Below are 56,501 nucleotides of genomic sequence, written 5' to 3'. Positions count from 1 at the left end.
TTAAGATTTATAAGTTCTTCAGAAAAGCTTTTTATATGTCTCTTCTTTTTTTTCATTTTGTCGTCCGTTTGCCTGACGGATCAACCCATCCATGTCTCCAGCAGCAAAAGCGCCTTCCATAAGGAAAGGCTGGTTGGAAATTGACCTACGGGCTTGCTTTCTCTAGAATCGCCGATCTCTTAAAAAGGGGGCCATTCCGGCCCGTAGTCGACAAACCCAGGTAACAACGCCATGAAACGTACTTTCCAACCAAGCACCATCAAGCGCGCTCGCACCCACGGCTTCCGTGCCCGTATGGCTACCAAGAACGGCCGCGCTGTTCTGTCGCGTCGTCGTGCCAAAGGCCGTAAGCGTCTGGCCATTTGATTTTTCGGCACAGGTGGTGAGTCAGGACTTCAGTCGGGAAAAGCGACTGCTTACACCCCGGCACTTCAAAGCGGTCTTCGACTCCCCAACCGGCAAGGTTCCAGGGAAAAACCTGCTGATCCTTGCTCGCGAGAACGGCCTGGATCACCCGCGCCTCGGCCTGGTGATCGGCAAGAAGAGCGTCAAGCTCGCCGTTCAACGCAATCGCCTCAAGCGCTTGATGCGCGATTCCTTCCGGCTCAACCAGCAATCGCTGGGTGGCCTGGATATAGTGATCGTCGCGCGCAAGGGATTGGGTGAGATAGAAAACCCGGAATTGCACCAACACTTTGGCAAGCTCTGGAAACGTCTGGCGCGCAGCCGGCCAACTCCAGCGGCAAACGCCGATTCCGCAGGGGTAGACAGTCAAGATGCGTAAACTGGCCATCGTTCCGATCCAGTTTTACCGTTACGCCATCAGTCCCCTGATGGCCAATCACTGTCGTTTCTACCCCAGTTGCTCCTGTTACGCTCTTGAAGCCATCGAAAACCATGGCCTCCTGCGTGGCGGGTGGCTAGCCGTTCGTCGCCTGGGGCGTTGTCATCCGTGGAACGACGGCGGTTTCGATCCCGTTCCCCCCGCTACTTCCTCCCGAACTTCTTCGATAGCCGAGTAATCATGGATATTAAACGCACGATCCTGATCGTCGCCCTGGCAATCGTGTCCTACGTCATGGTCCTCAAGTGGAACGAGGACTACGGCCAGGCTGCCCTGCCGACTCAGAATACTGCTGCCAGCACCACTGCCCCGGCCTTGCCGGATGGCGTGCCGGCCGGTACCGCCAGCGCCGATGTGCCAAGCGCCAATGCCGAATCCAGCCCTGCCGAACTGGCACCGGTTGCAGTCAGCAAGGACCTGATCCGGATCAAGACCGATGTCCTGGAACTGGCTATCGACCCGGTCGGTGGTGACATCGTCCAGCTGAACCTGCCGAAATACCCACGTCGCCAGGACCATCCGGACATTCCGTTCCAGCTGTTCGATAACGGCGGCGAGCGTGTCTACCTGGCACAAAGCGGCCTGACCGGTGCCAATGGTCCGGATGCCCGTTCGTCCGGTCGGCCGCTGTACGCTGCCGAGCAGAAGGCCTACCAGCTGGCCGACGGCCAGGATCAACTGGTGGTCGATCTGAAGTTCAGCGATAACGGTGTCAACTACATCAAGCGCTTCAGCTTCAAGCGCGGTGAGTACGACCTGACCGTCAGCTACCTGATCGACAACCAGAGCGGCCAGGCCTGGAACGGCAACCTGTTTGCCCAGCTCAAGCGTGACGCCAGCTCCGACCCGTCCTCCAGCACCGCCACCGGCACCGCCACTTACCTGGGCGCCGCCATGTGGACTGCTTCCGAGCCTTACAAAAAGGTCTCGATGAAGGACATCGACAAAGGTAGTTTGAAAGAAAATGTGTCCGGCGGCTGGGTCGCCTGGCTGCAGCACTACTTCGTGACCGCCTGGATTCCCGCCAAATCGGACAACAACACTGTCCAGACCCGCAAGGACAGCCAAGGCAACTACATCATCGGCTACACCGGCCCTGCTCTCAGCGTTCCAGCGGGCGGCAAGGTCGAAACCAGCGCCGTGCTGTATGCCGGTCCTAAGATCCAGTCCAAGCTGAAAGAGTTGTCCCCAGGCCTGGAACTGACCGTCGACTATGGCTTCCTGTGGTTCATCGCCCAGCCGATCTTCTGGCTGCTGCAACATATCCACAGCCTGCTGGGCAACTGGGGCTGGTCGATCATCGTGCTGACCATGCTCATCAAGGGCCTGTTCTTCCCGCTGTCGGCTGCCAGCTACCGCTCGATGGCGCGCATGCGTGCCGTGGCGCCGAAGCTTGCCGCGCTGAAGGAACGCTTCGGTGACGATCGCCAGAAGATGTCCCAGGCGATGATGGAGCTGTACAAGAAAGAGAAGATCAACCCGCTGGGCGGCTGCTTGCCGATCCTGGTGCAGATGCCAGTGTTCCTGTCCCTGTACTGGGTTCTGCTGGAAAGCGTCGAGATGCGCCAGGCCCCATGGATGCTGTGGATCACCGACCTGTCGATCAAGGATCCGTTCTTCATCCTGCCGATCATCATGGGCGCTACCATGTTCATCCAGCAGCGCTTGAACCCAACGCCTCCGGATCCGATGCAGGCCAAGGTGATGAAAATGATGCCGATCATCTTCACCTTCTTCTTCCTGTGGTTCCCGGCTGGTCTGGTGCTGTACTGGGTTGTGAACAACTGCCTGTCGATCACTCAGCAGTGGTACATCACCCGCCGTATCGAAGCAGCCACCAAAAAAGCTGCTGCTTGACGGGCTACTGCGCTAGCCTGTGAATAAAAACGCCCCTTCGGGGGCGTTTTTGCTATCTGTCGTTTTTGTCGTAGAGGCTTTCGAGCATGAACACTGTGCGTGAAACCATCGCCGCCATCGCCACCGCCCAGGGCCGCGGAGGTGTGGGCATCGTCAGGCTATCCGGGCCGCTGGCGAGCCAGGCTGGGCAACTGATCACTGGTCGTACCCTGACGCCACGCCACGCCCATTACGGGCCGTTCCGTGACGAGGAGGGCCTGGTGCTGGATGAAGGCATCGCGCTGTTCTTCCCTGGCCCCAACTCCTTTACTGGCGAGGATGTACTGGAGCTGCAGGGCCACGGTGGCCCGGTGGTTCTCGATATGCTGCTGCAACGCTGTGTACAAGTCGGCTGCCGGCTGGCCCGTCCTGGTGAATTCAGCGAGCGCGCGTTCCTCAACGACAAGCTCGACCTGGCCCAGGCCGAAGCGATCGCCGACCTGATTGAAGCGAGCTCCAGCCAGGCCGCGCGCAACGCCTTGCGCTCGCTGCAGGGGGAATTCTCCAAGCGCGTACACAGCCTGACCGAAGCGCTGACTGCCTTGCGTATCTATGTCGAGGCGGCGATCGACTTCCCCGAAGAAGAAATCGACTTCCTCGCCGATGGCCATGTGCTGGCGATGCTCGATGCAGTGCGTACCGTGTTATCCACTGTGCAGCGCGAGGCCGGGCAGGGCGCCTTGTTACGTGACGGCATGACCGTGGTGATCGCCGGCCGGCCGAATGCGGGCAAGTCGAGCTTGCTGAACCAGCTGGCGGGTCGTGAAGCGGCAATCGTCACCGACATCGCTGGCACTACCCGGGACATTCTCCGGGAACATATCCACATCGACGGCATGCCGCTGCATGTGGTCGACACCGCTGGCCTGCGCGATACCGACGATCATGTGGAAAAGATTGGTGTGGAACGCGCGCTGAAGGCTATCGGCGAGGCCGACCGGGTGCTGCTGGTGGTGGACTCCACCGCGCCAGAAGCCAGCGATCCGTTCGCGCTGTGGCCTGAGTTCCTCGACCAGCGGCCAGACCCGGCCAAGGTCACGCTGATCCGAAACAAGGCGGACCTCAGCGGTGAGCGGGTAGGGCTGGAGCTGTGCGACGACGGCCACGTGACCATCACCCTGAGTGCCAAGGGTGACGATCAAGGCTTGCAGCTGCTTCGTGATCATCTCAAGGCCTGCATGGGTTATGAACAGACCGCCGAGAGCGGTTTCAGCGCCCGCCGGCGCCATCTGGATGCCTTGCGCCAGGCCAGTTCGCACCTGGAGCATGGCCGCGCACAGCTGATCCTGGCTGGCGCGGGTGAATTGCTGGCGGAGGACCTGCGTCAGGCACAGCAGGCGCTGGGTGAGATCACTGGTGCCTTCAGTTCCGATGACTTGCTGGGGCGAATCTTCTCCAGTTTCTGCATCGGTAAGTAAGCCACAGCCAGGCTAATCCAAGGCCGCTCCTTCGGGAGCGGCTTTTTTTTGCCCGCAATTTATCCACTCGTCGGATCTTTCAAGAACCTCTATGACCTCGGCAGGAGCGGCTTTAGCTGCGAAGAAGCCATTTAAGCGCTACATAAAATCATCCACAGACACGATTTCCAGTTCAGGAGCCCTGTGGAAAACCCAGCATCAGCCCTCTTGATAAACAGGCTTTTTTTCTGAGGACAAATCCGCCTGTGGGTAAATAGGCATTTAATCCACAGGCTAAAAGACCTTATCCATAACCCTTATGGCCGGTAAGCCACAGGTTTCAATTCCTCTGTACATCAGATAAAGAAAGGATTACAGAACCTTATCCACAGATAAGACTGTGCATAAGAATAAACATAAAAACAAAGCTTTTATAAATTTCTTCTCTTTGATTTCTGTTGTCTGCCACTCATCCACAGACTGGTCAAAATTTGCTCAGACGGTTTCTTTAAAGGGGGTGAAGTCCCTATACTTGTCCGCTTACCTTCTCTATTCGCAAAAACAGGCACGAGGTGCGTGGTGGATTTCCCTTCCCGTTTTGAAGTGATCGTCATCGGCGGCGGCCATGCCGGTACCGAGGCTGCGCTTGCGTCAGCACGCATGGGTGTGAAAACCCTGCTGTTGACCCATAACGTGGAAACCCTCGGTCACATGAGCTGCAACCCCGCCATCGGTGGTATTGGCAAAAGCCATCTGGTCAAAGAGATCGATGCGCTCGGCGGCGCCATGGCGCTGGCCACCGACAAGAGCGGCATCCAGTTCCGCATACTGAACAACCGCAAGGGCCCGGCCGTACGCGCCACCCGTGCGCAGGCCGACCGTGCCATCTACAAGGCGGTGGTCCGCGAGATCCTGGAAAACCAGCCGAACCTGTGGATATTCCAGCAGTCCTGCGACGACTTGATTGTCGAACAGGACCAGGTCAAAGGTGTTGTGACCCAGATGGGCCTGCGCTTCTTCGCCGAATCCGTGGTGTTGACCACCGGTACTTTCCTGGGTGGCCTTATCCACATTGGCCTGCAGAATCATTCCGGTGGTCGCGCCGGCGATCCGCCGTCGATTGCCTTGGCTCACCGCATGCGTGAACTGCCACTGCGCGTCGGCCGCCTGAAAACCGGTACCCCACCGCGTATCGATGGGCGCTCCGTGGACTTCTCGGTCATGACCGAGCAGCCAGGTGACACGCCGATCCCAGTAATGTCGTTCATGGGCAACGCAGCCATGCACCCGCGCCAAGTGAGCTGCTGGATTACCCACACCAACGCCCGCACCCACGAGATCATTGCGTCGAACCTCGACCGTTCGCCGATGTACTCCGGTGTGATCGAAGGTGTCGGCCCGCGCTATTGCCCGTCGATCGAAGACAAAATTCACCGCTTCGCCGACAAGGAAAGCCACCAGGTGTTCATCGAGCCGGAAGGCCTGACCACCCATGAGCTGTACCCCAACGGTATTTCCACTTCGCTGCCATTCGATGTACAGCTGGAGCTGGTGCGCTCGATCCGCGGGATGGAAAACGCCCACATCGTCCGCCCGGGCTATGCCATCGAGTACGACTACTTCGACCCGCGTGACCTCAAGTACAGCCTCGAGACCAAAGTGATCGGTGGCCTGTTCTTCGCCGGCCAGATCAACGGCACCACTGGTTACGAAGAAGCCGGCGCCCAAGGCCTGCTGGCCGGCACCAACGCCGCGTTGCGTGCGCAAGGCCGCGAAAGCTGGTGCCCGCGCCGCGACGAGGCATACATCGGCGTACTGGTCGACGACCTGATTACCCTGGGCACCCAGGAGCCGTACCGCATGTTCACTTCGCGTGCCGAGTACCGGCTGATCCTGCGCGAAGACAACGCTGACCTGCGCCTGACCGAAAAAGGTCGTGAGCTCGGCCTTATCGACGACGATCGCTGGGCCGCGTTCTGCGCCAAGCGCGACGGCATCGAGCGCGAAGAGCAGCGCCTGAAGTCGACTTGGGTGCGCCCGAATACCGAGCAAGGCCAAGCCATTGTGGATAAGTTCGGCACCCCGCTGAGCCACGAATACAGCCTGCTCAACCTGCTGGCCCGGCCAGAGATCGACTATGCGGGGCTGATCGAAGCGACCGGCGGTGCGCAAATCGATCCACAGGTTGCCGAGCAGGTCGAGATCAAGACCAAGTACGCCGGCTATATCGATCGCCAGCAGGACGAGATCGCCCGCCTACGCGCCAGTGAAGACACCCGTTTGCCTGTGGATATCGACTACACCACGATTTCCGGGCTCTCGAAGGAAATCCAGGGCAAGCTCGGCCAGACACGTCCAGAGACCCTTGGCCAAGCTTCGCGAATCCCCGGCGTTACCCCCGCGGCGATTTCCCTGTTGCTGATTCATCTGAAAAAACGCGGCGCTGGCCGCGAATTGGAGCAAAGCGCTTGAGTTCCCAGGTCACCCCGCAACACGCCGAAGAGTTGTCCACAGGTGCGCGCCAGCTCGGTGTCGAGTTGAGCGCCGAGCAGCACGAAAAGCTGCTGGGCTACCTGGCCCTGTTGATCAAATGGAACAAAGCCTACAACCTGACTGCCGTCCGCGATCCTGACGAGATGGTTTCCCGCCATCTGCTCGACAGCCTCAGCGTCATGTCGTTTATCCACAGCGAACGCGCCAACTGGCTGGATGTCGGTAGTGGCGGTGGCATGCCCGGCATCCCTTTGGCTATCCTGCATCCGCACAAACAGGTGACGGTGCTGGACGCCAATGGCAAGAAAACCCGCTTTCTGACCCAGGTGAAAATGGAACTGAAACTGGACAACCTCACGGTTATCCACAGCCGGGTCGAAGCCTTCCAGCCTTCGCTACCGTTCAGCGGAATCATCTCCCGCGCCTTCAGCAGCATGGAGAACTTCACCAACTGGACCCGCCATCTGGGCGACACCGGGACGCAATGGCTTGCAATGAAGGGGCTGCATCCTGCCGATGAACTGGTAGCATTGCCCGCAGACTTCACAGTGGAAAGCGAGCAGGCCCTGACCGTTCCAGGTTGCCAGGGCCAGCGCCATCTGCTGATACTGCGCCGCAAGGCTTGATTGGGAACACACGCAACAATGGCTAAGGTATTCGCAATCGCGAACCAGAAAGGTGGTGTCGGTAAGACCACTACCTGTATCAACCTCGCAGCATCGCTGGCCGCGACCAAGCGTCGTGTGCTGCTGATCGACCTCGATCCCCAGGGCAACGCGACCATGGGCAGCGGTGTGGACAAACACGAACTCGAACATTCGGTCTATGACCTGCTGATCGGGGAATGCGACCTTGCCCAGGCCATGCACTATTCCGAGCATGGCGCCTACCAGCTGCTGCCGGCCAACCGCGACCTGACCGCCGCGGAAGTCGTGCTGCTGGAAATGCAGGTCAAGGAGAGCCGCCTGCGCAATGCGCTGGCACCGATCCGCGAAAACTACGATTTCATCCTCATCGACTGCCCGCCGTCGCTGTCGATGCTCACGCTCAACGCGCTGGTCGCCTCCGATGGCGTGATCATCCCAATGCAGTGCGAGTACTACGCACTGGAAGGTCTGAGTGACCTTGTGGATAACATCAAGCGTATCGCTGCCCGGTTGAACCCGCAGCTGAAGATCGAAGGCCTGCTGCGGACCATGTACGACCCGCGCCTGAGCCTGAACAACGATGTTTCAGCGCAGCTCAAGGAACATTTCGGCGAGCAGCTGTACGACACGGTCATCCCGCGTAACATCCGCCTGGCCGAGGCCCCGAGCTTCGGCATGCCGGCGCTGGCCTACGACAAGCAATCGCGTGGCGCACTGGCCTACCTGGCCCTGGCCGGGGAACTGGTACGCCGTCAACGCCGTCAATCCCGCACTGCACAAACAACTTAAGGAATCCGCATGGCCGTTAAGAAACGGGGTCTCGGACGTGGGTTGGATGCACTGCTCAGTGGTCCGTCCGTCAGCGCGCTCGAAGAGCAGGCTGTGAAGATCGACCAGAAAGAACTGCAACACCTGCCCGTCGACCTGATCCAGCGTGGCAAATACCAGCCACGCCGCGACATGGACCCCGAGGCACTCGAAGAGCTGGCGCACTCGATTCGCAACCATGGGGTGATGCAGCCGATCGTGGTCCGTCCGATCGACGGTAGCCGCTACGAAATCATCGCCGGTGAGCGTCGCTGGCGCGCCACCCAGCAGGCCGGCCTCGACACCATCCCGGCGATGGTGCGCGAAGTGCCGGACGAAGCCGCCATCGCAATGGCACTGATCGAGAACATCCAGCGCGAAGACCTCAACCCGTTGGAAGAAGCCCTGGCCCTGCAGCGCCTGCAACAGGAGTTCGAGCTGACCCAGCAACAGGTGGCCGATGCTGTGGGCAAGTCGCGCGTGACCGTGGCCAACCTGCTGCGCTTGATCTCGCTGCCTGAGGCAATCAAGACCATGCTCGCCCACGGCGATCTGGAAATGGGCCACGCGCGGGCATTGCTCGGCCTCGAGGAAGAACGTCAGGAAGAGGGGGCGCGTCATGTTGTCGCACGTGGGCTCACCGTGCGCCAAACCGAGGCACTGGTGCGTCAGTGGCTCAGCGGCAAGCCTGAGCCGGTCGAACCGAGCAAACCTGATCCGGACATCGCGCGCCTTGAACAGCGGCTCGCAGAGCGCCTGGGCTCTGCCGTGCAGATACGCCACGGCAACAAGGGCAAAGGCCAATTGGTTATTCGCTACAACTCGCTTGACGAGTTGCAAGGCGTGCTTGCTCACATCCGCTGAAACAATTCCCGTTGTAGCGCGCAGTCGGAAATCACTACCGAAGAGTTGAATAGGGGTTAATCCACCCCTATACTCTGCGCGCATTTTGTCGGCACAAATTATGCCAAGTCATAGCTGACTTGTTGGTCGACTTCCGAGGAGCAGTTGTGATGGAAATCCGCACGCCAAACCGCCTGCCTTTCCATCGCTGGGCGGTTTTTCCGGTACTGCTGGCTCAATTCGTCGTACTACTGCTGGCAACTTTGGTGTTGTGGCAGTGGAAAGGGGCGGTCAGTGGATACTCAGGCCTTTGCGGAGGTTTGATTGCCTGGCTGCCCAATGTGTATTTCGCCTGGAAGGCTTTTCGCTTCAGCGGAGCTCGGGCGGCACAAGCTATCGTCAAGTCGTTTTACGCGGGCGAAGCAGGCAAGATGATTTTGACGGCAGTGCTTTTTGCACTGACCTTCGCAGGAGTGAAGCCACTGGCGCCGTTAGCAGTATTCGGCGTCTTCGTGTTGACCCTTTTGGTCAGCTGGTTCGCGCCCCTGCTGATGAATAAAAGACTTTCGAGACCTTAGGGCGTTTGAGGCAACCATGGCAGCAGAAACCGCTTCGGGCTATATCCAGCACCACTTGCAGAACCTGACCTACGGTCAACTACCAGACGGCAGCTGGGGCTTTGCCCATTCGGCTGCAGAAGCCAAGGCAATGGGCTTCTGGGCGTTCCACCTGGACACTCTGGGTTGGTCCGTCGCGCTGGGTCTGATCTTCCTGTTCATCTTCCGCATGGCGGCCAAGAAGGCGACTTCCGGCCAACCAGGCGGTCTGCAGAACTTCGTTGAAGTGATGGTGGACTTCGTCCACGGCAGCGTGAAGGATTCCTTCCACGGCCGTAGCCCGGTCATCGCTCCGCTGGCACTGACCATCTTCGTATGGGTGTTCCTGATGAACGCCATCGACCTGGTACCGGTCGACTGGATTCCTCAGCTGGCCATGAAGATCTCCGGTGATCCGCACATTCCGTTCCGCGCCGTGTCGACCACTGACCCGAACGCGACCCTGGCCATGGCCTTCTGCGTGTTCGCCCTGATCATTTTCTACAGCATCAAGATCAAGGGCCTGGGCGGCTTCATCGGTGAGCTCACCCTGCACCCGTTCGGCAGCAAGAACATCTTCGTTCAGATCCTGCTGATCCCAGTGAACTTCCTGCTGGAATTCGTCACCCTGATCGCCAAGCCGATCTCGCTGGCACTGCGTCTTTTCGGCAACATGTACGCCGGCGAGCTGGTGTTCATCCTGATCGCCGTGATGTTCGGCGCCGGCATCCTCTGGCTGAGCGGCCTGGGTATCGTGCTGCAGTGGGCGTGGGCTGTGTTCCACATCCTGATCATCACGCTGCAAGCTTTCATCTTCATGATGCTGACCATCGTCTACCTGTCGATGGCTCATGAAGATAACCATTAAGACCGCCTGGCGTGTCTTGTAGCCTTCCCCGCTCGTTTGGGGGGAGGGCTTTAAAAGTCCGCAAGGGCAGCTGTACCAAACGATTTGTTTTACCGCTTCAACTTAAAAACCTAACCAATACGACGTAAAAGTCGGGAGGAAAGATGGAAACTGTAGTTGGTCTGACCGCTATCGCTGTTGCTCTGCTGATCGGCCTGGGTGCTCTGGGTACCGCCATTGGTTTCGGCCTGCTGGGCGGCAAGTTCCTGGAAGGCGCTGCTCGTCAGCCTGAGATGGTTCCGATGCTGCAGGTCAAAATGTTCATCGTTGCCGGCCTGCTGGACGCCGTGACCATGATCGGTGTTGGTATCGCTCTGTTCTTCACCTTCGCGAATCCGTTCGTTGGTCAGATCGCCGGCTAATCACTCGTAACCACGAGTTGATGGCTGTGATGAATTAAGACCGAGCGAGGTGTTGGCGTGAACATTAATGCAACCCTGATTGGCCAATCCGTTGCCTTCCTGATTTTTGTCCTCTTCTGCATGAAGTACGTATGGCCTCCGGTCATCACTGCTCTGCAAGAGCGTCAAAAGAAGATTGCCGACGGCTTGGACGCTGCCAACCGCGCAGCTCGCGACCTGGAGCTGGCCCAAGAGAAAGTGGGTCAGCAACTGCGTGAAGCTAAAGCACAGGCAGCCGAAATCATTGAGCAAAGCAAGAAACGCGCTGCTCAGCTTGTCGAGGAAGCCCGTGACCAGGCCCGCGTCGAAGCTGACCGTGTGAAGGCTCAGGCTCTGGCCGAGATCGAACAGGAACTGAACAGCGCTAAAGACGCCCTGCGTGCCCAAGTGGGTGCCCTGGCTGTTGGCGGTGCTGAAAAGATCCTTGGCGCCACAATCGATCAAAACGCGCATGCGGAGCTGGTTAACAAACTGGCCGCTGAAATTTAAGCGAGGGCGATCATGGCAGAACTGACCACGTTGGCCCGACCTTACGCTAAGGCTGCCTTTGAGCATGCCCAGGCCCATCAGCAACTGGCCAATTGGTCAGCCATGCTCGGCCTGGCTGCTGCGGTGTCGCAAGACGACACCATGCAGCGCCTGCTCAAGGCCCCGCGACTGACGAGCGCAGAAAAGGCCGCCACGTTCATTGACGTGTGCGGTGACAAGTTCAATGCACAGGCACAGAATTTCATTCATGTTGCCGCGGAAAACGACCGTCTCCTGCTTCTGCCGGAGATTGCCGCTCTGTTCGACCTGTACAAGGCCGAGCAAGAGAAATCCGTGGACGTGGAAGTCACCAGTGCCTTCGCGTTGAACCAAGAACAGCAAGACAAACTCGCCAAGGTTCTCAGTGCACGGCTAGGCCAGGAAGTTCGCCTGCACGCGTCGGAGGATGCCAGCCTGATTGGCGGCGTCGTCATCCGCGCTGGTGACCTGGTAATCGATGGCTCTGTTCGCGGCAAAATCGCGAAACTGGCCGAAGCATTGAAATCTTGAGTTTGAAGGGGCAGCAGAGCAATGCAGCAACTCAATCCTTCCGAAATTAGTGAAATCATCAAGGGCCGCATCGACAACCTCGATGTGAGCTCCCAAGCCCGTAACGAAGGTACCGTTGTTTCGGTATCCGACGGTATCGTGCGGATCCACGGTCTGGCCGACGTCATGTACGGCGAAATGATCGAGTTCCCTGGCAGCGTATTCGGCATGGCCCTGAACCTGGAGCAAGACTCCGTAGGTGCAGTGATCCTGGGTGCCTATGACACCCTCGCCGAAGGCATGAGCGCCAAGTGCACCGGCCGCATCCTGGAAGTTCCGGTTGGTAAGGAACTGCTGGGTCGCGTCGTTGACGCACTGGGTAACCCGATCGACGGCAAAGGTCCTCTGGGCAACACCCAGACCGACGCGGTCGAAAAAGTGGCTCCAGGCGTGATCTGGCGTAAGTCGGTAGACCAGCCTGTACAGACTGGCTACAAGTCCGTCGACGCCATGATCCCTGTCGGCCGTGGCCAGCGCGAGCTGATCATCGGTGACCGTCAGATCGGCAAGACCGCCATGGCCATCGACGCCATCATCAACCAGAAAGACTCCGGTATTTTCTGTGTTTATGTTGCTGTCGGCCAGAAGCGTTCCACCGTTGCCAACATCGTTCGCAAGCTGGAAGAAGCCGGCGCCCTGGCCAACACCATCGTGGTTGTTGCCAGTGCTTCGGAATCCGCCGCACTGCAGTTCCTGGCGCCATACGCCGGCTGCACCATGGGCGAGTTCTTCCGTGACCGCGGTGAAGATGCCCTGATCGTTTACGATGACCTGTCCAAGCAGGCTGTTGCCTACCGTCAGATCTCCCTGCTGCTGCGCCGTCCACCAGGACGTGAAGCGTACCCAGGCGACGTGTTCTATCTCCACTCCCGTCTGCTGGAGCGTGCATCGCGCGTTTCGGAAGAGTACGTAGAGAAGTTCACCAACGGCGCAGTCACTGGCAAGACCGGTTCCCTGACCGCCCTGCCGATCATCGAAACCCAGGCTGGCGACGTTTCCGCGTTCGTTCCGACCAACGTGATTTCCATCACCGACGGTCAGATCTTCCTGGAATCGGCCATGTTCAACTCGGGCATCCGCCCTGCAGTGAACGCCGGTGTTTCGGTATCGCGCGTTGGTGGTGCCGCTCAGACCAAGATCATCAAGAAGCTGTCCGGTGGTATTCGTACCGCTCTGGCTCAGTACCGTGAACTGGCTGCATTCGCCCAGTTCGCTTCCGATCTGGACGAAGCGACCCGCAAGCAGCTGGAGCATGGTCAGCGCGTAACCGAGCTGATGAAGCAGAAGCAGTACGCGCCAATGTCCATCGCGGACATGGCTCTGTCGCTGTACGCCGCTGAGCGTGGTTTCCTGACTGACGTGGAAGTCTCCAAGGTCGGTAGCTTCGAGCAAGCGCTGATCGCCTACTTCAACCGTGATCACGCCGAACTGATGGCGAAGATCAACGTGAAGGGTGACTTCAACGACGAAATCGACGCTGGCATGAAAGCCGGTCTCGAGAAGTTCAAGGCCACCCAGACCTGGTAAGCCGCAGCGGGGGCTCAGGCCCCCGCTTGCTAACCTGATAGGTGATACATGGCAGGCGCAAAAGAGATTCGCAGTAAGATTGCGAGCATCAAAAGCACGCAAAAAATTACCAGCGCCATGGAGAAAGTGGCGGTCAGCAAGATGCGCAAGGCACAAATGCGCATGGCTGCTAGCCGTCCTTACGCGGAGCGTATCCGCCAGGTGATCGGTCATCTGGCCAACGCCAACCCGGAATACCGCCACCCGTTCATGATCGAGCGCCCTGTAAAGCGCGCCGGTTATATCGTGGTGAGCAGTGACCGTGGTCTGTGCGGTGGCTTGAACACCAACCTGTTCAAGGCCCTGGTCAAGGACATGAACGAAAACCGCGAACAGGGCGTTGAAATCGACCTGTGCGTGATCGGCAGCAAGGGTGCGACTTTCTTCCGCATCTTTGGCGGCAACGTTGTAGCCGCGATCAGCCACCTGGGCGAAGAGCCATCGATCAACGATCTGATCGGCTCCGTCAAAGTGATGCTGGACGCCTACCTGGACGGCCGTATCGATCGCCTTTCGGTGGTTTCGAACAAGTTCATCAACACCATGACCCAAAAACCGACGGTCGAGCAATTGGTACCGTTGGTGGCAACCCCGGATCAGGATCTCAAGCATCACTGGGATTACCTGTACGAACCCGACGCAAAAGAGCTGCTGGACGGCTTGATGGTGCGTTACGTGGAGTCGCAGGTATACCAGGCGGTGGTCGAGAACAACGCTGCTGAACAAGCAGCCCGGATGATCGCCATGAAGAACGCCACAGACAACGCCGGTGATTTGATCAAAGAGCTGCAGTTGATCTACAACAAGGCGCGTCAGGCTGCGATCACCCAGGAGATCTCGGAAATCGTCGGCGGCGCTGCCGCGGTTTAACGGTTCAAAAATTCAGAGGATCCAGCTATGAGTAGCGGACGTATCGTTCAAATCATCGGCGCCGTCATCGACGTGGAATTCCCACGTGACGTCGTACCGAGTGTATACAACGCGCTGAAAGTACAAGGCGCGGAAACCACCCTCGAAGTTCAGCAGCAGCTGGGCGACGGCGTGGTTCGTACCATTGCGATGGGCTCGACCGAAGGCCTGAAGCGCGGTCTGGATGTCGTTGACACCGGTGCTGCCATTTCCGTTCCAGTTGGTAAGGCCACCCTGGGCCGTATCATGGACGTACTGGGCAACCCGATCGACGAAGCCGGCCCGATCGGCGAAGAAGAGCGTCGCGGTATCCACCAGCCAGCGCCTTCGTTCGCTGACCAGGCAGGCGGCAACGACCTGCTGGAAACCGGCATCAAGGTTATCGACCTGGTTTGCCCGTTCGCCAAGGGCGGTAAAGTTGGTCTGTTCGGTGGTGCCGGTGTCGGCAAGACCGTAAACATGATGGAACTGATCCGTAACATCGCCATGGAACACAGCGGTTACTCCGTGTTCGCTGGTGTGGGTGAGCGTACTCGTGAGGGTAACGACTTCTACCACGAGATGAAGGACTCCAACGTTCTCGACAAGGTAGCGCTGGTCTACGGTCAGATGAACGAGCCACCAGGAAACCGTCTGCGCGTAGCGCTGACCGGCCTGACCATGGCTGAGAAGTTCCGTGACGAAGGTAACGACGTTCTGCTGTTCGTCGACAATATCTACCGTTACACCCTGGCCGGTACCGAAGTTTCCGCACTGCTGGGCCGTATGCCTTCGGCAGTAGGTTACCAGCCGACCCTGGCTGAAGAGATGGGCGTTCTGCAAGAGCGTATCACTTCGACCAAAGAAGGTTCGATCACCTCCGTTCAGGCCGTATACGTACCTGCGGACGACTTGACCGACCCGTCGCCAGCGACCACCTTCGCCCACTTGGACGCCACCGTCGTTCTGTCCCGTGACATCGCCTCCCTGGGTATCTACCCAGCGGTAGACCCACTGGACTCGACTTCGCGCCAGCTGGACCCGAACGTGATCGGCAACGAACACTACGACACCGCTCGTGGCGTTCAGTATGTTCTGCAGCGCTACAAAGAGCTGAAGGACATCATCGCGATCCTGGGTATGGACGAACTGTCCGAAAGCGACAAGCAACTGGTAGCCCGCGCTCGTAAGATCCAGCGCTTCCTGTCGCAGCCGTTCTTCGTGGCCGAAGTCTTCACCGGTTCGCCAGGCAAGTACGTTTCCCTGAAAGACACCATCGCTGGCTTCAGCGGCATCCTCAAAGGTGACTACGACCACCTGCCAGAACAAGCGTTCTACATGGTCGGCAGCATCGACGAAGCGATCGAGAAAGCCAAGAAACTGTAATCCCGGCGCCCCGCAAGGGGCGCTAATCAGGTTGAGGCAAGCAGATGGCTATGACAGTCCATTGCGATATCGTCAGCGCGGAAGGAGAAATCTTCTCCGGCCTGGTCGAGATGGTAGTAGCACACGGCAACCTGGGCGATCTTGGTATCGCTCCAGGCCATGCCCCGCTGATCACCAATCTCAAGCCTGGTCCGATCACGCTGACCAAGCAAGGTGGCGATCGTGAGGTGTTCTACATCTCCGGTGGCTTCCTCGAAGTGCAGCCGAACATGGTCAAGGTTCTTGCCGACACCGTGCAGCGCGCTGCCGATCTGGACGAAGCTCAGGCTCAGGAAGCCCTCAAGGCTGCTGAGAACGCCCTGAATGCGAAAAGCTCGGACTTCGACTACGGTGCTGCTGCCGCACGTCTGGCCGAGGCTGCAGCTCAGCTGCGTACCGTCCAGCAAATGCGCAGAGGCAAGTAATCGGTCCAGGCCGCATACTTCCGTTGTGATTGAGTTAAAGGGTAGCCTCGGCTACCCTTTTTCTTTTCTGAATTCCCCGCTTCGGTCATCCCTGACCGCCCAGGATTGGTAGCCAGTCAATGTCCCTCGATATCGTCATTCTCGCCGCCGGCCAAGGTACCCGCATGCGCTCCGCGCTGCCCAAGGTACTGCACCCGGTAGCCGGCAACTCCATGCTCGGCCACGTTATCCACAGCGCGCGCCAGCTTCAGCCGCAAGGCATTCATGTGGTCATCGGCCACGGTGCCGAGCTCGTACGTGAGCGCCTGGCAGCCGACGACCTGAATTTCGTTCTGCAGGACAAGCAGCTGGGGACGGGCCATGCCGTTGCGCAGGCATTGCCAGCGATCACTGCCGACACGGTGCTGGTGCTCTATGGCGATGTGCCGTTGATCGAAGTAGAAACCCTGCAGCGCCTGTTGGCCAAGGTCAGTGACAAGCAGCTGGGCCTGCTCACCGTGACCCTGCAGGATCCGACCGGCTATGGCCGCATCGTGCGTAATGGCGAAGGCCAGGTGACCGCCATCGTCGAGCACAAGGACGCCAGCGAAGCGCAGAAGGCGATCAAGGAAGGCAACACCGGCATCCTGGCCATGCCGGCCGCACGGCTGTCCGACTGGATGGGCAGGTTGTCCAACAACAATGCCCAAGGCGAGTACTACCTCACTGATGTCATCGCCATGGCGGTAGCCGATGGGCTGGTGGTTGCCACCGAACAGCCGCACGATCCGATGGAAGTGCAGGGCGCCAATGACCGTCGCCAACTGTCGGAGCTCGAGCGCCACTACCAGCTGCGCGAAGGCCGCCGGCTGATGGCCCAGGGCGTTACCCTGCGCGACCCGGCGCGCTTCGATGTACGTGGCGAAGTGACCGTGGGTCGCGATGTGCTGATCGACATCAACGTGATTCTCGAAGGCAAGGTGGTCATCGAGGACGACGTGCAGATCGGTCCGAATTGCGTGATCAAGGACAGCACCCTACGCAAGGGCGCGATCATCAAGGCCAACACGCACCTCGACGGTGCAGTGATGGGTGAGGGCAGCGATGCCGGCCCGTTCGCCCGCCTGCGCCCGGGCAGCGTGCTGGAAGCCAAGGCCCATGTGGGTAACTTCGTCGAGCTTAAAAACGCCTACCTGGGTGAAGGCGCCAAGGCCGGCCACTTGACCTACCTGGGCGACGCCGAGATCGGTGCACGTACCAACATTGGCGCCGGCACCATCACCTGCAACTACGATGGCGCCAACAAGTTCAAGACCGTGATGGGTGAGGATGTGTTCATCGGCTCCAATAACTCGCTGGTGGCGCCTGTGGAAATCAAGGCCGGTGCGACTACGGCAGCCGGTTCGACCATTACTCAGGCCGTCGAAGCGGGTGACCTGGCAGTGGCACGAGCGCGCCAGCGTAATATCTCGGGCTGGAAGCGGCCGGAGAAGATCAAGAAAAGCTAAGTTATACACAGCTATCACTATCGAAGCCGACTTATGTGCATAAGTCGGCTTTTTTATTGGCAGATGCAAAACGCGGCTGGTCAGAATATTTTATCCACAGCTTGACGAACCGGCCATCTTAGGTTTTGATTGCAACCACTATCTTTCGAATCGAAACTTAACCGCCCATGTCGAAACGAAACACTCCCCAGCGCCGCCACAACATCCTGGCCCTGCTCAGCGAGCAGGGCGAGGTGAGTGTCGACGCCCTGGCCAAGCGTTTCGAAACGTCGGAAGTGACCATCCGCAAGGATCTTGCTGCGCTGGAGGCCAACGGTCTGCTGTTGCGCCGCTACGGCGGTGCGGTGCCAGTACCGCAGGAAATGCTCAGTGAACCCGCGCAACCGGTCTCTGCCTACAAGAAGGCTATCGCCCGTGCTGCGGTCGGGCGTATACGCGAACATGCGCGGATCATCATCGACAGCGGCAGCACCACCGCCGCGATGATCCCGGAGCTCGGTCGCCAACCGGGACTGGTGGTGATGACCAACTCGCTGAATGTGGCCCGTGCCATCAGCGAGGTCGAACATGAGCCGGTGCTGCTGATGACCGGTGGTACCTGGGACCCGCATTCGGAGTCGTTCCAGGGTCAGGTGGCCGAGCAGGTCCTACGCTCTTACGATTTCGACCAGCTGTTCATCGGTGCTGACGGCATCGACCTGCAGCGCGGCACCACCACCTTCAATGAGCTGCTTGGCCTCAGCCGAGTGATGGCCGAGGTGGCCCGTGAAGTGATCGTGATGGTCGAGTCGGACAAGGTCGGGCGCAAGATCCCCAATCTCGAGCTGCCTTGGGGCAGCGTGCACACCCTTATTACAGACGAGCGCCTGCCCGTAGCGGCACGCGAACAGATTCAAGCCCGCGGCATCAACCTGATCTGCGCCGCGATCAGCCAGGAGCAATAATCATGTGTGGAATCGTTGGTGCCGTAGCCGAGCGCAACATCACGGCCATTCTCATCGAAGGCCTAAAGCGTCTTGAGTATCGTGGGTACGACAGTGCCGGCCTGGCCGTCTACACTCAGCAGGGCGAACTGCAGCGCCGCCGCCGCATTGGCAAAGTCGCCGAGCTGGAAGCCGCTGTCGCTGCCGAGCCACTGACCGGCCAGCTGGGCATCGCCCACACCCGTTGGGCCACCCACGGTGCGCCGACCGAAGGCAACGCCCACCCGCATTTCTCCGGTAACGAAGTGGCGGTGGTGCACAACGGCATCATCGAGAACCACGAAGAGCTGCGTGAAGAGCTGAAAGGTCTGGGGTACGTGTTTACCTCGCAGACCGATACCGAAGTCATCGTGCACCTGATCCACCACACCCTGAAGACTGTCCCGGACCTGGCCGATGCGCTGAAATCCGCAGTCAAGCGCTTGCACGGTGCCTATGGCCTGGCACTGATCAGCGTGAAACAGCCTGACCGCCTCGTCGCCGCGCGCAGCGGTAGCCCGCTGGTGATCGGTCTGGGCCACGGCGAGAACTTCCTGGCTTCCGACCAACTGGCCCTGCGCCAGGTCACCGACCGTTTCATGTATCTGGAGGAGGGCGACATCGCCGAGATCCGCCGTGACCAGGTGAAGATCTGGGATCAGGCTGGCCACCCAGTGCAGCGCGAAACCGTGCAATACCACGAAGGCGCCGAAGCCGCCGACAAGGGTGCCTATCGCCACTTCATGCTCAAAGAGATCCACGAGCAGCCGACCGTGGTCCAGCGTACCCTGGAAGGCCGCCTGGGCAAGGACCATGTGCTGGTGCAGGCTTTCGGCCCCCAGGCTGCCGAGCTGTTCGCCAAAGTGCGCAACGTGCAGATCGTGGCCTGTGGTACCAGCTACCACGCCGGCATGGTCGCCCGTTACTGGCTGGAAAGCCTGGCTGGCATTCCTTGCCAGGTCGAAGTGGCCAGCGAATTCCGTTATCGCAAGGTAGTGGTGCAGCCGGACACCCTGTTCGTCTCGATCTCCCAGTCTGGCGAAACCGCCGATACCCTGGCCGCCCTGCGCAACGCCAAGGAACTGGGCTTCCTCGGGAGCCTGGCGATCTGCAACGTCGGCATCAGCTCGCTGGTGCGTGAGTCCGACCTGACCCTGCTGACCCTGGCCGGGCCGGAAATCGGCGTGGCCTCGACCAAGGCGTTCACCACCCAGCTGGTCTCGCTGATGCTGCTGACCCTGGCCCTGGGCCAAGTGCGCGGCACCCTCGAAGCGGGCGTCGAAGCCGGGCTGGTCGAAGAACTGCGCCGCCTGCCAGCGCGCCTGGGTGAAGCCCTGGCCATGGACAGCACCGTGGAGAAAACCGCCGAGCTGTTCGCCGACAAGCACCACACCCTGTTCCTCGGCCGCGGTGCTCAGTATCCAGTGGCCATGGAAGGTGCGCTGAAGCTCAAGGAAATCTCCTACATCCACGCCGAGGCCTACCCGGCCGGTGAGCTCAAGCACGGCCCGCTGGCGCTTGTGGATAACGACATGCCCGTGGTGACCGTGGCGCCGAACAACGAACTGCTGGAGAAACTCAAGTCCAACCTGCAGGAAGTGCGTGCCCGCGGCGGTGAGCTGGTGGTGTTCGCCGACGAGAATGCCGGCATGAGCAACGGCGAAGGTACGCACGTGATCAAGGTGCCACACATCGTCGACGAACTGGCGCCGATTCTTTACACCATCCCGCTGCAGCTGCTGTCGTACTACGTGGCAGTGCTCAAGGGCACTGACGTCGATCAGCCGCGTAACCTGGCGAAGTCGGTGACGGTGGAATAAGCGTTTTCCATCTGGAAAAACCAAAGCCCCGGCTCGATGCCGGGGCTTTTTCATTTGTGCGATCAGTGAGGTTCAAGCTGCTTTCAGTAGGGTCTTCCCTTTGATCTTGCCGATCAGCGCATCAATGCTCAATGCACCGCCGCCAAATGCTGCGATCTGCAACAGGCCACCTGCAATCGAGATGTTCTTGAAGAAGTTGATGAACTGCCCTTGGTCCGCCAGGTTGTTGTGGAAGGCGAAGGCTGCCATCACGGTGAACAGTGCCATGACCACCGCGACGATGCGGGTCTGAAAGCCGATGATCAGCAGTGTCGCGAGGCCGAGTTCAACGCCCAGTGCTGCCAGGTAGCTCAGTAGCGGGAAGGGCAGTCCGCTCGATTCGATATAGGCGATGGTGCCCTCGGGCGAGGTCAGCTTGCTGAAGCCGCTGAGCAGGAACAGCACGGCCAGCAACACACGACCGACGACTGCAGTTGTACCTTTGAAGTTGTTCATCTTGTAGCTCCTGATTCTTGAGTTCGAATGGCTCACCGCGCTGTGCCCGGTGGCGTTGTCTGCGGTATGGGAGCCATTCTGAAGCGCAAGATCGGTCAAGACAATTGGGCTTTAAAGTGAATCATTGTTCCGTTGATTGGGACAATAACGCGAACCCCTCTAAGCGGTGAATATTTCGGATCCTCGGCGCCACGAACCCGAGCACACCCCTCATTGATCGCACTCACGCATCAATTAATGAAAAATGAACGATTATCTCCAGCGCCGCTTTCGACGATCATTCCAGAAATAAGCACTTACAATTATTAAGAAACGCTGGAGATCCACACCATGAGTCTGCCGTCACACTCGGTGCCCGAGGGCAAGTCCAAGGCCGGTATGGTCTTCCGGGTAACGTCCGGAAACTTCCTCGAACAATTCGACTTCTTCCTGTTCGGCTTCTATGCCACGCATATCGCGGCGGCCTTCTTCCCTGCGTCCAATGAATTCGCCTCTTTGATGATGACCTTCGCTGTGTTTGGCGCAGGCTTCCTCATGCGCCCGCTGGGTGCGGTGATCCTGGGTGCTTACATTGATGACGTAGGCCGGCGTAAAGGGCTGATCGTTACCTTGGCGATCATGGCCAGTGGGACCTTGCTGATCGTGCTGGTGCCCGGCTACGCCAGTATCGGGCTTCTGGCTCCGGCGCTGGTGCTGATCGGGCGCTTGCTCCAAGGTTTCTCGGCCGGCGCGGAGCTCGGCGGTGTGTCTGTGTACCTGGCCGAAATGGCAACGCCTGGACACAGGGGCTTCTACGCCAGTTGGCAATCCGCCAGCCAGCAGGTGGCGGTCGTCGTGGCCGCGGCGCTCGGCTTTGGCCTCAACGAGTGGCTGACTGCTGACGAGATTACCCAGTGGGGTTGGCGGATACCGTTTGCTGTGGGCTGCATGATCATCCCGGTCATCTTCCTGCTGCGTCGTAGCCTGCAGGAAACCGAGGAGTTCGCCGCCCGCGAACATCGCCCAACCATGAAGCAGGTGCTGGCGACGCTGGCTGCCAATTCCGGCATGGTGCTGTTCGGCATGCTGATGGTGGCCATGACCACCACGGCCTTCTACATGATCACCGTGTATGCGCCGACCTTTGGCAAGACCGTGCTGCAACTGAGTACCGGTGACGCGCTACTTGTAACCTTGCTGACAGCCGTGTCGAACTTCATCTGGCTGCCCATCGGTGGCGCCCTTAGCGACCGCTTCGGACGCAAGCCGCTGCTGCTGGCCATGTCGCTGATGACCTTGATCACCGCTTACCCGGCACTGTCTTATCTGGCCCAGGCACCGACCTTCGGCCACATGCTTGAAGTGCTGCTGTGGTTCTCGTTCCTGTATGGCATGTACAACGGCGCGATGATCCCGGCGCTGACCGAAATCATGCCGGTGGAAGTCCGTGTGGCCGGTTTTTCGCTGGCTTATAGCCTGGCGACTGCGCTGTTCGGGGGGTTCACCCCGGCTATCTCGACGTGGATGATCCATGTCACCAATGACAAGGCGGCACCTGCCTACTGGATGATGTTTGCCGCGCTGTGTGCATTCGTCGCCACCTGGATGCTGTACCGTCGCTTGGCCCACCGTGCACCGGTGGCCGTATGAGGAACTCGATGAAAGCGTTACTTGCCGCTGCTCTTCTGGCTGGCTGCAGCCTTGCCCAGGCTGCTGAACTGACCGTAATGACCTCGGGCGGCTTCACCGCCGCCTACAAGCAACTGGCACCCAAGTATGCCGCGCAGAGCGGCGATACACTGGTGACCGTGCTCGGGCCCTCGATGGGCAAGGCGCCCGAAGCAATCCCCAATCGCCTGGCTCGTGGTGAGCATGCCGACGTGGTGATCATGGTCGGCTATGCACTGGACGAGCTTATCCGTCAGGGTAAGGTTGACCCGGCTTCACGCGTCGAACTGGCGGACTCGCGCATCGGTATGGTGGTCAAGCAGGGCCAGCCCAAACCCGATATTGGCACCCCCGATCAGCTGAAACAGACGCTGCTGTCGGCAAAATCGGTGGCCTACTCGGATAGCGCCAGTGGCGTGTATATCGAGAAGGAGCTGTACAAGAAGTTGGGCATCGAGGAGCGCCTGGTCGGCAAGAGCACCATGGTCGAGCGCATACCCGTGGCCTCGCAGGTGGCTCAGGGTACCTATGAACTTGGTTTCCAGCAGGTGGCCGAGTTGCTGCCCGTGTCAGGTGTGACGTTCGTTGGCAAGATTCCGGAGAGCCTGCAGTCGGTCACCCGTTTCGCTGCCGCTGTTCCAAAAGGCGCCGAGCACCCTGCCGAGGCGAAACAGCTTCTGCAGTACCTGGCCTCACCTGCCGTGCAGCCTGACGTACGTGCCACCGGCCTGGATTCAGTCGCCCGGTAATACGCCGGGCAATTCCCGAATCAGCCTTACCATCTCAAGTGCCGCAGGCGTCAGCGTGCGGCCGCGGCGCTTGAGCAGGCCCATCTTGCGGCTGACCTGCGGTTCGACCAGTGCAACGCTGGCCAAAATTGGATGAGGTGACATCGGCAGCGCAATCGATGGCACCGCAGCAATACCCAGGCCCGCTTCGATCAGGCCCAGCAGGGTGGTCACATGCCTTGCCTCGCAGACACTCTCTTTGCTCACCTGCATGCCGGCCAACGCCCGGTCCAGTACCAGGCGATTGCCAGACGACTTACCCAGGCTGATGTAGTCATGTTCGTAGGCTTGTGCCCAGGTCACCTTATCCTGCTTGGCCAGGGGATGGTCGTGGCGGCAGGCGATGACGTACTGCTCCTCCAGCAAGTCGCTGAACTCGATCTCCGGAGCGAGATTGCCCGTGAAGCTGAGGCCGAAGTCTGCTTCGCCGGAGGCCAGGGCGGCACTCACCTCGTTGGCGGAGGCGTCGTACAGGTTGATGCGTACTTTCGGGTACAGCGCATGGTAGGCGCGGATCGCATGGGGCATGAAGTAGTAGGCGGCTGACGGCACACAGGCGATGGTCAGGGTGCCGGTGCGCAGTGAGCCACCGTCCCCGACGCTGAGCAGCGCCAGGTCCAGGTCGTCCAGCAGGCGTTCGACCTGGGGCAGGAAGGCGCGCCCGACGTTGGTCAGCGACACCTTGCGCGTGGTCCGTTCGAGCAACTTCACGCCCAGCGCCGACTCGAGTTTCTCGATGCGCCGGCTCAACGCTGACTGGGTAATACGGATGGTGTCGGCCGCACGGCGAAAACTGCCTTGCTCAACGACAGCGCGGAAAGCTTGCAAGTCATTCAGATCGAAGTTGATGCTCAACCGGTGGGGCCCCGCTGGTTTGATCGAAAGCGTGCATCAATGGTATTTCGAAAAAACCGGCGGAGCCAGCGGGGTCAGATTTGCATGGCCATGCCGTGCACGTTCATCGCCGCCTGGCGCAGCGCTTCGGAACGGGTGGGGTGCGGGTGGCAGATGAGGGCGATGTCTTCAGCCGAGGCGGCAAACTCCATGGCCACGCAGAACTCGCCAATCATCTCGCTGACGCTCGGGCCGACCAGGTGCACGCCGAGCACTTCATCGGTGTTGGCATCGGCGATGACCTTGGCGAAGCCTTCGGTCTCGTGGTTGATCTTGGCGCGGCTGTTGGCGGTGAAGGGGAACTTGCCGACCTTGTAGGCGCGGCCTTCGGCCTTCAGCTGCTCTTCGGTCTTGCCGACGGTAGCCAGTTCCGGGCGGGTGTAGATCACGCCGGGGATCAGGTTGTAGTTCACTTCATGGGGCTTGCCGGCGATGCGCTCGATGCAGGCGACCGCTTCGTCTTCAGCCTTGTGCGCCAGCATCGGGCCGGAGGTGACATCGCCGATCACCCATACACCCGGGACCGAGGTGCGGTGGTGCTCGTTGCTCAGCATGCCGCGCTTGTCGGTTTCCAGTCCAACGCTTTCCAGGTTCAGGCCCTTGGTATAAGGACGGCGGCCAATGGCGACCAGCACGTAGTCAGCTTGCAGGGTTTCGACGGCACCGCCGGCAGCCGGCTCGAGGGTCAGGCTGACACCGTCGGTTTCTGTCTTCGCCTGGGTGACCTTGCTGCCAAGCTTGAAGGCCATGCCTTGCTTGGCCAGGGCTTTCTGCAGGGTCTTGGCGGTTTCTTCATCGGTGCCTGGGCAGATGCGGTCCAGGTACTCGATCACGGTGACCTGTGCACCCAGCCGGCGCCACACCGAACCCAGTTCCAGGCCGATGACGCCAGCGCCGATCACCACCAGGTGCTTGGGTACCTGCGGCAGGGCAAGGGCACCGGTGGAGTCGATGATGCGCTGGTTGTCGATGGTCACGCCGGGCAGAGGAGTGGGCTCGGAGCCGGTGGCGATGACGATGTCCTTGGCCTGCAGCGTGGTCTCGCTGCCATCTTCTGCCTTGACGATGACCTTGCCGACGCCATCCAGGCGGCCCCAGCCTTTCACCCAGTCGACCTTGTTCTTGCGGAACAGGTACTCGATGCCCTTGGTCAGGCCGGTCACGCTCTCGTCCTTCTGCTTCATCATCTGGCCGAGGTTGAGCGTTGGCTTCACTTCGATGCCGAGGTGGGCGAACTCGTCGCCGCTTGCGGCTTCATAAAGTTCGGAGGCGTGCAGCAACGCCTTGGATGGCATGCAACCGACGTTAAGGCAGGTGCCACCGAGGGTCGAGCGGCCTTCCACGCAGGCGACACTCAGGCCCAGTTGGCCAGCGCGGATCGCTGCGTTGTAGCCGCCAGGGCCGCCGCCGATGATCACCACGTCATAGGATTTCATGGGTTTTGTACTCCAGATGAGGAAGCGCGAGAGGGGCATAAGGTTAAGCTGAGAAGCGCGGATTGTATACAATCCCTTGCTTTCATCAGATCAGTTGGTTCTAGACCTTGGTCTCGGTTAGAGGAAACCTCCCACGAATGAACTACTCTGATCCGACGGCGTTCGAACTATCAGACGTCGTGGTCTTTTAGGGATAGCGATAGGGAGAGGTGTTCATGCTTGCTCAACTTCCACCGGCACTGCAGAGCCTGCACCTGCCACTGCGGTTCAAGCTGTGGGATGGCAACCAGTTCGATCTGGGACCAAGCCCGCAGGTCACCATCCTGGTCAAGGACCCACAGCTGATCTCACAGCTGACACATCCAAGCATGGACCAGCTGGGCACCGCGTTCGTGGAGGGCAAGCTGGAGCTTGAAGGCGACATCGGCGAAGCGATCCGCGTATGCGACGAGCTCAGCGAAGCACTGTTGACCGGCGAGGATGAGACACCGCCGCAGCGTCTGGCCCACGACAAGAACACCGACGCCCAGTCCATTTCCTACCACTATGATGTTTCCAATGAGTTCTACCAGCTGTGGCTGGATCAGGACATGGCGTATTCCTGCGCTTACTTCCGCGAGCCGGACAATACCCTCGATCAGGCCCAGCAGGATAAGTTCGACCACTTATGCCGCAAGCTGCGCCTGGATGCCGGTGACTATCTGCTGGACGTGGGTTGCGGCTGGGGCGGCTTGTCTCGTTTTGCCGCTCGCGAATATGGTGCCAAGGTGTTCGGCATTACCTTGAGCAAAGAACAGCTGAAACTCGGACGGCAACGGGTCAAGGCCGAAGGGCTGTCCGAGCGGGTCGACCTGCAGATTCTCGACTACCGCGACCTGCCCCAGGATGGCCGTTTCGACAAGGTGGTCAGCGTTGGCATGTTCGAGCACGTTGGCCATGCCAACCTGCCCCTGTATTGCCAGAAGCTGTTCGGCGCCGTGCGCGAAGGTGGCGTGGTGATGAACCATGGCATCACTGCCAAGCACATCGATGGCCGACCTGTCGGGCGAGGGGCGGGTGACTTCATCGACCGTTACGTATTCCCCAATGGCGAGCTGCCGCATCTGTCGATGATCACCGCCAGCATTTGTGAGGCGGGGCTGGAGGTGGTGGACGTCGAGAGCCTGCGCCTGCACTATGCCAAGACACTGCATCACTGGAGCGAAAACCTGGAGAACCAGCTGCACAAGGCGGCGGCGCTGGTGCCGGAGAAGACGCTGCGGATCTGGCGTCTGTACCTGGCCGGCTGTGCCTACGCATTCCAGAAGGGCTGGATCAACCTGCATCAGATTCTGGCCGTGAAGCCATATGCCGATGGTCACCATGATCTGCCCTGGACGCGGGAAGATCTTTATCGCTGAACAGTTATGACGACTGCAGAGGGGCCGCAAAAGCGGCCCCTTCTTCATTTAGAGAATGGGTGAAATCAGCCGAGCTATGCGCATCCCTAACTGCTGAACACGGTGGGTATCGCGGCTGTCTTCTGCAGTGATTTCACGGGCCTCTTCGAAGTCGTCCAGCAACATTGCCTCCACCTGGTCGGCGAACAGGCGGTCCACGGTCAGCAAGGTGATCTCGAAGTTGAGCCGGAACGAGCGGTTGTCCAGATTGGCGCTGCCGATCGCACTGACCTCATCATCCACCAGCACCACCTTCTGGTGCAGGAACCCTGGTTGATAGCGAAACATACGTACCCCGGCCCGAACCGCTTCGAAGGCGAACAGGCTGGAGGCCGCATAGACAATCTTGTGATCGGGCCGAGAGGGGATCAGCACGCGCACATCCACCCCGCGTAGCACCGCCAGGCGTAAGGCGGCAAACACGGCTTCGTCCGGAATGAAGTAGGGGCTGGTGATCCACACCCGCTTTATTGCCGAGTGGATGGCTTCGATGAAGAACAGTGAACAGGTTTCCTGCGGGTCTGCCGGGCCACTGGCCAGGGCTTGGCAAAGCACGCCATTGTCGGGGTAGGTATCCTGCAGGATCAAAGGTGGCAGCTGGCGCGTGGCCCAGTACCAGTCTTCGGCGAACGACTCCTGCAGGCAGGCCAGCACCGGCCCGCTGATCTGCACATGGGTATCGCGCCAAGGTGACAGGTGCGGGTTCTTGCCGAGGTACTCATCACCCACGTTGTGCCCACCGATGAAACCGAGCAGGCCGTCGACCACGACGATCTTGCGGTGGTTGCGGAAGTTGACCTGAAAGCGGTTGAACAATCCTCGACGGGTAGCAAAGGCGTGGATCTGCACACCCCCATCACGCAGCACCTGGCTGTAGCGGGCAGGCAGGGCATGGCTGCCGACACGGTCGTACAGCACGAATACCTTCACACCCTCGGCCGCCTTGCGCAGTAACAACTGCTGCAGGTCTTTGCCAAGGGCGTCGTCGTGGATGATGAAAAACTGCACCAGTACCGCTTCGCGTGCGTGCTCGATGGCGGAGAAGATCGCGTCAAAGGTGGCTTTGCCATTGATCAGCAGCTTCACTTGGTTATTAGCCAGGCAAGGCATTCGGCCGAGTTTCGGCATGGCACGCAAGGCCGCGTAGCTTTCCGATTCTCTGGCAGTGAGGGCTTCCTCTACCCAGGGTCGCCAGTTGAGGCTGGCCATGGCCACGTGCATTTCCTGGTTGGCCTGGCGCCGGGCCTGGATGTAGGCGTAGAACGAGCGGGCCCCAAACACCAGGTAGGGAATCAGCGTGAAGTAGGGAATAAAGAACAACGACATGGCCCAGGCAATCGCGCCTTGGGCGGTACGCACGGTGAACACTGCATGCAACGCGGCGATCATGCCAAGCACGTGAACCAGGCCGAGCACGTAGCCGAAGAAGTAGGGGCTGTGGTAATCCATACGCATCCTGCTTGCCGAATACACAGCGGATAACAGAACACGTTCCAGGTCCGCCTTGCAACCTGAAAGCGGATTTGGCGTCTAAGGCTGAACCCGGCCCATTGGCCGGTTTTTCGAGGAGCGTTCGTTGATGAAGATTCGTCTGCCACTGTTGGCTCTGGCCCTTAGCCTGAGCAGCCCACTGGTGCATGCACAGATGTTGCAACCTGGCCTGTGGGAGCTGACAACCAGCAACATGCAGGTCGATGGCAAGCCGCTACCCGACATGCAATTCATGCTCGGGCAGTTGAAGAACCTGCCGCCGGAACAGCGCGCCATGATGGAAGGAGTGTTGGCCAAGCAGGGCGTTACCATTGGCGGCAATGGCGTGCGTTCGTGCCTGACGCCTGAGCAGGTTCAGACCAACGACATTCCGCTGCAGGATCCGAAGTCGGGCTGCACGCAGAAAATTACTGATCGCACCGGCAATGTCTGGAAGTTTCAGTTCAGCTGCCCCAAAGCCCAGGGCACCGGTCAGGCGACTTTCCTCAGCGACAAGGAATTCACAACCCAGGTCAACGGCACCTTCAATGCCTCGGGCGTTCAGCAGCAAGGCAGCATGAACACCCGGGCCGTATGGCTCGGCAACGACTGTGGAACAGTCAAACCCCGTACTTGAGTTTCACCACTGCCATTGGCTACTGGCGACCGCATCGTGGGCATGCAGGCTCTCTGCATGTTCCACGCGCACCCTGAAGGCGGTAGCCCACCCCAACTGTCGTAGCGACTGATGCAGTCGCCGAGCGGCGTCCTCACAGAACATCAGGTTCTGCCCATTGGCCAAGGCGAACGCCTGTTCGTCTGCACGCTTTACTGCAGTCTGCACTGCCGTACCCAGGCTGGCCTCAATCTGGTCGATCAGTTCGGTTATCGGTAACGACGCGAGATCGTTCTGCAGGCGCACGTTGACTAGCGCCTGGCTGCGCTGGCTATGGGGCGTTGCGACAATACCCTGGCTGCTGCCCAACCATTCCAGCACCTTGCTGCACTCCAGTTGCTGCTCTGAGAAATCGGCCTCGAACTGTTGTTGAATCAGTTGCCTTGCCAGTGCTGCCGAACAGGGGCACGTCGACGAGTAAGGCACACCCACTGATAGTTCCACGTGGAACATTTCATTTTCAAATTTCGCTTCGAGGGTAACCGGATAGCGCTTCCAGCCGGCCAGTGGGCTGACCAAGGCAGGCCGTTTCAGCAGGTGCTCGAATGCCAGATCGAGATAAGCCGCATTGGAAAGCCCCTTATGGCTGGCAAGAAAATCTGCAAGAAGACGGCGGATGGCCAAGAGCGTCAACGGTTGCTGCTCAAGCGATTCCAGCGCGAGGTAGAGGCGAGACATGTGGATGCCGCGCGATGTGCCATCCACCAGGCTGACACCGGCATTGGCCATGGCCGATACATGGCGACCGTCGAACTGGATGGGCAGGGCAATACCGCACATGCCGACCCAATCAAGTGGGGCGGTGTGTTCTTGCGGCTGTGTGGCAATGTCCGGAAGCGTCAGGCTAGTCATTCGGGGTACCAGGCAAAAGGGTCAACGATATCCGCCGACCAGGCTGCAATGCGCATTTTCATATCCGAATTACGCTTGCGACGAATACGACTTGGCGAAATTGTATTGTTACTTTATAACATTATGCAATGCATCGTTTCGAGTGCGTCCGCCTGAAGAGGTTTCACCATGTCACATCGCCTTCCTGTCACCGTGCTTTCCGGCTTCCTTGGCGCCGGCAAAAGCACCTTGCTCAACCATGTGTTGCGAAACCGCGACAACCTGCGGGTCGCGGTGATCGTCAACGACATGAGCGAAATCAACATCGATGCCAGCGAAGTGCAGCGCAACGTCAGCCTCAATCGCGCCGAAGAAAAACTGGTCGAAATGAGCAACGGCTGCATCTGCTGCACCCTGCGCGAGGACCTGCTGGAAGAAGTCGCGCGGCTCGCCGAAGAAGGCCGCTTCGATTACTTGCTGATCGAGTCCACCGGTATCTCAGAGCCACTGCCAGTCGCGGAAACCTTCACCTTTCGCGATGAGCAAGGTCGTAGCCTGTCGGACATGGCGCGCCTGGACACTATGGTCACCGTGGTCGATGGCCTGAACTTCCTGCGTGATTATCAGCAAGCCGACAGCCTGGCCAGTCGTGGCGAGACGCTGGGCGAAGAAGATGAGCGATCCATCAGCGACCTCTTGATCGAACAGGTCGAGTTCGCCGATGTGCTGCTGCTGAGCAAAATCGACCTGATCAGCCAGCACGAGCGCGAAGAGCTCACCGCCATCTTGCGCAGCCTCAATGCCCGCGCGCAGATCGTGCCGATGGTCATGGGTCAGGTGCCACTGGCGCGGATTCTCGATACCGGGCTGTTCGACTTCGACCAGGCCGCACAGGCACCCGGTTGGCTGCAGGAACTGCGCGGCGAGCACATTCCTGAAACCGAGGAGTACGGCATCGCGGCGACCACTTGGGAAGCCCGCCGGCCCCTGCACCCACAACGCTTCTTCGACCTTATCCACAGCACCTGGAGCAATGGGCGACTGCTGCGCTCCAAGGGCTTCTTCTGGCTGGCCAGCAAATTCCAGGAAGCCGGCAGCTGGTCGCAGGCCGGCGGCATGATGCGCCATGGTCTGGCCGGGCGCTGGTGGCGTTTTGTGCCACGCGAGCATTGGCCGCAGGATGAGCAAAGTACTGCGGACATTCTCAAGCATTGGCAGGCCGACACCGGTGATTGCCGCCAAGAGCTGGTGTTCATCGGGCAGAACATCGACTTTGCCAAGTTATCCACAGAGCTTGATGCATGCCTGTTGACCGATGAGGAAATGGACCTGGGGCCCATGGCCTGGCTTCGCCTGCCGGATCCATTCGGCCCCTGGCATGCCGAGGAAGCAGCATGAACCTGGCGGTGCGCCCTGTGGATATCCGCCAGGCGTTTGGTACAGCGCCCAAGGTCCTGACCGAGATTTTTCAAGAAGGCGTGAATCTGGCCGTCTGGCAGCGCCAGTTACCCGCACAAGTGGAAGACTTTGCCGCCTTGGTGGTCAGCCTCGGCCAGTCCCTGGCCGACCAGCGTGTACTCGACGTGAACGAGCACGAGCCGCCGCAACTGCCTGGCCTGCTGCAGGAGGCCGCCGACCTGCACGGCTACGAAGGGTTTGTCGCCGATGTGAAGTGGCTGGTATCAGCCTACACCTGCCTGATCGGAGCACGGCGGGTAGGGCTGCGCCTGCGGGTGCTGCAAGGCGCCATGTGCCCGCGCTTCCATGTGGATAACGTGCCCTTGCGCTTGCTGACCACCTACGTCGGCCCTGGTAGCGAATGGCTGGAAGAAGGCGCAGTAGAGCGGATCGGTCTGCATCTGGCGGCGGCGCCTGTGGATAACATTCGTAGCCTGCAGGCGGGTGAGGTGGCCGTCCTCAAAGGGGAACGATGGCTGGGTAATGAAGGCGCGGGACTGGTGCACCGCTCGCCCGCCAGTGAACAGCGGCGACTCTTGCTCAGCCTTGACTGGCTGGCCTGACGGGGCATAGTGAGCAAAATCCCGCAAAGAAGCCCTGGCATGCTGCAGAACATCCCCACCCACGTCATCGCAGGCCCCTTGGGGGCCGGCAAGACCAGCGTGATCCGCCAGCTGATGGCCCAGCGCCCGGCTGACGAACGCTGGGCCGTGCTGGTCAACGAGTTTGGCCAGGTTGGCCTTGATGCGGCATTGCTCAGCCGAGATGAGGACGGGATCGCCATTGGTGAGGTGGCCGGGGGCTGTCTCTGCTGCGTGAACGGCACCCCGTTCCAGGTCGGCCTGGGTCGTCTGTTGCGCAAGGCTCGGCCTGATCGGCTGTTCATCGAGCCTTCCGGTCTTGGTCATCCTTTGCAGTTGCTGACCCAATTGGGGCAGGCCCCTTGGATTGGGGTGCTGGCAGTGCAGCCGTTGGTGATGGTGCTGGATGCTCAAGCATTGGCAAAAGGCGAGTCATTGCCGGAGGCTCAGCAGCAGGCCTTGCAGGCGGCAGCGCTGGTGGTGCTGAACAAAGCCGACACTGTGGATGAAGATGTTAAGTTGTTGATAAATAGAGGATTTTTAAATATACACAAGGTTTGGACCCGGCAGGGCTTGGTCGAACTCGACGTGCTGCCTGTTTCATCCACAAGTCAAATCAGTGACAGTTCTGTGAATAACTTTCCTGCGGCAGGTCTGTCCACTGCCTCATCAGCCCTGTGGATAGATCCTTCCCTGCCGATATGTTTGGCTCAGGAGGGGGATGGGGGGTGGAGTATTGGCTGGCGCTGGCACCCCAGTCAGCGATTCGATCCACAGCGTCTGCAGGCGTTTCTTGCGGCCTGGCCATGGCGGCGCGCCAAGGGAGTTATCCACACTTCGGAGGGATGGCAATCATTCAACGGTCTGGAGGGTAACTTGCCGCAGTGGCAGCCGAGTGACTGGCGCAAAGACTCGCGCATCGAGCTGATCTTCGAGCAGGCGCAGCCAGAGCAGTTTATACAAGCTGCGTTGGCGAAATGCGTTGTCTTGTAGGAGCGGCCTTGTGTCGCGAAGGGCTGCAAAGCAGCCCCAGGGATTCAGCACAGATACATAAATTGCAGGGGCTGCTGCGCAGCCCTTTCCCGACACAAGGCCGCTCCTACAGCTGACAGTTCAGTTGTGCCAGCGATTGTGCTCTTGGCGCCACTGCTGCATCTCGATCACATTGTCAGCCCGTGGCGGCGTCTTGATCTCGAACGGGTAGGGCGCCAGTTCGATCTGCGCGCTGTGGGCGCCGAACTGGGTAACGGTGCCGGGGTGGCGCTGCTCGCCGGTCACGGTGAATTCGAAGGCATAAACCCGGGCCAGGCGCTTCCTGCCGTTGGCATCGCGGATGAAGGCGATACGTTTGAGCGCAACGGCGTCATCCAGTAGCTCCAGGTCGAGCTTTGCACAGTGCTGTTTGACCCGCTCCAGGGCCTTCTCGCGCAGCCCATGGTTGTGCCATAACCAAGCGCCTGCCGTGGCCAATAACATCAGGACGAAGAGATTCTCCAGGGTCAACATTTACGTATGCTCCAAACAAGTCGAACCAGCTTAACTGCGTCCCTGGCCTGTCGTACAGGTGGCAATCGAGTCCATACTGCGCGCTGCACAATCCTTGAAACAGCTTTGGAATCCTCCCGCATGAAACGTACCCCGCATCTGCTCGCCATCCAGTCCCACGTGGTGTTCGGCCACGCCGGCAACAGCGCTGCGGTATTCCCCATGCAGCGTATCGGGGTCAACGTCTGGCCCCTCAATACCGTACAGTTTTCCAATCACACTCAGTATGGCCAGTGGGCGGGTGAAGTGCTCGCTCCCGCGCAAATTCCTGCATTGGTGGAAGGCATTTCCAACATCGGCGAGCTGGGCCACTGCGATGCGGTGCTATCCGGCTACCTGGGCAGCGCCGAACAGGGCCGGGCGATCCTCGCCGGCGTCGAGCGGATCAAGGCGGTGAACCCGAAGGCGCTGTACCTGTGCGACCCGGTCATGGGCCACGCTGAGAAGGGTTGTGTCGTTCCGCAGGAGGTTAGCGAGTTCCTACTTGATGAAGCCGTGGCCAAGGCGGACATCCTCTGCCCCAATCAGCTGGAACTGGACAGCTTCTGCGGCCGACGTGCGCAATCGCTGGAGGACTGCGTGAACATGGCGCGCAGCCTGCTCGAGCGTGGCCCGCAAGTAGTGCTGGTCAAGCACCTGGCGTATCCGGGGCGAGCTGACGACATGTTCGAGATGCTGCTGGTGACCCGCGAAGAAAGCTGGCACCTGCGCCGTCCTCTGCTGGCCTTCCCGCGGCAGCCAGTTGGCGTGGGCGACCTGACTTCGGGGTTGTTCCTGGCCCGCGTGCTGTTGGGTGACAGCTGGCAGCAGGCCTTCGAATTCACGGCCGCAGCGGTGCATGAGGTGCTGCTGGAAACCCAGGCCTGCGCCAGCTACGAGCTGCAGCTGGTGCGGGCCCAGGATCGTATCGCCCACCCGCGCGTGCGCTTCGAGGCGCAGCGCCTGGCGTTTTAGTTCGAGTCTGTCTTCAGGTCCTGATAGCGTTTTTCCAGTTCCTGGCGGATCTGGCGGCGCTGCTGGCCCTGCAGGAAGCGGCGTTTCTCTTCGCTGGAGTGTGGCTGGAGTGGCGGCACAGGTACCGGGCGGCGGTTGTCATCGACCGCAACCATGGTGAAGAAGCAGCTGTTGGAATGGCGTACCGAGCGCTCGCGGATGTTCTCGGTGACCACCTTGATACCCACTTCCATCGAGGTATTGCCGGTGTAGTTGACCGAGGCGAGAAAGGTCACCAGTTCGCCGACGTGCACCGGCTCGCGGAAGATCACCTGGTCGACGGACAAGGTGACTACATAACTGCCGGCGTAGCGGCTGGCGCAGGCATAGGCCACTTCGTCGAGGTACTTGAGCAAGGTGCCGCCATGTACGTTGCCAGAAAAGTTGGCCATGTCCGGGGTCATCAGGACGGTCATGCTCAGCTGGGCGTTTCCAGGTTCCATAGTGTGCTCACGGTGAGGTTGCGCTGAAACGGGGCGGGTATCTTCTGACACTTCTGGTTCCCCTCTTGAAGGTTTGCCTTCCTGTTACGGGACGTTGCCTGACGCTCCGTCGTCACGCCAATTACGTCATCAGAGGCGGCTGATCAGCCGATCTGTTTCTGCATATTGCACCGGCATTTTGCGGCGGGGTGCGATGTTAACCTGAGTACGCCCATGCAACATGGGCTTTCCTGCATTCAATACAGTATGTACTTGCTGCTCGCTTGGCTTGGCCTTGGCAGAGGAGCGGTCTGCCTGGGCATCCAGCAACGTCGAAAAGGAGTATCGCGCCATGCATGCCATCAGCTTCATCCAGGACCTGGCAGTGATCATGCTGGTCGCCGGCGTGGTGACGATTCTCTTTCATCGCCTCAAGCAGCCTGTGGTGTTGGGCTACATCGTCGCGGGTTTCATTATCGGCCCGCATACCCCGCCGTTCGGCCTGATCCACGATGAAGACACGATCAAGACCCTCGCCGAGCTGGGGGTGATTTTCCTGATGTTCTGCCTGGGCCTGGAGTTCAGCTTGCGCAAGCTGTTCAAAGTCGGGGCCACGGCATTTATCGCGGCTTTCCTGGAAATCGTCCTGATGATCTGGATCGGTTTCGAGATCGGCCGCTGGTTCGGCTGGAACACCATGGACTCGCTGTTCCTGGGCGCGATCCTGGCAATTTCTTCGACCACCATCATCGTCAAGGCGCTGAACGACCTGAAGATGAAGAACGAGCGTTTCGCCCAGCTGATCTTCGGCGTGCTGATCGTCGAGGACATCCTCGGTATCGGTATCATCGCCTTGCTGTCCGGCATCGCCGTCAGTGGCTCGGTCAGCTCCGGCGAAGTGTTCTCGACGGTCGGCAAGCTGTCGTTGTTCATGATCGTCGCGCTGGTCATCGGCATCCTGCTGGTGCCCCGGCTACTGGCCTACGTGGCGAAGTTCGAAAGCAACGAAATGTTGCTGATCACCGTGTTGGGCCTGTGCTTCGGGTTCTGTCTGCTGGTGGTAAAGCTGGAGTACAGCATGGTGCTGGGGGCCTTCCTGATCGGTGCGATCATGGCCGAGTCGCGCCAGCTGCTGAAGATCGAACGTCTGATCGAGCCTGTGCGTGACCTGTTCAGCGCAATCTTCTTCGTCGCCATCGGCCTGATGATCGACCCACAGGTGCTGGTCGATTACGCCTGGCCGATCGTGGTGATCACCCTGGCGGTGGTGCTGGGCAAGATGTTGTCGTGCGGCATGGGCGCATTCATTGCGGGTAATGACGGACGTACCTCGTTGCGTGTGGGCATGGGCCTTTCCCAGATTGGCGAATTCTCCTTCATCATTGCGGCACTGGGGATGACACTGCAGGTCACCAGTGACTTCCTGTACCCGGTGGCGGTGGCGGTCTCGGCCATTACCACGCTGCTGACGCCCTACCTGATACGTGCCGCCGATCCGCTGTCGCAGAAGCTCGGCAATGTTGTGCCACGGCGCCTGGCGAGGGTGCTGTCGCTCTACGGGGAATGGTTGCGCAACATTCAGCCTCAAGGTGAAAGCGCCATGCTGGCGGCGATGATCCGGCGCATTCTGCTGCAGGTGGGGGTCAACCTGGCGCTGGTGATCGCAATCTTCTTCAGCGGCGGCTATTTTGCCGGGCGTATCGGCAATTGGTTGAACGAGTGGGTGACGGATGTCAGCCAGCAAAAGGCGCTGATCTGGGGCGCGGCATTGCTGCTGTCGCTGCCGTTCCTGATTGCCGCCTATCGCAAGCTCAAGGCGCTGTCGATGCTATTGGCGGAGATGGGCGTGAAGCCGGAAATGGCCGGGCGGCATACTCAGCGCGTGCGTCGCGTGGTTGCCGAGGTGATTCCACTGCTGTCGCTGCTGGTGATCTTCCTGCTGCTGTCGGCGTTGTCGGCGAGCATCCTGCCAACCAGCGAGTTGTTGCTAGTGATCGCCGTGGTAGCGGCAGTAGTCGTGGCGTTGCTGTGGCGCTGGTTCATCCGCGTGCATTCGCGGATGCAGATCGCCTTGCTGGAGACATTGGAGAACAGCCGCGATCATTCGCACTGACGGCGTGCCTCGGTAGGCGCTTCCATGTATCGCGAGCGGGCCGCAAAGCGGCCCTGCGATTGCGGGTGGTGATGTCAGCTTTCCAGCCACACGTCCCGGGCCCAGTGCCACACCGATTCCCAGCTTTCCTCGGCGACGGCTTCTTCCTCGCCATCCCACAGCACTACGGTGCCATCTTCCTCGACGCAGTAGTAATTGTCGCCATCCTGGCACAGCGGGATCAGCTCACGCGGCACACCAGCGTCCCAGGCGTTGGCGGCGACGTCGGGCAGGTAGGTGTGCGACTGTGGGTCGGTGCAGGTCACCGGCTCCAGCGAGCCGTACACCACGTCACTGACAGTCAGCAGAAACTCCTTGAACACGAAAGGAATGTTGATGAACAGCTGTTCCTCTATTTCTACCAGCTGGTCCTCGTCGGGAAGTTCCAATGGCACCGGTACGGGCTCGTTGGCTTCACGGAGTTGTTCGATCACTTCTTCCACGGTTCACATCCTCTGACCTTGATGACAACGCTGCGCGTTATACCCTAGTAGGCCGCTCTGGCAAAAGCAAAAACCCCGGGACAGGCCCGGGGTTTTTTGTGCAACGTGCGGCGGTTAACCGTTTTGACGGATACCGGCGACCAGCCAAGGCTGGTTCTCGCCCTGGGCGCGAACCATGTGCCAGCTTTCGCTGAAGGCTTCGCCCTGGTCGAAGCGCGAGGTCTTCGACACGCCACGGAAGGTCAGGGTGGCGTCGGTACGGTCGGCGCGATCGTCGACACCGTCCAGTTGCACATCGAGGTCATCGATGTAGGTCGACTGGAAGCCATCACCCAGGTCGGCACGCTCGCGCTTGAGGAACTCAAGCATCTGCGGGGTGACGAACTCGGCGATCTTGTCCATTTCATTGGCATCCCAGTGCTGCTGCAGCGACTGGAAGTGGCTGCGGGCCGCGGCCAGGAAGCTCTGCTCGTTGAACCATGCCGGCGCGTTGATCACCGGAGCGGCTGCGGCGGCAGGGGCGGCCGAACCACCGAAGATCGACGGTTGGGCAGGCTGCTGGCCGTGGGCTTCACGCTGGAACGGCGCATGGCCCGGAGCGGCCATTTGCGGCTGCTGCTGGCGACGGCGCGCGGCAATGAAGCGGAACACCAGGAAGGCGATCAGGCCCATGATCAGGAAGTCCATGATCTGCATGCCCTGGAAGCCGTCACCCATGAACATGGATGCCAGCAGGCCACCGGCGGCGAGGCCGGCCAATGGGCCCAGCCAGCGCGAAGCACCGCTGGCGGCGGCCGGGGCGCGACCAGGAGCGGTCGGCGTGGCTGCAGGCGTGGTTGGCGATGCCTGGCGAGTCTGGTGCATAGGCGCGGCGCCCGAGCTCTTGCCGCCGCCGAAGCGCTTGGCGTTGGCGTCCAGGCTCAGCGTCAGGCCGACGCAGAGCGCCAGTGCGATGCTAAGAAAACGTTGCATAAATGGGATTTCCCCTGTTGTGGATTGCACGCGCGCCATGGTGCACAGGTTCCTGTGCTCATGGCCAGCGACAAGATGTTTCCGGCTTTTGCCTGAATGCTTCGAAGCTTCAGATGGCCTCGAGCTTGGCGTAGCCCAGCATGAGCCATTTACTGCCTTCGGCAAAGTTCACCTGCACCCGTGCCTGGGCGCCGGAGCCCTCGAAGTTGAGGATCACCCCTTCGCCAAACACCGCGTGCTGCACGCGCTGGCCAAGGTTGAAGGCGGTCTGCGGAATATTGGCATTGGCAAACAGGTTGCTGGTACCGCTCGTCGAACCGCCGAACGGTCGGCTGACACTGTTGGAAAGGCGTACTTCCTGAACCAGACCGCTCGGAATCTCGCGTACGAAACGAGACACCTTATTGTAGGTCTCGCTGCCATAAAGGCGGCGGGTCTCGGCATAGGTCATGATCAGCTGGCGCATGGCGCGGGTGATGCCCACGTAGGCCAGGCGGCGTTCCTCTTCCAGGCGGCCGGGTTCTTCCAGGCTCATCTTGTGCGGGAACAGGCCTTCTTCCATGCCCACCAGGAACACGTAGGGGAATTCCAGGCCCTTGGCACTGTGCAGGGTCATCAGCTGGATGCTGTCTTCGTGCTCGTCTGCCTGGGCATCGCCAGCCTCCAGCGAGGCATGGCCAAGGAAGGCCGACAACGGCGACAGGTCGGCGTCGTCTTCGCTGGTTTCGAAGTTGCGCGCGGCGCTGACCAGTTCCTCAAGGTTTTCTACCCGTGCCTGGCCCTTTTCACCCTTTTCTTCCTGGTGATAGATGATCAGGCCGGACTGCTCGATGGCTGTCTGGGTCATGGTGTGCAGCGGCATGTCGGCGACCTTGCCGGCCAGGCCCTCGATCAACTCGATAAAGGCACCCAGGGCAGAAGCGGCGCGGCCTTTCAGCGCCTTGGCGGCCAGCAGCTGGCACATGGCTTCCCACATCGACAGCTGGCTGTGACGGGCATGCTCGCGGATGGCTTCGACGGTTTTTTCGCCGATGCCGCGTGGCGGCACGTTGATCACCCGCTCCAGCGCGGCGTCGTTGCCGCGGCCTTCGATCAGGCGCAGGTAGGCCATGGCATTCTTGATTTCGGCGCGTTCGAAGAAGCGCTGTCCGCCGTAGATCCGGTACGGGATACGTTCGCGCAGCAGGGCTTCTTCCAGCACCCGCGACTGGGCGTTGGAGCGATACAGGATGGCGATGTCGTTGCGCGCGCTGCCTTGCTTGATCAGGCTTTCGATGGTCTCGACCACATAGCGCGCTTCATCGTGTTCGTTATAGGCGGCGTACAGCGTCAGCGGCTCGCCTTCGCCCATGTCGGTCCACAGCTCCTTGCCCAAGCGCCCGCTGTTGTTGGCGATCAGTGCGTTGGCAGCCTTGAGGATGCCGCCGGTGGAGCGGTAGTTCTGCTCCAGGCGGATCATCTCGGCGTCAGGGAAGTCGGCGGTGTACTGGTGAATGTTCTCGATCTTGGCGCCGCGCCAGCCGTAAATCGACTGGTCGTCGTCGCCCACGGCCATCAGGCTGCCACCGTTTTTGCCTGCCAGCAGGCGCAGCCAGGCGTACTGCACGGCGTTGGTGTCCTGGAATTCGTCCACCAGCAGGTGGCGGAAGCGTCGCTGGTAGTGTTCCAGCAGGCCAGGGTGATCGCGCCACAGGTCGAGGGCGCGCAGCAGCAATTCGGAAAAATCGATGACCCCGGCGCGCTCGCAGGCCTGTTCATAGGCACTGTAGACATCGCGCATGGTCTGCAGGAACAGGTCGCCGCCGGCCTGGATATGTTGCGGGCGCAGGCCCTCGTCCTTTTGCCCGTTGATAAACCACTGGGCCTGGCGTGCCGGCCATTTTTGCTCGTCCAGGCCAAGTTCGCGCATGACCCGCTTGACCAGCCGTTGCTGGTCATCGCTGTCGAGAATCTGGAAGTTCTGCACCAGGCGTGCTTCCTGCCAGTGCGCCCGCAGCAGGCGGTGCGCCAGGCCGTGGAAGGTGCCCACCCACATGCCCGCCGGGTTGATACCCAGCAACTGCTCGATCCGCTGGCGCATTTCGGCGGCAGCCTTGTTGGTGAAGGTCACCGACAGGATCGAGTGCGGCGAGGCCTGCTCGACCTGGATCAGCCAGGCGATGCGGTGCACCAGCACGCGGGTTTTACCGGAACCGGCGCCAGCAAGCACCAGCTGACGCCCAAGCGTGGCCGCTACGGCCTGGCGTTGGGCATCGTTGAGGGAATTCAGCAGGAGGGAGAGGTCATCTGTGTGCATCCGGCCATTCTAGGGGCAGGCCGGTCAACGGGCAAACGTCTACTGTATAAATATTCACCTCTCCTGCGGTCGCACATCGGGTTCTGGTATTTGCAGCATTTCAGCTATACCAGTGTCTGCATCCGCGTGACGTGGTGAAAGATGACCCAGAGCAGTTTGGCCATGTCTGCCGTTTGTGTAAGATCGCAGCTCGTTTAGTGCCAACCATAACAAGAACACTACAAGAACCAGCGCTATGACCCAGGACCGTACGGCGATCGGCGTATCGCTGGAGATGACAAGGAACGTGCGCAGGCAGTTCGCCACTCAGCTTTCCGTCGAGCGAACCCGTCTGCTGTATCAAGGCTCTCTGTTACCCACATTGTTCATGCTGCTCAATGGCCTGCTGTGCGCCTGGCTGTTGTGGAGCCCCGGGCGTTATCTGCTGGTAGGCGTATGGCTGGTGTGGCTGCTGGCGCTGGTGGCCCTCCGGGTGATCCAGGTGGCAGCGTTCGAGGGCGCCTCCGCGCAACGCCAGGCCAACCCCGGCTGGCGCCGCATGTTCCTGCTCGGCTCGGCATTCAGCGGCTTGACCTTGGCCTGTGCGGCGATCGCCCTGGTGCCGGAGGACAACTTCGTGCAGCAGGCCTGGGTCTTCGGCTTGCTGGGGATGGCCAGCTTGAGTGCGAGCATTGCTTATGCCGTCAGCCTGCCGGCCTTTCTCAGCTTCGCCTTGCCCTGCCTGTTGCCGCCCGTTCTGTTCCTGCTCAACTTCGAGGCGGGACAGCAGCGTGGCTGGGGCTGGCTTGGCCTGATCCTGCTGGCGGCGCTGGTGGTGGTGGCCTGGCAGGTCAACCGGCTGCTCGACCGCAGCCTGCTGCGGCGTTTCCACAATCAGGCACTGAACCAGGACCTGCAGCGGATCACCGCGCAGAAAAGGCTTGAAGAACAGCAGCGCCTGGCTGCCACGGTATTCGAGGCCTGCAATGAAGGCGTGGTAATTCTGGGTGCCGATTTCGTGGTCCTGGCGGTCAATCAGGCCTACTGCCAGATGACCGGCTACAACCGCGCCGAGCTGCTGGCGCGCGAGTTGTTCGAGTTGCCGTGCCATAGCGATGCACGCCGGCACAGCCAGGCCATCGAGTTGGCGCTGGCACAGCAAGGCGGGTGGCAAGCTGAGCTGGTGGAGGCACGCAAGCATGGCGAGTTACATCCGCAATGGTTGCAGCTGACGGCTGTGCGCGATACCCAGGGCCATTTGAGCCAGGTAGTCGGCTTCTTCACCGACCTCTCGGCGCGTCGAGCCTCCGATGAGCGCCTGCGCTACCTGGCGCAGTACGACGAACTGAGCGGGCTGGCCAACCGTTCACTGTTCCGGCTGCGTCTGCAGGAAGCCTCGCAGCGCGTGCGCAGCAACGGCCGCAGCCTTGCCTTGCTGCATGTTGATCTGGACCGCTTCAAGCTGCTCAATGAAAGCCTGGGTCATGAACTGGCCGACCAGTTGATTCACAAGATTGCCCGGCGCATTGTCAGTACCGTTCCCGAGGCGGATACGGTGGCGCGGCTTTCCGGCGATGAATTTGCCGTGCTGTTCGATGGTTACAGCAACCTGTCGAGCCTGGTGCGGGTCACCACTCGCTTGTTGAACAAGTTGCGCAAGCCGCAGCGGCTCGATGGGCACGAGGTGGTGGTCAGTGCTTCGGTGGGCATCAGCGTGCTGTCCGATGCCACGCTCGATGCCGATGCCCTGATCAGCCAGGCAGATATGGCCAAGCAGCATGCCAAGCATCTGGGCGGCGACAACTTCCAGTTCTATACCGAGAGCCTGCGCGCCAGCACCCTCGAGCGCCTGCAGCTGGAGAACCAACTGCGCAAGGCCATCGAAGAAGAGCAACTGCTGGTCTATTACCAGCCCAAACTGTGCCTGCTCAGTGGGCATCTGCATGCCGCCGAAGCGCTGGTGCGCTGGCTGCATCCAGAGAGGGGCATGGTGCCGCCAGGGGAATTCATCGGTCTGGCGGAAGAAACCGGGCTGATCGCCCCCATCGGAGAGTTCGTGCTCCGGGAGGCCTGCAAGCAAGCGCGCGCATGGCTACTGCAAGGGCTGGAGGTGCGGGTGTCGGTCAACCTGTCGGTCTACCAGCTGCGCCAGGGCAAGCTGGTCAGCCTGGTACGCCAAGTGCTCGAGGAAACCGGGTTGGCGCCGCACCTGCTGGAGCTGGAACTGACCGAAAGCCAGTTGCTGGACAGCGTCGAACACATCATCTCGACCTTCGGTCAACTCCGCGCATTGGGCGTGAAACTGGCCATCGACGATTTTGGCACCGGCTACTCGTCATTGAGCTACCTCAAGCGCCTGCCGGTAGATTACGTGAAAATCGACCAGGCATTCATACGTGGTTTGCACGAGGGCAGCCAGGATGCGGCCATTACCCAGGCGATCATCACCCTGTCCAGAAGCCTGGGCCTGAAGGTTGTGGCAGAAGGAGTGGAAACGGCGGAGCAACTGGCGTTCCTGCGTGAGCAGGCGTGTGACGAGGCCCAGGGCTACCTGATCAGCAGGCCGATTCCGGCGCTTGAGTTCAGGCAGATGCTCGGCCGTCCCTGGACGCAATGAGCGCACCCTCACTCAGCTATGCCAGTGCCTGCCATGCCTGGCCAGCAGGCTGTTGGCCTGTTCCGGGCCGTTGGTGCCAGCGGCATAGTGGCGTGGTGCCTGGAAGTGTTCTTCCCAACCCTTGATGATCGGGTCGATCCAGGCCCAGGCGGCTTCCACTTCGTCGCGGCGCATGAACAGCGTTGAATCGCCTTCGAGGATGTCCAGCAACAGGCGTTCGTAAGCGTCCCAGCGGCGGGTCTGGCCGAATACCTGGGCCAGGTTCAGGTCCAGGTCGACCGGTTCCAGGCGCATGCCCTTGCCCGGGCTTTTGGTCATCATGCGCAGGCTGATGCGTTCCTCTGGCTGCAGCTGGATCAGTAGCTGGTTGACCTGGCCGCCGTTGAACAGCTCGTGGGGCACCGGTTTGAACTGGATGACGATCTGTGACGAGCGCCGCGCCATGCGCTTGCCGGTACGCAGGTAAAAGGGCACACCGGCCCAGCGCCAGTTGTCGATGTGGGCGTGCACGGCGACGAAGGTTTCGGTGTCGGTATCGTTGTCGACGTCCTTCTCAAAGTAGTAGGCCGGCACTTCCTGGCCGCCGATGTGCCCGGCACCGTACTGACCGCGCACGGTCTTGTCCTGCACGTCCTGGCCGGTGATGGGCTTGAGGGCGCGCAAGATCTTCACCTTCTCGTCGCGTACGGCCTCGGCCTCAAATTGTGCCGGCGGCTCCATGGCCACTAGGCACAGCAGCTGCAGCAGGTGGTTCTGCAGCATGTCGCGGGTTGCCCCGGCGCGGTCGTAGTAACCGCCGCGGTTTTCCACGCCAAGGGTTTCGCAGACGCTGATCTGCACATGGTCGACCTGGCCATTGCGCCATACCGGTTCCAGCAGGGCATTGGCGAAGCGCAGGGCCATCAGGTTCTGCACGGTTTCCTTGCCCAGGTAGTGATCGATGCGAAACACCTGCGATTCGTCGAACACCGCGCCGATCGCTTCGTTGATGGCGGTGGCGGAGGCCAACGAGTGGCCGATCGGCTTCTCCAGCACGATGCGTGCTTCGCTGTCGGCCAAACCGGCAATACGCAGGTGGTTGGCGATCGGTACGAAGAGGTTGGGCGCAGTGGCCAGGTAGTAGATGCGGGTCAGCCCTCCAGGCTCGCCGAGGTAGCGCGCCAGGCGGCCAAAATCGGCGCTTTGTGCGGCATCCATGGGGAAGTAGTCGAGGCGGGCGGAAAAGCGTTGCCACACATCTTCGTCGAAGTCGTGGCGGGCGATCTGCGCCCGGCAATGGCGTTCGGCGAGCTTGAGGTATTCGTTGCGGCTTATGTGGCGACGGGCGAGGGCGATGATACGCACCGCGTTGTTCAGGCGTGCCTCGCGATACAGGTGATAGAGCGCCGGCAGCAGTTTGTGCAGGGCCAGGTCACCGGTGCCACCGAACACCATGATGTCGCAAGGAATAGTCAAACCACCACTCTCCACGTTCGTTTAACTGGGCGGGTTGGCGTCCATGTAGTATAACTACAAGAAAGCTACATCCCGGCCAGCCGATCATAACCGAGTCCAGCCCGTGAATCTGTTGCAACATATCGCCCAATCGCGCCACCTGCTGCGCAAATCGGAACTCAAAGTGGCCGACCACGTGCTGCTCGACCCGGCTGCCGTAATGCACAGCTCCATGGCCGACCTGGCGCACAGTGTGGGCATCAGCGAGCCGACCATCGTGCGTTTCTGCCGGGCGATCGGTTGTTCGGGCTTCCAGGATCTCAAGCTCAAGCTGGCGCAAAGCCTGGCAGCCGGTGCCAGTTTCGGCCAGTTCGCGATTCATGAAGACGACTCGGTTGCCGACTACAGCCTGAAGATTTTCGACACCACCCTGCACACCCTGATGGAAGTGCGTGAGCACCTGGACCCGCAGGCCCTGCAACAGGCCGTGAGCGCCATGGCCCAGGCGCAACGCGTGGAATTCTATGGCTTTGGTGCATCCGGTGCAGTCGCCGCCGACGCCCAGCACAAGTTCTTCCGTCTGCTGCTCAGCGCCGCAGCCTACTCGGACCCGCACATGCAGGCCATGTCGGCGGTGACGTTGAAGCCGGGTGACGTGGCGGTGTGCATTTCTCAGTCAGGACGTTCCAAGGACCTGCTGATCACCGCCAACCTGGTGCGAGAAAGCGGTGCCAACCTGATCACCCTGTGCCCGAGCGCGACGCCGCTGGCGGAGCTGTCGACGGTCAACCTGGCGATCGACGTGCATGAAGACACCGAGATCTACACCCCGTTGACCTCACGTATCGCTCACCTGGTGGTGATCGACGTGCTGGCCATGGGCGTGGCCATGGCACGTGGGCCGAGCCTGGTCAATCACCTGAAGAGCGTGAAGCGCAGCCTGCGCAGCCTGCGCTTGTCGCCCAAGTCGATCAAGGCTACCGACGACTGAGGTATGCCTGTACCGGCCGTTTCGCGGGCTCGCCCGCTCCCACAGGATTTTTGCTGCCCTCAGGTCTGGCGCTATCCCTGTGGGAGCGGGCGGGCCCGCGAAAGAGTCGGTACAGGCAGCGAAAATTCACGGCTTTGTCATGATTCCACAGCTAAACCGTAAACCCTCAAGGCCAGTCTGAAACTCCCGCATCCTATCTGGGAGACAGGCAATGGCTCGTGACTTCGACGGTACGTACCAACCCAGCGCCAAGGCTCGCAAGCAGCAGGAAAAGGATCAGCGCCGCATGGAATACCGCCGCGCGATCGAGAGCTACTGCGACCAGCGTCAATTGCTCCGTGACTTGTCCGACTACCCCGATCTGCAAGCACTCACGGTATGGCAAGCGTCGGCGGCAACTTCCCCGAAAACCGCTCAACAAGCGCGCTGATAAGCGCACGTTCGCTGCGGATGAATGCCAGAAAGGCCAAGGCCACCGGCGATTGTCGCTTGGCCTTGGCCTGCACCACGCACCAGCTGCGGTACAACGGCAGCTCCTCCACCGGCAGCTCCCTGAGCACCCCCGTGGCCAGCTCCATGTTCACGGCGTGCCGAGTCAGCAGGGCGATACCCAGGCCGGCGATCACGCATTCGCGCTGGGCATCGGCCGAAGCGACCTCCAGCGTCTGGGTGAAGTGCACGCGTTTGTCCTTGAAGTACTCCTCGCAGGCCTTGCGGGTGCCCGAACCCTGCTCGCGGACCAGCAGGGTATGAGGCTCCAGGTCCTGCAGGCGCAGCTGTTCCAGCTTGCACAGCGGGTGCTGCGGCGGAGCCACGGCGATGATCGGGTTGTTGAGAAACGGCAGAAACTCCAGGCCCATGTCCTGCGGCACCATCGACATGATGATCAGGTCGTCACGGTTGTCGGAAAGCCGGCGGATCGCCTGGGCGCGGTTGACCACGGTGAGGGTCAGGTTGACCTCCGGGTGACGCTGCTTGAAGGCGGCGAACAGGTGTGGCACGAAGTACTTGGCACTGGACTCGATCGCCAGCTTCAGCTGCCCTTGCAGTGAACCTTGCATGTCCGACAGCTGCATATCGAGGCTCTCCAGGCGCCCGAAGATATCGCGGCTGGCCCGTTGCAGGGCTTCGGCGGCTTCGGTCAGGTAGAGCTTCTTGCCGACATACTCGAACAGCGGTTGGCCGATGAGCTCTTCGAGTTGTCGAATCTGTAAACTTACGGCGGGTTGCGTCAGCGACATTTCCTCCGCCGCCCGGCTGTACGAGCGTAAATCGCACACCTCGTTGAAGATCTGCAATTGACGCAATGTCATACGCATCAAGGACTTACGCATTTTATTCGGCTCTTCGGCAATACCTTGTTACCGAACTATAAGCTTTTGCTAATACAGCCCCTAACAAATATTGATTTTTGTTTATCAACCTTCAGCGCTAGGGTGAATGTGCGACTGGCCAGCATCCTCTGGTCACGCGCCGACCGGTAGACCCGGATCGTCTGTTCCTACGGCTTTGGGAAGACTCCAGTGATAAAAAAAATCCTGATCGCCAACCGGGGTGAAATCGCAGTTCGGATCGTGCGTGCCTGCGCCGAGATGGGCATTCGCTCTGTCGCGATCTATTCCGACGCCGACCGTCACGCCTTGCACGTCAAGCGCGCCGACGAGGCCTACAGCATTGGTGCCGAGCCGCTGGCCGGTTACCTGAACCCGCGCAAGCTGGTCAACCTTGCTGTGGAAACCGGCTGTGACGCCCTGCACCCGGGTTACGGTTTCTTGTCGGAAAACGCCGAACTGGCAGAGATCTGCGCCGAGCGCGGGATCAAGTTCATCGGCCCGGCCGCCGACGTCATCCGCCGCATGGGCGACAAGACCGAAGCGCGCCGCACCATGATTGCAGCCGGTGTGCCGGTCACCCCGGGTACCGAAGGCAACGTTGCCGACATCCACGAAGCCCTGAGCGAAGGCGAGCGCATCGGTTACCCGGTGATGCTCAAAGCCACCTCTGGTGGTGGCGGCCGTGGTATCCGCCGCTGCAACAGCCGTGAAGAGCTGGAACAGAACTTCCCGCGGGTAATCTCCGAAGCCACCAAGGCCTTCGGTTCGGCCGAAGTGTTCCTGGAAAAGTGCATCGTCAACCCCAAGCACATCGAGGCGCAGATCCTCGGTGACAGCTTCGGCAACGTCGTGCACCTGTTCGAGCGCGACTGCTCGATCCAGCGCCGCAACCAGAAGCTCATCGAGATTGCCCCGAGCCCACAGCTCACCCCTGAACAGCGCGCCTACATCGGCGACTTGGCGGTGCGTGCGGCCAAGGCAGTGAACTACGAGAACGCCGGTACCGTGGAGTTCCTGCTCGCCGATGGCGAGGTGTACTTCATGGAGATGAACACCCGGGTGCAGGTGGAGCACACCATCACCGAGGAAATCACCGGGATCGACATCGTCCGCGAGCAGATCCGCATCGCTTCGGGCCTGCCGCTGTCGGTGAAGCAGGAAGACATCCAGCACCGTGGCTACGCGTTGCAGTTCCGCATCAACGCCGAAGACCCGAAGAACAACTTCCTGCCCAGCTTCGGCAAGATCACCCGTTACTACGCCCCCGGCGGCCCGGGCGTGCGCACCGACACGGCGATCTACACCGGCTACACCATTCCGCCGTTCTACGACTCCATGTGCCTGAAGCTGGTGGTCTGGGCGTTGACCTGGGAAGAAGCCATGGACCGCGGCCTGCGGGCGCTGGACGACATGCGCGTGCAAGGGGTGAAGACCACCGCCGCGTACTACCAGGAAATCTTGCGCAACCCGGAATTCCGTAGCGGTCAGTTCAACACCAGCTTCGTTGAAAGCCACCCGGAGCTGACCAACTACTCGATCAAGCGCAAACCCGAAGAGCTGGCCCTGGCCATCGCCGCCGCCATTGCCGCCCACGCAGGCCTGTGAGGAACCCCATAATGTCCAAGAAAATTCACGTAACCGACACGATCCTGCGCGACGCCCACCAGTCCCTGCTGGCTACCCGCATGCGTACCGAAGACATGCTGCCGATCTGCGACAAGCTCGACAAGGTCGGCTACTGGTCGCTGGAAGTCTGGGGTGGCGCCACCTTCGACGCCTGCGTGCGCTTCCTCAAAGAAGACCCGTGGGAGCGCCTGCGCAAACTGCGCGCGGCACTGCCTAACACCCGTCTGCAAATGCTGCTGCGTGGCCAGAACCTGCTGGGCTACCGCCACTACAGCGACGACGTGGTCAAGGCCTTCGTTGCCAAGGCTGCGGTCAATGGCATCGACGTGTTCCGCATCTTCGACGCCATGAACGATGTGCGTAACCTGCGTGTCGCGATCGAAGCGGTGAAGGCTGCCGGCAAGCACGCCCAAGGCACCATCGCCTACACCGTCAGCCCGGTGCACACCATCGACGCCTTCGTCGCCCAGGCCAAACAGATGGAAGCCATGGGTTGCGACTCGGTGGCGATCAAGGACATGGCCGGCCTGCTGACGCCGTTCGCTACCGGTGAGCTGGTGCGGGCATTGAAAGCCGAGCAGTCGCTACCGGTCTTCATTCATTCCCACGACACCGCCGGTCTGGCCGCCATGTGCCAGCTCAAGGCTGTGGAAAACGGTGCCGATCACATCGACACCGCAATCTCCAGCTTCGCCTGGGGCACCAGCCACCCAGGCACCGAGTCGATGGTCGCGGCGCTCAAGGGCAGCGAGTTCGACACCGGCCTGGACCTGGAGCTGTTACAGGAAATCGGCCTGTACTTCTACGCCGTGCGCAAGAAGTACCACCAGTTCGAGAGCGAGTTCACCGCCGTGGATACCCGCGTGCAGGTCAACCAGGTACCCGGCGGGATGATTTCCAACCTGGCCAACCAGCTCAAGGAGCAGGGCGCGCTGAGCCGCATGAACGAAGTGCTGGCAGAGATCCCGCGGGTGCGCGAAGACCTCGGCTTCCCGCCGCTGGTAACGCCGACCTCGCAGATTGTTGGTACCCAAGCGTTCTTCAACGTGCTGGCCGGTGAGCGCTACAAGACCATCACCAACGAGGTGAAGCTGTACCTGCAGGGTGGTTACGGCAAGGCGCCGGGTGTGATCAACGAGCAGCTGCGCCGCCAGGCCATCGGTAATGAAGAAGTCATCGACGTGCGCCCGGCCGACCTGCTCAAGCCAGAGATGGCCAAGCTGCGTGGTGATATCGGCGCCCTGGCCCGCTGTGAAGAAGACGTGTTGACCTTCGCCATGTTCCCGGACATTGGCCGCAAGTTCCTGGAAGAACGCGAAGCAGGCACCCTGACCCCCGAAGCCCTGCTGCCGATTCCTGAAGCGGGCGCAGTGGCCTCCCACGGTGGTGAAGGCGTGCCAACCGAGTTCGTCATCGACGTGCACGGCGAAACCTACCGCGTCGACATCACCGGCGTGGGCGTCAAGGCCGAAGGCAAGCGTCACTTCTACCTGTCGATCGACGGCATGCCGGAAGAGGTGGTGTTCGAGCCGCTCAACGAGTTTGTCGGTGGCGGTGGCAGCAAGCGCAAGCAGGCCAGTGCACCGGGCCACGTCAGCACCACCATGCCGGGCAACATCGTCGATGTGCTGGTCAAGGAAGGCGACGTGGTCAAAGCCGGCCAGGCCGTGCTGATCACCGAAGCGATGAAGATGGAGACCGAAGTGCAGGCGGCCATCGCCGGCAAGGTCGTGGCCATCCACGTGGCCAAGGGCGATCGCGTGACACCGGGTGAGATCCTTATCGAGATCGAGGGTTGAGATAAGCCTTCATCTACAAGTGGTTTACCTCTGGGGAGCGGGTGCTCCCCTTTTTTTGTGTCGGATTTGCCGGCCTCTTCGCGGGTTCACCCGCGAGGAGGCCGGTATATCCTGCAAATCTTTCAGCCTTTGCGGCATGCCTCGAGAGTCTCTACCTGGCCCTCCGGCCGCTGGTTCGCTTCACTCAGCCACCGCTCAAACCCCGCCGCCACCTGAGGCCACTCATCATCGGTGATCGAATACCACGCCGTATTGCGGTTGTGGTCCTTCACCACCAGGTGCTTGCGGAACACCCCTTCGAACGTGAAGCCGAAGCGCTCCGCTGCACGCTTGGAGCGGGCGTTGGCGTTATTGCACTTCCATTCCAGCCTCCGGTTGCCCAACTCGAAGCTCAATTTGCCCAACAGGTAGACGGCCTCGGTGCTCTTGGGCGTACGCTGCATGGGGGCGCCGAAGGCGATGTGGCCGATCTCGATACGGCCGTGGTCGGGCACGATCGACATCAGGGTGAGCACACCCTGGGCCTGGCCGTTGGCGCGGTCGATCACGGTGTAATAGAGCGGGTCGTGGCCGGCGGCGTTGCCTTGCAGCCAGCGGTCGAAGGCAGCACGCTCGGTGAACGGGCCATAGGGCAGGTAGTCCCACAGCACCGGGTCGGAATCAGGACCTTGCAGGGCGGCCCAAAGGTCGTCGCCGTGGCGCGCCGGGTCGAGTTTTTCCAGGCGGATGAAGCGACCGTCGATGGGCTCGGCTTTGGGCGCTGCGGCGGGTTTCCAGTTCAGTGCGTCAGTCATGTGGCCTACAACCCTTTGCGAAATTGGATGAAGCCCGGGCGCTCGGCAACCTGTTCGTACAGGCTGATGGCGGTGGCGTTGGTTTCGTGGGTCAGCCAGTGCACCTTGATGCAGCCAGCGGCCTTGGCCGTGGCATACACGTGCTCGATCAGCTGGCGGCCGATGCCCAGGCCGCGCTGGCTGCTGTCGACGTAAAGGTCCTGCAGGTAGCAGGAGTTCTCGATGCTCCAGTTGGAACGATGGTAGATGAAGTTGACCATACCCACTGCCTTGCCATCGACCCAGGCGAGGGTCGAATGGGTCGGCTCGTTCGGGTCGAGCAGGCGTTGCCAGGTGCTGAGGCTGACCGTTTCGGCCAGTTCGGTCTGGTAGAAGCGCAGGTAGGCTTGCCACAGGGCGAGCCAGGCGGCGTGGTCTTGAGCGCTGACGGGGCGCAGGGTAACGCTGGGCATGGGCTTTTCCTTCAGAGTTGGCGCATGTGCGCCGCAAGTTGGTTGTCCTGGTAATCCGGGCTGGCGCCAAGGCCTTCGCGTACGCCGGCGATATCCTCGGCCGAGCGGTTCTGGCTGAGCTTGCGTGCGCCTTGCAGGCGGGTGATGGGCAGGCGGATGCCGACGATGGCGCGGAGCATGCCGTCGAGGTAATCGGCGGGGGCATCGGTAACTTTCCAGGGCTCGCTGCGGCCTTGCTCGTGACGGTCGGTCAGGCGGCTGACAATCTGTAGCAGCGGCGCGGCCTCGTGGATCACTTCGGCCGTGCCGTAAGCGTGTACGGCAAGGTAGTTCCAGGTCGGCACTACTTTGGGATTCTCAGCCTTGCTCGGGTAATAGCCGGGGCTGACGTAGGCATCGGGGCCTGGGAACACCAGCAGTGCTTCGGCGCCTTGCTCTAGCGCCTGCCACTGGCGGTTGGCTCGCGCCAGGTGGGCGTAGACGGTGCCGAATCCGCCCTCGTCGGTGTCGAGCAACACCGGCAGGTGCGTGGCCAGCAGGCCCTGTTCATCGTGGCTGATCAGCACGGCCAGGCGGGTCTCGCGCATGTGCTGGTGCAAGCGTTCAAGGTCGTGTTCCTGGTGGGGTTTGCTGTTGTACATGCGCTGGGTCCTTGTCGAATGGCTCCATGCTAGGCAGGCTATTGGTTCTGTGTAAGAGCCATTAATGACTGTTTTGACAGGTCCAATGCCATGAGCGAGCGCCCCCTCGTATTGCCTTTCGATCCTGCCGGTATCGTGCTCGATCGTCATCGCGGGCTCAGTCAGCAGCTGTACCAGGCCTTGCGTGCGCGGGTGCTGGACGGCCGCCTGAGCAGCGGCACCCGGCTGCCGGCCACGCGTGACTTGGCGAATGTGCTGGCGCTGTCGCGCAACAGCGTGGTGCGCGCCTATGACCAGTTGTATGCCGAGGGCTATATCGAAAGCCGGGTCGGGGATGGCACTTATGTGAGCCGCCTGCAAAAACTATCCACACAACTGTCCACAGGGTTATCCTTAGGGTTATCAACAGGTTTATCCACATTTCATGCGGATAATACTGAGGATTTGTCCAGCAACCAGCTTTCCAGTGAGCCGCTGGAACGATTGAAAAGTAATCACCTTCCGCCGCCAAAAAGCGGTCCGCCCAGGGCATTTCGCGTCGGGATTCCGGCATTCGATCTCTTCCCGTTTGACGTGTGGGCCAAGCTACAGGCGGGTTTCTGGCGTAATCCCTCCCCTGCGCAGTTGGGCTATGGCGACCCGGCGGGTGAGCCGGTGCTACGCGAGCTGATTGCTGCCTATTTGCGCCGTTCGCGCGGCCTTCTGTGCAGGGCTGAACAAATAGTGATCACCAGTGGCGCGCAGCAGGCCATCAGCCTTTGTGCACAGTTGCTGTTGCAACCGGGCGACGGTGTGGCTGTGGAAAACCCGGGCTATCGAGCTGCCGGGCATACCTTCGCTGTGGCCGGCGGCAAGGTGGCCGGGGTGCCGGTGGACGAGGAGGGCATGGATTGCCAGCGCCTGGCGCAGTTGCCGGATTGTCGGTTGGCCTATGTCACCCCGGCGCACCAGTACCCGACCGGCGTGACCATGAGCCTGCCCCGACGCCTGGCCTTGCTGGCCTGGGCCGAGCGCAACGACGGCTGGATCATCGAGGATGACTACGACGGCGAGTACCGTTATAGCGGTGCGCCTTTAGCGCCACTGGCAGCGCTCGACCGCCAGGGGCGGGTGTTGTACGTCGGTACCTTCGGCAAGATCGCCTTCCCGGCTTTGCGCCTGGGCTACCTGGTGCTGCCGCCTCGGCTGGTGCAGGCATTCAGCCAGGGCCGGGCACTGGCGGTGCGGCATTCGGAAGTGGGCAACCAGTGTGTGATGGCCGAATTCATGGCCCAAGGGCATTTTCAGCGGCACATCCGGCGCATGCGCAAGGCGGCGCTGAGCCGGCGCAATGTGCTCAAGGCTGGGTGGCCGGGGGATGTGCCAGGGTTAGGCGCGATGCCTGAGGTGGCAGCGGGGCTGCATGTGAAGGTGGATGTGGATAACTTTGCACGGGAGCAGCAGCTGGTCGCCAGGGCTGAGGAGGTGGGGGTGGAGGTGAATCCACTGAGCAGTTACTGGCTCGAGGACAGCGAGTTGCCTGTGGATAAGCGGACAGGCCTGGTGTTGGGGTTTGCGGCGGTGCCGGAGGGGCAGATTGCCGAGGCTTTGCTGAAACTGCGCAGAGCCTGGAAAGGGTGAATGGGGCTGCAAAGCAGCCCCAGCTCTACATCAGGTGCCGGACTTGATCCGGGTCCAGGCCCGGGTCCGCGTCCGTTCAGCCTCACGCGTCAACGGTTTGAGGGTATACAGCTTGGCCATCGCCTCCGCCGTCGGGTACAGATTCGGGTTGTTGCGAATCGCCGGGCTGACCTTGTCGGTGGCGTCCTTGTTCGGGTTCGGATAGCCGACAAAGTCGCTGATCGGCGCGATCACCTCAGGCCGCAGCAGGTAGTTGATGAACGCGTGGGCGTCCTCCGGGTTCGCCGCGTTCTTCGGGATTGCCAGCATGTCGAACCAGATCGGTGCACCTTCTTTGGGCAGGCGCATGTCCACCACCACGCCGTTCTTTGCATCCTTCGCCCGGTTGGCGGCCTGCGAGAAGCTGCCGCTGTAGCCCACTGCCACGCAGATATCGCCATTGGCGATGTCGGCCATGTATTTCGACGAATGGAAGTAGGTGATGTACGGGCGGATCTTCAGCAATAGCGCTTCGGCCTTCTTGTAGTCGTCCGGCTTGTCGCTGTTGGGTGGCAGGCCCAGGTGCTGCAGGGCCAGCGGCAGGATCTCCGACGGCGAGTCGAGCAGGGCGACGCCGCACTGTTTCAGCTTGGCGATGTTTTCTTCCTTGAAGATCAAGTCCCAGCTGTCCACCGGGGCCTGTTCACCGAGCACCGCCTTGACCTTGTCCGGGTTGAAGCCGATCAGGATGGTGCCGTACATGTACGGCACGGCGAACTTGTTGCCCGGGTCGTTGGCTTCGATCAATTTCATCAGCGCCGGATCCAGGTGTTGCCAGTTCGGCAGCTTGCTGCGGTCCAGTGGCTGGAATACCCCGGCTTCGATCTGCTTGGCGAGGAACACGTTGGACGGCACTACCACGTCGTAGCCGGAGTTGCCGGTGAGCAGCTTGGCTTCGAGCGCTTCGTTGGTGTCAAAGATGTCGTAGATCAGCTTGGTGCCACTTTCCTTCTGGAAGTCGCTCAAGGTCTGCGGGGTGATGTAATCGAACCAGTTATACACACGCAGGGTGCGCTGCTCGGCTTGAGCGTGCAGGGCACCGGTGAACAGGGTGGCAGCGATGAACGGGGCGAGCAGACGCTTGAGTCGGACCATGATCAGGCTCCTGGCTGGGCGCGCTGGAACCCTTCCAGCACATTGACCGCGTTAATACCAATTTCTTCCACAGCGTAGCCACCTTCCATCACGAACAGGGTGGGTATGCCGAGTTGGGCGATGCGCTTACCCATTTCCAGGTAATCCGGGCTGTCCAGCTTGAACTGGGAGATCGGGTCGTCCTTGAAGGTGTCCACGCCCAGGGAGACGACCAGCACGTCGGCGTCATAACCGGCAATGCGTTGGCAGGCGTCTTCCAGCGCGGCGCTCCAGGCTGCCCAGTCACTGCCGGCGGGCAGCGGGTAGTTGATATTGCAGCCAACGCCTGCGCCTTCACCGGTTTCGTCGGCATAGCCGAGGAAGAACGGGAACTCGTCTTGCGGGTCGCCGTGGATCGAGGCGAAGAACACGTCGCTGCGCTGGTAGAAGATGTCTTGGGTGCCGTTGCCGTGGTGGTAGTCGACGTCGAGGATCGCCACCTTGGCGCGGCCCTGATCGAGGAAGGCCTGGGCGGCAATCGCGGCATTGTTCAGGTAGCAATAGCCGCCCATGACTTCAGCAGCAGCATGGTGCCCTGGTGGGCGGCACAGGGCGAAGGCCGAATGGGCGCCTCGCTGGATTGCCGCCTGGGCGGTCAGGGCGACCTGCGCGGCGCTGTAGGCGGCCTGCCAGGTGCCAGCAGTGATCGGCGCGCCGGCGTCGAAACTGTAATAACCCAGCTCGCCATGCAGGCCGGTTGGCTTGACCTGGCGCAGGGTGCGCGCCGGCCAGGTGAAGGGCAGCAGGTCGCCGTCGTGGCCCAGCGCGGCCCAGCGTGCCCAGGCACCCTGGAAGAAATCGAGGTAGTTGGCGCTGTGGATGCGTTGCAGCGGTGCACGGCCGAAGTCGGTCGGGCCCTGGACGTCGCCCAGGTTGCGCTTTTTCACTTGCTCGAGGACGTGGTCGGCCCGCGATGGCATTTCAAAGCACGGCATCAGCTTGCCGTCGATGAGCTCGCAGCGGCCATGGTGCAGGCGGTGATCATCGGAATAGATCGTCAGCATTTGTTGTTCTCCGGGGGG

Annotated in this window: 54 protein-coding genes; 36 read left to right on the top strand and 18 right to left on the bottom strand. The window is 60.7% G+C overall.

Going from position 1 to position 56,501, the window contains the following annotated elements; translation table 11 throughout:
• Window positions 1-231: 231 nt before the first annotated feature.
• The 21 genes from rpmH (at window position 232) to glmS (ending at window position 20,481) form a co-directional block, all read left to right on the top strand.
• Window positions 232-366 (top strand): 50S ribosomal protein L34, encoded by a 135-nt coding sequence (rpmH, locus tag APH28_RS27770; protein ID WP_003253163.1) that lies wholly within the window; start codon window positions 232-234, stop codon window positions 364-366.
• Between the two features lie 13 nt (window positions 367-379).
• Window positions 380-784: a ribonuclease P protein component gene (gene rnpA / locus APH28_RS27765; protein WP_082432259.1), complete on the top strand. Its 405-nt coding sequence runs from the start codon at window positions 380-382 to the stop codon at window positions 782-784.
• Window positions 777-1,022: a membrane protein insertion efficiency factor YidD gene (gene yidD / locus APH28_RS27760; RefSeq protein ID WP_082432258.1), complete on the top strand. Its 246-nt coding sequence runs from the start codon at window positions 777-779 to the stop codon at window positions 1,020-1,022. Before rnpA ends, yidD begins: the two co-directional genes overlap by 8 nt.
• Window positions 1,023-1,024: 2 nt before the next feature.
• Window positions 1,025-2,701, top strand: a complete 1,677-nt coding sequence (gene yidC, locus APH28_RS04160) for a membrane protein insertase YidC (RefSeq protein ID WP_060507766.1) — start codon at window positions 1,025-1,027, stop codon at window positions 2,699-2,701.
• Between the two features lie 86 nt (window positions 2,702-2,787).
• A complete protein-coding gene (gene mnmE / locus APH28_RS04155) occupies window positions 2,788-4,158 on the top strand; it encodes a tRNA uridine-5-carboxymethylaminomethyl(34) synthesis GTPase MnmE (protein WP_060507765.1) in 1,371 nt (456 codons plus the stop codon).
• Window positions 4,159-4,716: 558 nt separating this feature from the next.
• A complete protein-coding gene (mnmG, locus tag APH28_RS04150; protein WP_060507764.1) occupies window positions 4,717-6,609 on the top strand; it encodes a tRNA uridine-5-carboxymethylaminomethyl(34) synthesis enzyme MnmG in 1,893 nt (630 codons plus the stop codon).
• On the top strand, window positions 6,606-7,256 hold the full coding sequence (gene rsmG, locus APH28_RS04145; RefSeq protein WP_060507763.1) for a 16S rRNA (guanine(527)-N(7))-methyltransferase RsmG: 651 nt from the start codon (window positions 6,606-6,608) through the stop codon (window positions 7,254-7,256). Before mnmG ends, rsmG begins: the two co-directional genes overlap by 4 nt.
• A gap of 18 nt (window positions 7,257-7,274) precedes the next feature.
• On the top strand, window positions 7,275-8,066 hold the full coding sequence (locus tag APH28_RS04140) for a ParA family protein (RefSeq protein ID WP_060507762.1): 792 nt from the start codon (window positions 7,275-7,277) through the stop codon (window positions 8,064-8,066).
• A gap of 9 nt (window positions 8,067-8,075) precedes the next feature.
• Entirely contained in the window at window positions 8,076-8,948 is an 873-nt protein-coding gene (locus APH28_RS04135) for a ParB/RepB/Spo0J family partition protein (RefSeq protein ID WP_060507761.1), read from the top strand.
• A 149-nt stretch (window positions 8,949-9,097) separates the two neighbouring features.
• Window positions 9,098-9,505, top strand: a complete 408-nt coding sequence (locus tag APH28_RS04130; RefSeq protein WP_008092225.1) for a F0F1 ATP synthase subunit I — start codon at window positions 9,098-9,100, stop codon at window positions 9,503-9,505.
• Between the two features lie 16 nt (window positions 9,506-9,521).
• Complete coding sequence (atpB, locus tag APH28_RS04125) at window positions 9,522-10,391, top strand: F0F1 ATP synthase subunit A (RefSeq protein WP_060507760.1); 870 nt, start codon at window positions 9,522-9,524, stop codon at window positions 10,389-10,391.
• A 143-nt stretch (window positions 10,392-10,534) separates the two neighbouring features.
• Window positions 10,535-10,792 (top strand): F0F1 ATP synthase subunit C, encoded by a 258-nt coding sequence (gene atpE, locus APH28_RS04120; RefSeq protein ID WP_003097235.1) that lies wholly within the window; start codon window positions 10,535-10,537, stop codon window positions 10,790-10,792.
• A gap of 57 nt (window positions 10,793-10,849) precedes the next feature.
• Window positions 10,850-11,320 (top strand): F0F1 ATP synthase subunit B, encoded by a 471-nt coding sequence (locus tag APH28_RS04115; protein WP_027917106.1) that lies wholly within the window; start codon window positions 10,850-10,852, stop codon window positions 11,318-11,320.
• Between the two features lie 12 nt (window positions 11,321-11,332).
• Window positions 11,333-11,869 carry a F0F1 ATP synthase subunit delta gene (locus tag APH28_RS04110; protein WP_003253191.1) on the top strand — a complete coding sequence of 179 codons (537 nt, stop codon included), beginning with the start codon at window positions 11,333-11,335 and terminating at the stop codon, window positions 11,867-11,869.
• Window positions 11,870-11,890: 21 nt separating this feature from the next.
• Window positions 11,891-13,435 carry a F0F1 ATP synthase subunit alpha gene (gene atpA, locus APH28_RS04105; RefSeq protein ID WP_060507759.1) on the top strand — a complete coding sequence of 515 codons (1,545 nt, stop codon included), beginning with the start codon at window positions 11,891-11,893 and terminating at the stop codon, window positions 13,433-13,435.
• Window positions 13,436-13,483: 48 nt separating this feature from the next.
• Window positions 13,484-14,344 carry a F0F1 ATP synthase subunit gamma gene (gene atpG / locus APH28_RS04100; protein ID WP_013974905.1) on the top strand — a complete coding sequence of 287 codons (861 nt, stop codon included), beginning with the start codon at window positions 13,484-13,486 and terminating at the stop codon, window positions 14,342-14,344.
• A 27-nt stretch (window positions 14,345-14,371) separates the two neighbouring features.
• Complete coding sequence (atpD, locus tag APH28_RS04095) at window positions 14,372-15,748, top strand: F0F1 ATP synthase subunit beta (RefSeq protein WP_008092236.1); 1,377 nt, start codon at window positions 14,372-14,374, stop codon at window positions 15,746-15,748.
• A gap of 44 nt (window positions 15,749-15,792) precedes the next feature.
• The gene (locus APH28_RS04090; RefSeq protein WP_060507758.1) at window positions 15,793-16,212 is read left to right on the top strand and encodes a F0F1 ATP synthase subunit epsilon; all 420 of its coding nucleotides are present in this window, start codon (window positions 15,793-15,795) and stop codon (window positions 16,210-16,212) included.
• Window positions 16,213-16,331: 119 nt separating this feature from the next.
• Window positions 16,332-17,699, top strand: coding sequence for a bifunctional UDP-N-acetylglucosamine diphosphorylase/glucosamine-1-phosphate N-acetyltransferase GlmU (gene glmU / locus APH28_RS04085; protein ID WP_060507757.1), 1,368 nt, complete (start codon window positions 16,332-16,334; stop codon window positions 17,697-17,699).
• A gap of 167 nt (window positions 17,700-17,866) precedes the next feature.
• The gene (locus APH28_RS04080) at window positions 17,867-18,643 is read left to right on the top strand and encodes a DeoR/GlpR family DNA-binding transcription regulator (RefSeq protein ID WP_027917103.1); all 777 of its coding nucleotides are present in this window, start codon (window positions 17,867-17,869) and stop codon (window positions 18,641-18,643) included.
• A gap of 2 nt (window positions 18,644-18,645) precedes the next feature.
• The gene (glmS, locus tag APH28_RS04075; RefSeq protein WP_060507756.1) at window positions 18,646-20,481 is read left to right on the top strand and encodes a glutamine--fructose-6-phosphate transaminase (isomerizing); all 1,836 of its coding nucleotides are present in this window, start codon (window positions 18,646-18,648) and stop codon (window positions 20,479-20,481) included.
• A gap of 72 nt (window positions 20,482-20,553) precedes the next feature.
• Here the strand turns inward: glmS and APH28_RS04070 are convergent, their stop codons facing one another.
• Window positions 20,554-20,976 (bottom strand): DoxX family protein, encoded by a 423-nt coding sequence (locus APH28_RS04070; RefSeq protein ID WP_082432257.1) that lies wholly within the window; start codon window positions 20,974-20,976, stop codon window positions 20,554-20,556.
• Between the two features lie 330 nt (window positions 20,977-21,306).
• Between APH28_RS04070 and APH28_RS04065 the strand changes: the two genes are divergently transcribed.
• Both APH28_RS04065 and APH28_RS04060 read left to right on the top strand, forming a co-directional pair.
• A complete protein-coding gene (locus tag APH28_RS04065) occupies window positions 21,307-22,605 on the top strand; it encodes an MFS transporter (protein WP_060507755.1) in 1,299 nt (432 codons plus the stop codon).
• Entirely contained in the window at window positions 22,602-23,372 is a 771-nt protein-coding gene (locus APH28_RS04060) for a substrate-binding domain-containing protein (protein WP_060507754.1), read from the top strand. Before APH28_RS04065 ends, APH28_RS04060 begins: the two co-directional genes overlap by 4 nt.
• On the opposite strand, the gene APH28_RS04055 is transcribed toward APH28_RS04060, so the two are convergent.
• Window positions 23,358-24,266, bottom strand: a complete 909-nt coding sequence (locus tag APH28_RS04055) for a LysR family transcriptional regulator (protein ID WP_060507753.1) — start codon at window positions 24,264-24,266, stop codon at window positions 23,358-23,360. The genes APH28_RS04060 and APH28_RS04055 overlap by 15 nt on opposite strands.
• A 74-nt stretch (window positions 24,267-24,340) precedes the next feature.
• Window positions 24,341-25,741 (bottom strand): dihydrolipoyl dehydrogenase, encoded by a 1,401-nt coding sequence (lpdA, locus tag APH28_RS04050; protein WP_060507752.1) that lies wholly within the window; start codon window positions 25,739-25,741, stop codon window positions 24,341-24,343.
• 215 nt (window positions 25,742-25,956) lie between these two features.
• Here lpdA and cfaB point away from each other — a divergent pair, with 215 nt between their 5' ends.
• Complete coding sequence (cfaB, locus tag APH28_RS04045) at window positions 25,957-27,141, top strand: C17 cyclopropane fatty acid synthase CfaB (protein ID WP_060507751.1); 1,185 nt, start codon at window positions 25,957-25,959, stop codon at window positions 27,139-27,141.
• Between the two features lie 48 nt (window positions 27,142-27,189).
• On the opposite strand, the gene cls is transcribed toward cfaB, so the two are convergent.
• On the bottom strand, window positions 27,190-28,629 hold the full coding sequence (gene cls / locus APH28_RS04040) for a cardiolipin synthase (protein WP_060507750.1): 1,440 nt from the start codon (window positions 28,627-28,629) through the stop codon (window positions 27,190-27,192).
• Between the two features lie 130 nt (window positions 28,630-28,759).
• Here cls and APH28_RS04035 point away from each other — a divergent pair, with 130 nt between their 5' ends.
• Window positions 28,760-29,287: a DUF3617 domain-containing protein gene (locus tag APH28_RS04035; RefSeq protein ID WP_060507749.1), complete on the top strand. Its 528-nt coding sequence runs from the start codon at window positions 28,760-28,762 to the stop codon at window positions 29,285-29,287.
• Between the two features lie 3 nt (window positions 29,288-29,290).
• On the opposite strand, the gene folE2 is transcribed toward APH28_RS04035, so the two are convergent.
• Window positions 29,291-30,178 carry a GTP cyclohydrolase FolE2 gene (gene folE2, locus APH28_RS04030; RefSeq protein WP_060507748.1) on the bottom strand — a complete coding sequence of 296 codons (888 nt, stop codon included), beginning with the start codon at window positions 30,176-30,178 and terminating at the stop codon, window positions 29,291-29,293.
• A gap of 168 nt (window positions 30,179-30,346) precedes the next feature.
• On the opposite strand from folE2, the gene zigA reads away from it, so the two are divergent.
• From zigA to APH28_RS04015, 3 genes are read left to right on the top strand one after another with little or no spacing between them, the layout of a single operon-like run.
• Window positions 30,347-31,555 carry a zinc metallochaperone GTPase ZigA gene (gene zigA / locus APH28_RS04025; protein ID WP_060507747.1) on the top strand — a complete coding sequence of 403 codons (1,209 nt, stop codon included), beginning with the start codon at window positions 30,347-30,349 and terminating at the stop codon, window positions 31,553-31,555.
• Entirely contained in the window at window positions 31,552-32,178 is a 627-nt protein-coding gene (locus APH28_RS04020; protein WP_060507746.1) for a DUF1826 domain-containing protein, read from the top strand. Before zigA ends, APH28_RS04020 begins: the two co-directional genes overlap by 4 nt.
• Window positions 32,179-32,217: 39 nt before the next feature.
• On the top strand, window positions 32,218-33,189 hold the full coding sequence (locus APH28_RS04015) for a GTP-binding protein (protein ID WP_060507745.1): 972 nt from the start codon (window positions 32,218-32,220) through the stop codon (window positions 33,187-33,189).
• A 120-nt stretch (window positions 33,190-33,309) separates the two neighbouring features.
• Here the strand turns inward: APH28_RS04015 and APH28_RS04010 are convergent, their stop codons facing one another.
• Window positions 33,310-33,702: a DUF3301 domain-containing protein gene (locus APH28_RS04010; RefSeq protein ID WP_060507744.1), complete on the bottom strand. Its 393-nt coding sequence runs from the start codon at window positions 33,700-33,702 to the stop codon at window positions 33,310-33,312.
• Window positions 33,703-33,822: 120 nt separating this feature from the next.
• On the opposite strand from APH28_RS04010, the gene pdxY reads away from it, so the two are divergent.
• Window positions 33,823-34,695 carry a pyridoxal kinase PdxY gene (pdxY, locus tag APH28_RS04005; RefSeq protein ID WP_060507743.1) on the top strand — a complete coding sequence of 291 codons (873 nt, stop codon included), beginning with the start codon at window positions 33,823-33,825 and terminating at the stop codon, window positions 34,693-34,695.
• Here the strand turns inward: pdxY and APH28_RS04000 are convergent.
• Complete coding sequence (locus tag APH28_RS04000; protein WP_060507742.1) at window positions 34,692-35,177, bottom strand: acyl-CoA thioesterase; 486 nt, start codon at window positions 35,175-35,177, stop codon at window positions 34,692-34,694. The genes pdxY and APH28_RS04000 overlap by 4 nt on opposite strands.
• A gap of 129 nt (window positions 35,178-35,306) precedes the next feature.
• Complete coding sequence (locus APH28_RS27755) at window positions 35,307-35,528, bottom strand: hypothetical protein (protein WP_156340865.1); 222 nt, start codon at window positions 35,526-35,528, stop codon at window positions 35,307-35,309.
• Here APH28_RS27755 and APH28_RS03995 point away from each other — a divergent pair.
• Window positions 35,509-37,269: a cation:proton antiporter gene (locus APH28_RS03995; protein WP_060507741.1), complete on the top strand. Its 1,761-nt coding sequence runs from the start codon at window positions 35,509-35,511 to the stop codon at window positions 37,267-37,269. The genes APH28_RS27755 and APH28_RS03995 overlap by 20 nt on opposite strands.
• A gap of 74 nt (window positions 37,270-37,343) precedes the next feature.
• Here APH28_RS03995 and APH28_RS03990 read toward each other — a convergent pair whose 3' ends face one another.
• From APH28_RS03990 to uvrD, 3 genes are all read right to left on the bottom strand, one after another.
• Entirely contained in the window at window positions 37,344-37,751 is a 408-nt protein-coding gene (locus APH28_RS03990; protein WP_060507740.1) for an SMI1/KNR4 family protein, read from the bottom strand.
• Between the two features lie 114 nt (window positions 37,752-37,865).
• Window positions 37,866-38,723 carry a Tim44 domain-containing protein gene (locus tag APH28_RS03985; RefSeq protein WP_060507739.1) on the bottom strand — a complete coding sequence of 286 codons (858 nt, stop codon included), beginning with the start codon at window positions 38,721-38,723 and terminating at the stop codon, window positions 37,866-37,868.
• 109 nt (window positions 38,724-38,832) lie between these two features.
• Entirely contained in the window at window positions 38,833-41,019 is a 2,187-nt protein-coding gene (gene uvrD / locus APH28_RS03980) for a DNA helicase II (protein WP_060507738.1), read from the bottom strand.
• 367 nt (window positions 41,020-41,386) lie between these two features.
• Here uvrD and APH28_RS03975 point away from each other — a divergent pair, with 367 nt between their 5' ends.
• Window positions 41,387-43,615, top strand: a complete 2,229-nt coding sequence (locus APH28_RS03975) for a putative bifunctional diguanylate cyclase/phosphodiesterase (protein WP_371263063.1) — start codon at window positions 41,387-41,389, stop codon at window positions 43,613-43,615.
• A 12-nt stretch (window positions 43,616-43,627) separates the two neighbouring features.
• Here APH28_RS03975 and zwf read toward each other — a convergent pair whose 3' ends face one another.
• Window positions 43,628-45,070 (bottom strand): glucose-6-phosphate dehydrogenase, encoded by a 1,443-nt coding sequence (gene zwf, locus APH28_RS03970; RefSeq protein WP_060507736.1) that lies wholly within the window; start codon window positions 45,068-45,070, stop codon window positions 43,628-43,630.
• Window positions 45,071-45,173: 103 nt separating this feature from the next.
• Between zwf and hexR the strand changes: the two genes are divergently transcribed.
• Window positions 45,174-46,040, top strand: coding sequence for a transcriptional regulator HexR (gene hexR / locus APH28_RS03965; RefSeq protein ID WP_027917078.1), 867 nt, complete (start codon window positions 45,174-45,176; stop codon window positions 46,038-46,040).
• A gap of 211 nt (window positions 46,041-46,251) precedes the next feature.
• Entirely contained in the window at window positions 46,252-46,470 is a 219-nt protein-coding gene (locus APH28_RS29070; RefSeq protein WP_082432255.1) for a PA3496 family putative envelope integrity protein, read from the top strand.
• On the opposite strand, the gene APH28_RS03960 is transcribed toward APH28_RS29070, so the two are convergent.
• A complete protein-coding gene (locus tag APH28_RS03960) occupies window positions 46,412-47,359 on the bottom strand; it encodes a LysR family transcriptional regulator (protein WP_177334218.1) in 948 nt (315 codons plus the stop codon). The genes APH28_RS29070 and APH28_RS03960 overlap by 59 nt on opposite strands.
• A gap of 204 nt (window positions 47,360-47,563) precedes the next feature.
• Here APH28_RS03960 and APH28_RS03955 point away from each other — a divergent pair, with 204 nt between their 5' ends.
• A complete protein-coding gene (locus APH28_RS03955; protein WP_060507734.1) occupies window positions 47,564-48,979 on the top strand; it encodes an acetyl-CoA carboxylase biotin carboxylase subunit in 1,416 nt (471 codons plus the stop codon).
• A gap of 11 nt (window positions 48,980-48,990) precedes the next feature.
• Window positions 48,991-50,799, top strand: a complete 1,809-nt coding sequence (gene oadA / locus APH28_RS03950; RefSeq protein WP_060507733.1) for a sodium-extruding oxaloacetate decarboxylase subunit alpha — start codon at window positions 48,991-48,993, stop codon at window positions 50,797-50,799.
• 122 nt (window positions 50,800-50,921) lie between these two features.
• Here the strand turns inward: oadA and APH28_RS03945 are convergent, their stop codons facing one another.
• The 3 genes from APH28_RS03945 to APH28_RS03935 are packed head-to-tail and all read right to left on the bottom strand — an operon-like array spanning window position 50,922 to window position 52,686.
• Entirely contained in the window at window positions 50,922-51,593 is a 672-nt protein-coding gene (locus APH28_RS03945; protein WP_060507732.1) for a GNAT family N-acetyltransferase, read from the bottom strand.
• Between the two features lie 5 nt (window positions 51,594-51,598).
• A complete protein-coding gene (locus tag APH28_RS03940) occupies window positions 51,599-52,045 on the bottom strand; it encodes a GNAT family N-acetyltransferase (RefSeq protein ID WP_060507731.1) in 447 nt (148 codons plus the stop codon).
• 11 nt (window positions 52,046-52,056) lie between these two features.
• Window positions 52,057-52,686, bottom strand: coding sequence for an FMN-binding negative transcriptional regulator (locus APH28_RS03935; RefSeq protein WP_060507730.1), 630 nt, complete (start codon window positions 52,684-52,686; stop codon window positions 52,057-52,059).
• Between the two features lie 90 nt (window positions 52,687-52,776).
• Between APH28_RS03935 and APH28_RS03930 the strand changes: the two genes are divergently transcribed.
• Window positions 52,777-54,306: a PLP-dependent aminotransferase family protein gene (locus APH28_RS03930; RefSeq protein ID WP_060507729.1), complete on the top strand. Its 1,530-nt coding sequence runs from the start codon at window positions 52,777-52,779 to the stop codon at window positions 54,304-54,306.
• A 30-nt stretch (window positions 54,307-54,336) separates the two neighbouring features.
• On the opposite strand, the gene APH28_RS03925 is transcribed toward APH28_RS03930, so the two are convergent.
• Window positions 54,337-55,440 carry a polyamine ABC transporter substrate-binding protein gene (locus tag APH28_RS03925; protein WP_060507728.1) on the bottom strand — a complete coding sequence of 368 codons (1,104 nt, stop codon included), beginning with the start codon at window positions 55,438-55,440 and terminating at the stop codon, window positions 54,337-54,339.
• 2 nt (window positions 55,441-55,442) lie between these two features.
• On the bottom strand, window positions 55,443-56,483 hold the full coding sequence (locus APH28_RS03920; protein ID WP_060507727.1) for a histone deacetylase family protein: 1,041 nt from the start codon (window positions 56,481-56,483) through the stop codon (window positions 55,443-55,445).
• Between the last annotated feature and the right edge of the window lie 18 nt (window positions 56,484-56,501).

Source organism: Pseudomonas sp. NBRC 111124, from assembly GCF_001320245.1.
Lineage (GTDB): Bacteria > Pseudomonadota > Gammaproteobacteria > Pseudomonadales > Pseudomonadaceae > Aquipseudomonas.
The sequence above is the reverse complement of the archived record's forward strand: the minus strand, read 5'-3'. Positions and strand labels throughout refer to the sequence as shown.

Bases quoted from the DNA above. Each gene is read 5' to 3' on its own strand.
- rpmH (WP_003253163.1), top strand. From the start codon at position 232: ATGAAACGTACTTTCCAACCAAGCACCATCAAGCGCGCTCGCACCCAC.
- yidD (WP_082432258.1), top strand. From the start codon at position 777: ATGCGTAAACTGGCCATCGTTCCGATCCAGTTTTACCGTTACGCCATC.
- yidC (WP_060507766.1), top strand. From the start codon at position 1,025: ATGGATATTAAACGCACGATCCTGATCGTCGCCCTGGCAATCGTGTCC.
- mnmE (WP_060507765.1), top strand. From the start codon at position 2,788: ATGAACACTGTGCGTGAAACCATCGCCGCCATCGCCACCGCCCAGGGC.
- APH28_RS04140 (WP_060507762.1), top strand. From the start codon at position 7,275: ATGGCTAAGGTATTCGCAATCGCGAACCAGAAAGGTGGTGTCGGTAAG.
- APH28_RS04135 (WP_060507761.1), top strand. From the start codon at position 8,076: ATGGCCGTTAAGAAACGGGGTCTCGGACGTGGGTTGGATGCACTGCTC.
- APH28_RS04130 (WP_008092225.1), top strand. From the start codon at position 9,098: ATGGAAATCCGCACGCCAAACCGCCTGCCTTTCCATCGCTGGGCGGTT.
- atpB (WP_060507760.1), top strand. From the start codon at position 9,522: ATGGCAGCAGAAACCGCTTCGGGCTATATCCAGCACCACTTGCAGAAC.
- atpE (WP_003097235.1), top strand. From the start codon at position 10,535: ATGGAAACTGTAGTTGGTCTGACCGCTATCGCTGTTGCTCTGCTGATC.
- APH28_RS04110 (WP_003253191.1), top strand. From the start codon at position 11,333: ATGGCAGAACTGACCACGTTGGCCCGACCTTACGCTAAGGCTGCCTTT.
- atpA (WP_060507759.1), top strand. From the start codon at position 11,891: ATGCAGCAACTCAATCCTTCCGAAATTAGTGAAATCATCAAGGGCCGC.
- atpG (WP_013974905.1), top strand. From the start codon at position 13,484: ATGGCAGGCGCAAAAGAGATTCGCAGTAAGATTGCGAGCATCAAAAGC.
- atpD (WP_008092236.1), top strand. From the start codon at position 14,372: ATGAGTAGCGGACGTATCGTTCAAATCATCGGCGCCGTCATCGACGTG.
- APH28_RS04090 (WP_060507758.1), top strand. From the start codon at position 15,793: ATGGCTATGACAGTCCATTGCGATATCGTCAGCGCGGAAGGAGAAATC.
- glmU (WP_060507757.1), top strand. From the start codon at position 16,332: ATGTCCCTCGATATCGTCATTCTCGCCGCCGGCCAAGGTACCCGCATG.
- APH28_RS04080 (WP_027917103.1), top strand. From the start codon at position 17,867: ATGTCGAAACGAAACACTCCCCAGCGCCGCCACAACATCCTGGCCCTG.
- glmS (WP_060507756.1), top strand. From the start codon at position 18,646: ATGTGTGGAATCGTTGGTGCCGTAGCCGAGCGCAACATCACGGCCATT.
- APH28_RS04070 (WP_082432257.1), bottom strand. From the start codon at position 20,976: ATGAACAACTTCAAAGGTACAACTGCAGTCGTCGGTCGTGTGTTGCTG.
- APH28_RS04065 (WP_060507755.1), top strand. From the start codon at position 21,307: ATGAGTCTGCCGTCACACTCGGTGCCCGAGGGCAAGTCCAAGGCCGGT.
- APH28_RS04060 (WP_060507754.1), top strand. From the start codon at position 22,602: ATGAGGAACTCGATGAAAGCGTTACTTGCCGCTGCTCTTCTGGCTGGC.
- lpdA (WP_060507752.1), bottom strand. From the start codon at position 25,741: ATGAAATCCTATGACGTGGTGATCATCGGCGGCGGCCCTGGCGGCTAC.
- cfaB (WP_060507751.1), top strand. From the start codon at position 25,957: ATGCTTGCTCAACTTCCACCGGCACTGCAGAGCCTGCACCTGCCACTG.
- cls (WP_060507750.1), bottom strand. From the start codon at position 28,629: ATGGATTACCACAGCCCCTACTTCTTCGGCTACGTGCTCGGCCTGGTT.
- APH28_RS04035 (WP_060507749.1), top strand. From the start codon at position 28,760: ATGAAGATTCGTCTGCCACTGTTGGCTCTGGCCCTTAGCCTGAGCAGC.
- folE2 (WP_060507748.1), bottom strand. From the start codon at position 30,178: ATGACTAGCCTGACGCTTCCGGACATTGCCACACAGCCGCAAGAACAC.
- zigA (WP_060507747.1), top strand. From the start codon at position 30,347: ATGTCACATCGCCTTCCTGTCACCGTGCTTTCCGGCTTCCTTGGCGCC.
- APH28_RS04020 (WP_060507746.1), top strand. From the start codon at position 31,552: ATGAACCTGGCGGTGCGCCCTGTGGATATCCGCCAGGCGTTTGGTACA.
- APH28_RS04015 (WP_060507745.1), top strand. From the start codon at position 32,218: ATGCTGCAGAACATCCCCACCCACGTCATCGCAGGCCCCTTGGGGGCC.
- APH28_RS04010 (WP_060507744.1), bottom strand. From the start codon at position 33,702: ATGTTGACCCTGGAGAATCTCTTCGTCCTGATGTTATTGGCCACGGCA.
- pdxY (WP_060507743.1), top strand. From the start codon at position 33,823: ATGAAACGTACCCCGCATCTGCTCGCCATCCAGTCCCACGTGGTGTTC.
- APH28_RS04000 (WP_060507742.1), bottom strand. From the start codon at position 35,177: ATGGAACCTGGAAACGCCCAGCTGAGCATGACCGTCCTGATGACCCCG.
- APH28_RS03995 (WP_060507741.1), top strand. From the start codon at position 35,509: ATGCATGCCATCAGCTTCATCCAGGACCTGGCAGTGATCATGCTGGTC.
- APH28_RS27755 (WP_156340865.1), bottom strand. From the start codon at position 35,528: ATGAAGCTGATGGCATGCATGGCGCGATACTCCTTTTCGACGTTGCTG.
- APH28_RS03985 (WP_060507739.1), bottom strand. From the start codon at position 38,723: ATGCAACGTTTTCTTAGCATCGCACTGGCGCTCTGCGTCGGCCTGACG.
- uvrD (WP_060507738.1), bottom strand. From the start codon at position 41,019: ATGCACACAGATGACCTCTCCCTCCTGCTGAATTCCCTCAACGATGCC.
- APH28_RS03975 (WP_371263063.1), top strand. From the start codon at position 41,387: ATGCTGCTCAATGGCCTGCTGTGCGCCTGGCTGTTGTGGAGCCCCGGG.
- APH28_RS29070 (WP_082432255.1), top strand. From the start codon at position 46,252: ATGGCTCGTGACTTCGACGGTACGTACCAACCCAGCGCCAAGGCTCGC.
- APH28_RS03960 (WP_177334218.1), bottom strand. From the start codon at position 47,359: ATGCGTATGACATTGCGTCAATTGCAGATCTTCAACGAGGTGTGCGAT.
- oadA (WP_060507733.1), top strand. From the start codon at position 48,991: ATGTCCAAGAAAATTCACGTAACCGACACGATCCTGCGCGACGCCCAC.
- APH28_RS03945 (WP_060507732.1), bottom strand. From the start codon at position 51,593: ATGACTGACGCACTGAACTGGAAACCCGCCGCAGCGCCCAAAGCCGAG.
- APH28_RS03940 (WP_060507731.1), bottom strand. From the start codon at position 52,045: ATGCCCAGCGTTACCCTGCGCCCCGTCAGCGCTCAAGACCACGCCGCC.
- APH28_RS03935 (WP_060507730.1), bottom strand. From the start codon at position 52,686: ATGTACAACAGCAAACCCCACCAGGAACACGACCTTGAACGCTTGCAC.
- APH28_RS03930 (WP_060507729.1), top strand. From the start codon at position 52,777: ATGAGCGAGCGCCCCCTCGTATTGCCTTTCGATCCTGCCGGTATCGTG.
- APH28_RS03925 (WP_060507728.1), bottom strand. From the start codon at position 55,440: ATGGTCCGACTCAAGCGTCTGCTCGCCCCGTTCATCGCTGCCACCCTG.
- APH28_RS03920 (WP_060507727.1), bottom strand. From the start codon at position 56,483: ATGCTGACGATCTATTCCGATGATCACCGCCTGCACCATGGCCGCTGC.